This window comes from Streptosporangium sp. NPDC051023 (assembly GCF_040689595.1).
Classification (GTDB): domain Bacteria; phylum Actinomycetota; class Actinomycetes; order Streptosporangiales; family Streptosporangiaceae; genus Streptosporangium.
This window is the reverse complement of record NZ_JBFBCE010000015.1, coordinates 1-56,373: the sequence shown is the minus strand read 5'-3', so window position 1 is coordinate 56,373 and position 56,373 is coordinate 1. Positions and strand designations below refer to the sequence as shown.

At 70.6% G+C, this 56,373-nt stretch carries 52 protein-coding genes (1 of these 52 only partly in view); 28 read left to right on the top strand and 24 right to left on the bottom strand.

What is annotated here, in order from left to right:
* A protein-coding gene (locus tag AB0395_RS12565; protein ID WP_366279944.1) for a bifunctional 3'-5' exonuclease/DNA polymerase crosses the window boundary here: on the top strand, nt 1-1,311 show its 3' portion. It extends 294 nt beyond the left edge of the window; only the last 1,311 of its 1,605 coding nucleotides appear in the window; its start codon lies off the left edge, out of view; the stop codon is at nt 1,309-1,311.
* A 106-nt stretch (nt 1,312-1,417) separates the two neighbouring features.
* On the opposite strand, the gene AB0395_RS12560 is transcribed toward AB0395_RS12565, so the two are convergent.
* The 5 genes from AB0395_RS12560 to AB0395_RS12540 form a co-directional block, all read right to left on the bottom strand.
* Nucleotides 1,418-2,722, bottom strand: a complete 1,305-nt coding sequence (locus AB0395_RS12560; RefSeq protein ID WP_366279941.1) for an MFS transporter — start codon at nt 2,720-2,722, stop codon at nt 1,418-1,420.
* A gap of 149 nt (nt 2,723-2,871) precedes the next feature.
* The gene (locus AB0395_RS12555) at nt 2,872-4,920 is read right to left on the bottom strand and encodes a serine/threonine-protein kinase (protein WP_366279938.1); all 2,049 of its coding nucleotides are present in this window, start codon (nt 4,918-4,920) and stop codon (nt 2,872-2,874) included.
* A gap of 159 nt (nt 4,921-5,079) precedes the next feature.
* A complete protein-coding gene (locus AB0395_RS12550) occupies nt 5,080-6,486 on the bottom strand; it encodes a DUF1116 domain-containing protein (protein ID WP_366279935.1) in 1,407 nt (468 codons plus the stop codon).
* Entirely contained in the window at nt 6,483-8,033 is a 1,551-nt protein-coding gene (locus tag AB0395_RS12545) for an FdrA family protein (RefSeq protein WP_366279931.1), read from the bottom strand. Before AB0395_RS12545 ends, AB0395_RS12550 begins: the two co-directional genes overlap by 4 nt.
* Complete coding sequence (locus tag AB0395_RS12540) at nt 8,030-8,932, bottom strand: DUF2877 domain-containing protein (protein ID WP_366279929.1); 903 nt, start codon at nt 8,930-8,932, stop codon at nt 8,030-8,032. The genes AB0395_RS12545 and AB0395_RS12540 overlap by 4 nt, the downstream gene beginning before the upstream one ends.
* Before the next feature lie 191 nt (nt 8,933-9,123).
* Between AB0395_RS12540 and AB0395_RS12535 the strand changes: the two genes are divergently transcribed.
* Together AB0395_RS12535 and AB0395_RS12530 are read left to right on the top strand one after the other, a co-directional pair.
* Nucleotides 9,124-10,686 (top strand): PucR family transcriptional regulator ligand-binding domain-containing protein, encoded by a 1,563-nt coding sequence (locus AB0395_RS12535; protein WP_366279926.1) that lies wholly within the window; start codon nt 9,124-9,126, stop codon nt 10,684-10,686.
* Between the two features lie 10 nt (nt 10,687-10,696).
* Nucleotides 10,697-10,918: an RNA-binding S4 domain-containing protein gene (locus AB0395_RS12530; protein WP_271221225.1), complete on the top strand. Its 222-nt coding sequence runs from the start codon at nt 10,697-10,699 to the stop codon at nt 10,916-10,918.
* Between the two features lie 3 nt (nt 10,919-10,921).
* On the opposite strand, the gene AB0395_RS12525 is transcribed toward AB0395_RS12530, so the two are convergent.
* Complete coding sequence (locus AB0395_RS12525; RefSeq protein ID WP_366279923.1) at nt 10,922-13,195, bottom strand: germacradienol/geosmin synthase; 2,274 nt, start codon at nt 13,193-13,195, stop codon at nt 10,922-10,924.
* 431 nt (nt 13,196-13,626) lie between these two features.
* On the opposite strand from AB0395_RS12525, the gene AB0395_RS12520 reads away from it, so the two are divergent.
* The 4 genes from AB0395_RS12520 to cutA are packed head-to-tail and all read left to right on the top strand — an operon-like array spanning nt 13,627 to nt 18,806.
* Nucleotides 13,627-15,009 carry a solute carrier family 23 protein gene (locus tag AB0395_RS12520; RefSeq protein ID WP_366279921.1) on the top strand — a complete coding sequence of 461 codons (1,383 nt, stop codon included), beginning with the start codon at nt 13,627-13,629 and terminating at the stop codon, nt 15,007-15,009.
* Nucleotides 15,006-15,875, top strand: coding sequence for a xanthine dehydrogenase family protein subunit M (locus AB0395_RS12515; protein ID WP_366279918.1), 870 nt, complete (start codon nt 15,006-15,008; stop codon nt 15,873-15,875). Before AB0395_RS12520 ends, AB0395_RS12515 begins: the two co-directional genes overlap by 4 nt.
* Nucleotides 15,872-16,354, top strand: coding sequence for a (2Fe-2S)-binding protein (locus tag AB0395_RS12510; RefSeq protein ID WP_366279917.1), 483 nt, complete (start codon nt 15,872-15,874; stop codon nt 16,352-16,354). The genes AB0395_RS12515 and AB0395_RS12510 overlap by 4 nt, the downstream gene beginning before the upstream one ends.
* 58 nt (nt 16,355-16,412) lie before the next feature.
* Complete coding sequence (gene cutA, locus AB0395_RS12505; protein ID WP_366279914.1) at nt 16,413-18,806, top strand: aerobic carbon-monoxide dehydrogenase large subunit; 2,394 nt, start codon at nt 16,413-16,415, stop codon at nt 18,804-18,806.
* 112 nt (nt 18,807-18,918) lie between these two features.
* Here the strand turns inward: cutA and cydB are convergent, their stop codons facing one another.
* From cydB to AB0395_RS12490, 3 genes are all read right to left on the bottom strand, one after another.
* The gene (gene cydB / locus AB0395_RS12500; protein ID WP_366279911.1) at nt 18,919-19,860 is read right to left on the bottom strand and encodes a cytochrome d ubiquinol oxidase subunit II; all 942 of its coding nucleotides are present in this window, start codon (nt 19,858-19,860) and stop codon (nt 18,919-18,921) included.
* A gap of 11 nt (nt 19,861-19,871) precedes the next feature.
* Complete coding sequence (locus AB0395_RS12495) at nt 19,872-21,326, bottom strand: cytochrome ubiquinol oxidase subunit I (RefSeq protein ID WP_366279909.1); 1,455 nt, start codon at nt 21,324-21,326, stop codon at nt 19,872-19,874.
* 397 nt (nt 21,327-21,723) lie between these two features.
* The gene (locus AB0395_RS12490) at nt 21,724-22,608 is read right to left on the bottom strand and encodes a polysaccharide deacetylase family protein (protein ID WP_366279907.1); all 885 of its coding nucleotides are present in this window, start codon (nt 22,606-22,608) and stop codon (nt 21,724-21,726) included.
* Between the two features lie 522 nt (nt 22,609-23,130).
* On the opposite strand from AB0395_RS12490, the gene AB0395_RS12485 reads away from it, so the two are divergent.
* Nucleotides 23,131-24,093, top strand: coding sequence for an acyl-CoA desaturase (locus tag AB0395_RS12485; protein ID WP_366280122.1), 963 nt, complete (start codon nt 23,131-23,133; stop codon nt 24,091-24,093).
* Nucleotides 24,094-24,446: 353 nt separating this feature from the next.
* Here AB0395_RS12485 and AB0395_RS12480 read toward each other — a convergent pair whose 3' ends face one another.
* Together AB0395_RS12480 and AB0395_RS12475 are read right to left on the bottom strand one after the other, a co-directional pair.
* Complete coding sequence (locus tag AB0395_RS12480) at nt 24,447-28,427, bottom strand: S8 family serine peptidase (protein ID WP_366279905.1); 3,981 nt, start codon at nt 28,425-28,427, stop codon at nt 24,447-24,449.
* Nucleotides 28,428-28,495: 68 nt separating this feature from the next.
* Nucleotides 28,496-29,521: a helix-turn-helix domain-containing protein gene (locus AB0395_RS12475; RefSeq protein WP_366279904.1), complete on the bottom strand. Its 1,026-nt coding sequence runs from the start codon at nt 29,519-29,521 to the stop codon at nt 28,496-28,498.
* Between the two features lie 153 nt (nt 29,522-29,674).
* On the opposite strand from AB0395_RS12475, the gene AB0395_RS12470 reads away from it, so the two are divergent.
* The 9 genes from AB0395_RS12470 to AB0395_RS12430 all read left to right on the top strand — a co-directional run bounded on the left by AB0395_RS12470 (nt 29,675) and on the right by AB0395_RS12430 (nt 38,719).
* Nucleotides 29,675-30,400 (top strand): carbon monoxide dehydrogenase subunit G, encoded by a 726-nt coding sequence (locus AB0395_RS12470; RefSeq protein ID WP_366279902.1) that lies wholly within the window; start codon nt 29,675-29,677, stop codon nt 30,398-30,400.
* A 123-nt stretch (nt 30,401-30,523) separates the two neighbouring features.
* Nucleotides 30,524-33,382, top strand: a complete 2,859-nt coding sequence (locus tag AB0395_RS12465; protein ID WP_366279900.1) for a Na+/H+ antiporter subunit A — start codon at nt 30,524-30,526, stop codon at nt 33,380-33,382.
* Nucleotides 33,379-34,074, top strand: a complete 696-nt coding sequence (locus AB0395_RS12460) for a Na(+)/H(+) antiporter subunit C (protein ID WP_366279898.1) — start codon at nt 33,379-33,381, stop codon at nt 34,072-34,074. Before AB0395_RS12465 ends, AB0395_RS12460 begins: the two co-directional genes overlap by 4 nt.
* A complete protein-coding gene (locus tag AB0395_RS12455; protein WP_366279896.1) occupies nt 34,074-35,699 on the top strand; it encodes a Na+/H+ antiporter subunit D in 1,626 nt (541 codons plus the stop codon). The genes AB0395_RS12460 and AB0395_RS12455 overlap by 1 nt, the downstream gene beginning before the upstream one ends.
* Nucleotides 35,696-36,238, top strand: a complete 543-nt coding sequence (locus AB0395_RS12450; protein ID WP_366279894.1) for a Na+/H+ antiporter subunit E — start codon at nt 35,696-35,698, stop codon at nt 36,236-36,238. The genes AB0395_RS12455 and AB0395_RS12450 overlap by 4 nt, the downstream gene beginning before the upstream one ends.
* A 31-nt stretch (nt 36,239-36,269) precedes the next feature.
* A complete protein-coding gene (locus AB0395_RS12445; RefSeq protein WP_366279892.1) occupies nt 36,270-36,530 on the top strand; it encodes a monovalent cation/H+ antiporter complex subunit F in 261 nt (86 codons plus the stop codon).
* Nucleotides 36,527-36,856 (top strand): monovalent cation/H(+) antiporter subunit G, encoded by a 330-nt coding sequence (locus tag AB0395_RS12440; RefSeq protein ID WP_366279890.1) that lies wholly within the window; start codon nt 36,527-36,529, stop codon nt 36,854-36,856. The genes AB0395_RS12445 and AB0395_RS12440 overlap by 4 nt, the downstream gene beginning before the upstream one ends.
* A gap of 224 nt (nt 36,857-37,080) precedes the next feature.
* Complete coding sequence (locus AB0395_RS12435; protein ID WP_366279887.1) at nt 37,081-37,983, top strand: hypothetical protein; 903 nt, start codon at nt 37,081-37,083, stop codon at nt 37,981-37,983.
* A gap of 52 nt (nt 37,984-38,035) precedes the next feature.
* Complete coding sequence (locus tag AB0395_RS12430; RefSeq protein ID WP_366279885.1) at nt 38,036-38,719, top strand: DsbA family oxidoreductase; 684 nt, start codon at nt 38,036-38,038, stop codon at nt 38,717-38,719.
* A gap of 109 nt (nt 38,720-38,828) precedes the next feature.
* Here the strand turns inward: AB0395_RS12430 and AB0395_RS12425 are convergent, their stop codons facing one another.
* A complete protein-coding gene (locus AB0395_RS12425) occupies nt 38,829-39,458 on the bottom strand; it encodes a thymidine kinase (RefSeq protein WP_366279882.1) in 630 nt (209 codons plus the stop codon).
* Nucleotides 39,459-39,679: 221 nt separating this feature from the next.
* On the opposite strand from AB0395_RS12425, the gene AB0395_RS12420 reads away from it, so the two are divergent.
* The gene (locus AB0395_RS12420; RefSeq protein ID WP_366279879.1) at nt 39,680-40,072 is read left to right on the top strand and encodes a hypothetical protein; all 393 of its coding nucleotides are present in this window, start codon (nt 39,680-39,682) and stop codon (nt 40,070-40,072) included.
* 48 nt (nt 40,073-40,120) lie between these two features.
* Here AB0395_RS12420 and AB0395_RS12415 read toward each other — a convergent pair whose 3' ends face one another.
* Complete coding sequence (locus AB0395_RS12415) at nt 40,121-40,531, bottom strand: DUF4345 domain-containing protein (RefSeq protein WP_366279876.1); 411 nt, start codon at nt 40,529-40,531, stop codon at nt 40,121-40,123.
* Nucleotides 40,532-40,617: 86 nt separating this feature from the next.
* Entirely contained in the window at nt 40,618-41,439 is an 822-nt protein-coding gene (locus tag AB0395_RS12410) for an NAD(P)H-binding protein (RefSeq protein WP_366279873.1), read from the bottom strand.
* Between the two features lie 142 nt (nt 41,440-41,581).
* Between AB0395_RS12410 and AB0395_RS12405 the strand changes: the two genes are divergently transcribed.
* Complete coding sequence (locus AB0395_RS12405) at nt 41,582-42,577, top strand: AraC family transcriptional regulator (protein WP_366279870.1); 996 nt, start codon at nt 41,582-41,584, stop codon at nt 42,575-42,577.
* A gap of 166 nt (nt 42,578-42,743) precedes the next feature.
* Here AB0395_RS12405 and AB0395_RS12400 read toward each other — a convergent pair whose 3' ends face one another.
* A complete protein-coding gene (locus AB0395_RS12400) occupies nt 42,744-43,142 on the bottom strand; it encodes a signal peptidase I (RefSeq protein WP_366279868.1) in 399 nt (132 codons plus the stop codon).
* A gap of 68 nt (nt 43,143-43,210) precedes the next feature.
* Here AB0395_RS12400 and AB0395_RS12395 point away from each other — a divergent pair, with 68 nt between their 5' ends.
* Nucleotides 43,211-43,630 carry a VOC family protein gene (locus tag AB0395_RS12395; protein WP_366279865.1) on the top strand — a complete coding sequence of 140 codons (420 nt, stop codon included), beginning with the start codon at nt 43,211-43,213 and terminating at the stop codon, nt 43,628-43,630.
* A gap of 169 nt (nt 43,631-43,799) precedes the next feature.
* Nucleotides 43,800-44,606, top strand: coding sequence for a MerR family transcriptional regulator (locus AB0395_RS12390; RefSeq protein WP_366279862.1), 807 nt, complete (start codon nt 43,800-43,802; stop codon nt 44,604-44,606).
* Nucleotides 44,607-44,739: 133 nt separating this feature from the next.
* Here AB0395_RS12390 and AB0395_RS12385 read toward each other — a convergent pair whose 3' ends face one another.
* The gene (locus AB0395_RS12385) at nt 44,740-45,333 is read right to left on the bottom strand and encodes a TetR family transcriptional regulator (protein WP_366279859.1); all 594 of its coding nucleotides are present in this window, start codon (nt 45,331-45,333) and stop codon (nt 44,740-44,742) included.
* Nucleotides 45,334-45,396: 63 nt separating this feature from the next.
* On the opposite strand from AB0395_RS12385, the gene AB0395_RS12380 reads away from it, so the two are divergent.
* A complete protein-coding gene (locus AB0395_RS12380) occupies nt 45,397-45,918 on the top strand; it encodes a GNAT family N-acetyltransferase (protein ID WP_366279856.1) in 522 nt (173 codons plus the stop codon).
* 368 nt (nt 45,919-46,286) lie between these two features.
* Here the strand turns inward: AB0395_RS12380 and AB0395_RS12375 are convergent, their stop codons facing one another.
* From AB0395_RS12375 to AB0395_RS12365, 3 genes are all read right to left on the bottom strand, one after another.
* Nucleotides 46,287-46,583, bottom strand: coding sequence for a hypothetical protein (locus AB0395_RS12375; RefSeq protein ID WP_366279853.1), 297 nt, complete (start codon nt 46,581-46,583; stop codon nt 46,287-46,289).
* Nucleotides 46,584-46,712: 129 nt separating this feature from the next.
* Entirely contained in the window at nt 46,713-47,018 is a 306-nt protein-coding gene (locus tag AB0395_RS12370) for a hypothetical protein (RefSeq protein ID WP_366279851.1), read from the bottom strand.
* 138 nt (nt 47,019-47,156) lie between these two features.
* Complete coding sequence (locus AB0395_RS12365; protein ID WP_366280120.1) at nt 47,157-47,402, bottom strand: helix-turn-helix transcriptional regulator; 246 nt, start codon at nt 47,400-47,402, stop codon at nt 47,157-47,159.
* 94 nt (nt 47,403-47,496) lie between these two features.
* On the opposite strand from AB0395_RS12365, the gene AB0395_RS12360 reads away from it, so the two are divergent.
* Nucleotides 47,497-47,664, top strand: a complete 168-nt coding sequence (locus AB0395_RS12360) for a hypothetical protein (protein WP_366279848.1) — start codon at nt 47,497-47,499, stop codon at nt 47,662-47,664.
* Nucleotides 47,665-47,827: 163 nt separating this feature from the next.
* Here the strand turns inward: AB0395_RS12360 and AB0395_RS12355 are convergent, their stop codons facing one another.
* The 3 genes from AB0395_RS12355 to AB0395_RS12345 form a co-directional block, all read right to left on the bottom strand.
* Nucleotides 47,828-47,965: a DUF3825 domain-containing protein gene (locus AB0395_RS12355; RefSeq protein WP_366279845.1), complete on the bottom strand. Its 138-nt coding sequence runs from the start codon at nt 47,963-47,965 to the stop codon at nt 47,828-47,830.
* 76 nt (nt 47,966-48,041) lie between these two features.
* Nucleotides 48,042-49,721 (bottom strand): lamin tail domain-containing protein, encoded by a 1,680-nt coding sequence (locus AB0395_RS12350; RefSeq protein WP_366279843.1) that lies wholly within the window; start codon nt 49,719-49,721, stop codon nt 48,042-48,044.
* 741 nt (nt 49,722-50,462) lie between these two features.
* Nucleotides 50,463-50,633: a hypothetical protein gene (locus AB0395_RS12345; RefSeq protein ID WP_366279841.1), complete on the bottom strand. Its 171-nt coding sequence runs from the start codon at nt 50,631-50,633 to the stop codon at nt 50,463-50,465.
* A gap of 91 nt (nt 50,634-50,724) precedes the next feature.
* Here AB0395_RS12345 and AB0395_RS12340 point away from each other — a divergent pair, with 91 nt between their 5' ends.
* From AB0395_RS12340 to AB0395_RS12330, 3 genes are all read left to right on the top strand, one after another.
* Nucleotides 50,725-51,540, top strand: a complete 816-nt coding sequence (locus tag AB0395_RS12340) for a CPBP family intramembrane glutamic endopeptidase (RefSeq protein ID WP_366279839.1) — start codon at nt 50,725-50,727, stop codon at nt 51,538-51,540.
* Between the two features lie 326 nt (nt 51,541-51,866).
* Entirely contained in the window at nt 51,867-52,334 is a 468-nt protein-coding gene (locus AB0395_RS12335; protein ID WP_366279837.1) for a hypothetical protein, read from the top strand.
* Between the two features lie 273 nt (nt 52,335-52,607).
* Complete coding sequence (locus AB0395_RS12330; protein ID WP_366279835.1) at nt 52,608-53,165, top strand: dihydrofolate reductase family protein; 558 nt, start codon at nt 52,608-52,610, stop codon at nt 53,163-53,165.
* Between the two features lie 35 nt (nt 53,166-53,200).
* On the opposite strand, the gene AB0395_RS12325 is transcribed toward AB0395_RS12330, so the two are convergent.
* Together AB0395_RS12325 and AB0395_RS12320 are read right to left on the bottom strand one after the other, a co-directional pair.
* Nucleotides 53,201-54,073 carry a class I SAM-dependent methyltransferase gene (locus tag AB0395_RS12325; protein ID WP_366279832.1) on the bottom strand — a complete coding sequence of 291 codons (873 nt, stop codon included), beginning with the start codon at nt 54,071-54,073 and terminating at the stop codon, nt 53,201-53,203.
* A gap of 356 nt (nt 54,074-54,429) precedes the next feature.
* Nucleotides 54,430-54,990: an ATP-binding protein gene (locus AB0395_RS12320; RefSeq protein WP_366279830.1), complete on the bottom strand. Its 561-nt coding sequence runs from the start codon at nt 54,988-54,990 to the stop codon at nt 54,430-54,432.
* 236 nt (nt 54,991-55,226) lie between these two features.
* On the opposite strand from AB0395_RS12320, the gene AB0395_RS12315 reads away from it, so the two are divergent.
* Both AB0395_RS12315 and AB0395_RS12310 read left to right on the top strand, forming a co-directional pair.
* The gene (locus AB0395_RS12315; protein ID WP_366279829.1) at nt 55,227-56,060 is read left to right on the top strand and encodes a helix-turn-helix transcriptional regulator; all 834 of its coding nucleotides are present in this window, start codon (nt 55,227-55,229) and stop codon (nt 56,058-56,060) included.
* Nucleotides 56,039-56,251, top strand: a complete 213-nt coding sequence (locus AB0395_RS12310) for a DUF397 domain-containing protein (RefSeq protein ID WP_366279826.1) — start codon at nt 56,039-56,041, stop codon at nt 56,249-56,251. The genes AB0395_RS12315 and AB0395_RS12310 overlap by 22 nt, the downstream gene beginning before the upstream one ends.
* The last annotated feature ends 122 nt before the right edge of the window (nt 56,252-56,373 follow it).

Below are 56,373 nucleotides of genomic sequence, written 5' to 3'. Positions count from 1 at the left end.
GGCCTGCCGGTGCCCGAGGACCACCACGAGCCGCAGGCGCGGCAGGCCACGCTGTTCGAGGAGGAGCCGCCCCCGCCGGACGCGGGCCTGGTCGCCGAGGTCCACGCCGACCAGCTCCGGCGGATCGAGGCCGTCGCCGACCCCGGGCGGTTCCGGCTGCTGGTCGCGGCGGAGTCGGCAGGGGCGCTGGTCGCCGTGGAGATGGCTCACGAGGGCATGCCGTGGCGGCGGGACGTGCACGACGAGTTGCTGACCGGGCTGCTGGGCCCGCGTCCCGTGCACGGCATGCGCCCGGCCAAGCTCCAGGCCCTGGCTGACCAGATCGGGGTGGCCTTCGGCGGCCCGTTCAACCCCGACTCCCCGCAGCAGATCGTCAAGGCGTTCAAGTCGGCGGGCGTGCCCATCGCCTCGACCAGGGCCCACGAGATCAAGGACGTCGACCACCCGGGTGTCGCGCCCCTGCTCGCCTACAAGGAGCTGGCCAGGATCTACAGCTTCCACGGCTGGGTCTGGGCCGACCAGTGGGTGCGCGACGACCGCTTCAGGCCCGAGTACGTCGTCGGCGGGGTGGTTTCGGGACGCTGGGCGACCAGCGGCGGCGGCGCGCTGCAGATTCCCAAGGTGATGCGCAAGGTGGTGGTCGCCGACGAGGGCTGGACGCTGGTCGTCGCGGACGCCGCCCAGCTCGAACCCCGGGTGCTGGCCGCGATGGCGGGCGACGGCGGTCTGGCCGGGGCCGCCGGGCAGATCGACCTCTACCAGGCGCTGGCCCAGGCGTTCGGCGGTGAGCGCGACCACGCCAAGATCGCGCTGTTGTCGGCGATGTACGGCGGGACCAGCGGCGACGCGCCCAAACTGCTGGCGATCATGCGCCAGCGCTTCCCCAGGGCCTACCAGTTCGTCGAGGACGCCGCGCGGGCGGGAGAGGAGGGCAAGCTGGTCCGCTCCTGGCTCGGCCGCACCTGTCCGCCGCCCTCCGCCCGTTGGCGGGAGTTGGTCTCCGGTCCCGAGGGAGCCAGGGCGGCCCGCGACCGGGGGCGCTTCACTCGCAACTTCGTGGTCCAGGCGACCGCGGCGGAGTGGGCGCTCACGCTCATGGCGGTGCTGCGCGGGCTGCTGCCCGCCCCGGCAGCGCTGGTGTTCTTCCAGCACGACGAGGTGATGGTGCACTGCCCCGCCGAGCTCGCCGACGAGGTGGTCGCGGCGGTCGGCAGGGCCGCGGAGGAGGCGACCAGGCTGCTGTTCGGCCAGACCCCGGTGCGCTTCCCGATGCAGGCCGTCGAGGTGCGCTGCTACGCCGACGCCAAGTGACCCGGTGCTTCGCTCTGTGGCGGTCGCCCGCCGGGGCGTCACGCGCCTGTGGGCGCCGGGCGTCCGCTGGGTGATCGTCGCCGGGGAGCGGCGGTCGCCGGGGCCGTCAAACGCGTCTGAGCGCCAGCCAGCCGCCGGTGATCGTCACCATGACCGCGACGACCGTGCAGAGCAGGCCGTAGGAAAGGGTGCCGACGACCACTCCGGCGATCACCGCGCCCATCGCGCCGCAGACGTTCATCAGCAGGTCGGACAGGCCCTGTACGGCGGGGCGGTGCTCCAGCCGTACGGCTTCGCTGAGCATCGCGGAACCGGCGATCAGCCCGCAGGACCAGCCGGCGCCGAGCAGCGCAAGCCCGGCCGTCACCCGTGGGACGTCCTCCGTTCCCGCCCCGCCGGCGAGGACGGCGGCGGCCAGCAGCAGTCCCATGCCGAGCACGAGGACCGGGACCCGGCCGATCCGGTCGGCCAGCCAGCCGACCACCGGGGACAGGATGTACATGCCCGCGATGTGCAGGCTGATCACGATGCCGATGACGGAGTAGGTCGCGCCGCCGTGATCCAGATGGACCGGTGTCATGGACATGATCGACACCATGGCCGTGTGGCTGACCGCGATCGCGATGAGGGCCTGTGACGCGGCGCGGGTCCGGCGTAGGGCGTGCCACGCGGTGCGCAGTGTGCCTTCGTGCTTGTCCGTGGACGTGGACGCAGACGCGGACGCGGTTGCTGGGGCAGGGGGAACGGCACTGGCGGGGGCGCTCTGGGCAGTGGCGTCCTGGGCGGGGGCGGCCTGGACGGGAGTGGTCTGGGCGGGCGCGGCCGGGGCGGGGGTGGCGACCGAGCGGGCCACCAGCAGCGGGTCGGGTCGCAGGCCGACCGCGATGACGGCCAGGGCGATGGCGAAGGTCACCATGGAGAGCGCGAAGGGGCCCGTGTCCGGTGCCAGGCCGAGCGCGCGGCCGAGGTGTTCGGCCGGTTCGACGAGGTTGGGGCCCGCGACGGAGCCGATCGTCGTGGCCCACACCACCCAGGACAGGTGCCGGGCGGAGTGGCCGGGAGGGGACAGGTCGGTCGCCGAGTAGCGGGAGGCCAGGCTGCCCGCGCTGGCGCTGCCGAACAGGACCAGCCCGGCGAGCAGCAGCGGCCACGACCGCACGGTGATGGCGGCCACCACGATCACGCAGCCGAGCAGGGCGCATCCGTAGGCCAGAGCCAGCCCGGCTCGCCGCCCGCCGCGGCCCGAGGTCCTGGCGGTCGGCAGCGCCAGCAGCGCGGCACCGAGCACGCCCGCGGTCCCGGCCAGCCCGCTGATCGTCACGGAACCCGAGAGCTGGGCGACCACCAGTGAGCTGAGGGAGAGTCCTACGGCGGTGCCGATCCCACTGGTGATCTGCGCGGCGGACAGCACGATGAGCGTCCGCCGCTGCAGGCTGGCTATTTCCCTCGTTTTCTTATGGGAAATGGTGGCATTTGAGGGGATTGCGGTCACAAGTGAATTTTGTCATCGCTTGTAATTTTTATGCGACCGGATATCCCGGAAGTCGGATATGTCGGATGTCAGCCGTTCGGCTCGAAGGTCGCGAAGAAGATGCGCAGCAGTTCGGCGCTCTCGTCCCAGTCCAGGTCCTGCGCGGTGAACGCGATCAGGTAGGCGTTCCGGTCGTCGACCGCGACGTAGCGGGTCAGCCCGTGCATGGGGACGGCGCCCGGGGACCTGACGTAGGTGTACTCCCAGTCGGCGGCCTTCCACGTGCCGTACGGCACCGCGGTGACGCCGACCTCGGTGTACTCGTCCAGGCCTTCCTTGCCGACCCTGCCGAGCGCGGTCACCGGGTCGGCGACCGGCGTCTGGGTGACGACGATGCTCAGCCCGCTGTTCTTCGGCCCGTAGAAGGTCAAGGCCCCGCCGTTCCCCCGCCGCACCGTCCACCCCCTGGGCAGCGCGCCCGAGACGCGCCCCGCGCTCAGTGTCCTGTATCCGGCGGGCACCTCGACGCGTTGCGGGGACGGCGACGCGGGATCGGAGGAGGCGAGAAGCATGGGGGAGGGGTTGACGCCCTCGGCCTCCGAGGGCTGCGAGGTGCTGAAGGGCAGCAGGAAGAACAGCGCGGCGGCCACCGCGGCCAGCACCGCGACCGCGCAGACGACGATCAGAAGGAGGGCCGGGCGCCCGCCACGCATCCAGCGCCCTCCGTCGGCCGCCCTGCGGCGCGAGCTCCTGCGGCTTCCCGCCCGGCCTGCCGGTGATCTGGGGGTCCGTGCGGCCTCCCGTCCCGCTCGCGATCCCGTCCCGGTGGGGACGGTCTCACCGGTCAGCCCGCGGGCGTCCGGGGGCGGCCCTGGCGCGACGCCGGGGGGCTCTTCGAAGGAGGGAGGACGCCCGAGGTCGGCGGCCGGGCTGCGCAGCGCGTCGTACCCGCGCCTGTGGCCGCCCGTCCGCGTGCCGGGTGAGCCCGACGCGGACCGGTTCCTGGAGGTCGTGTCCGTCAGGTCCGCGTCGAGAAGGTCCCGCGGCTCGCCGGGTGAGTCGGAACCGCCGAGCGGGAGTCCCTGCGCGTCGTAGGGCACTCGCACGGGACCCGACGGGGTCTCGATGATCCGCGAGGGGAACGGTCCCGGTGGGGAGTCCGGCGGCGGCAGGAGCTGCATTGACGCGAGGTCGTCGAGGGACGGCACCGGCGGGGCGGTCTGCACGGCGGCGGCCTGGCTTGAGGTGGCCGAGCCGTGGCTGCGCAGCACCCGGTCCAGCAGGTCGGCCACTTGCGCGGCGGTCATCCTGTCGGCGGGGTTCTTGCGGAGCAGGCCCTCGATGACGGCGATCAGCGCTCCGGCCCGCTGCGGCCTGTTGGGCTCCTGGGTGAGGATCGCGCCGAGTACGGCCACCGCGTCCGGCCCCTCGTACGGCGGGCGCCCCTCGACCGCCGCGTACAGCGTGGCGCCGAAGGACCACAGGTCGGCGGCGTACGTGAGTGGCCTGCCGGACAGCCGCTCCGGCGGGATGTAGGCGGGCGAGCCCATCAGCAGGCCGGTCTGGGTGATCGAGACGTCGCCCTCTATCGCGGCGATGCCGAAGTCGGTGAGCACCACCCGGTCGGAGGTGAGCAGCACGTTGCCCGGTTTGATGTCGCGGTGCAGCACTCCGGCGCCGTGGGCGTGGCGCAGCGCGTCAAGCATCCTGACGGCGATCTCGGCGGCCTGGACGACCGGCAATGGCCCGTTTTTTCGTACGGCCTGCTCCAGGGACCAGGCGCGGACCAGCTCCATCACGATCCAGGGACGGCCGTCCTCCTCGACGACGTCGTGGACGGTGACGATTCCCGGATGGCTGAGCCGCGCGGCGGAACGGGCCTCACGCAGCATGCGCCGGTGCGCCGCCCGCAAGCCGTCCTCGTCGAGCCCGTGGGGGAGGATCAGCTCCTTGACCGCGACGTCGCGGTCGAGCAGGACGTCGTGCGCGTGCCACACCACACCCATACCGCCCCGGCCGACCGGTGACAGGAGGCGATAACGCCTGCCGACCAGCCTGCTCTGCCCTTCCGCTCCGGTCGCGCCGATGGTGTCGCCCTCCGAACCGATGGGGGGCTTACCGAGCAAGCGATCGGTCATCACGCCCCGTCCCCACAACCAACCTTATGCGCAAGGCTGGACACGATAGCGGGATCGTGTCGGGCAACGGAAGTTGATGTATCGCGAACATGTCCGAGGTGTCCGTCATCGACGGATCTTTCCTGTGATGTCGGCCTATGCCCCGGCGCGACCGCAGGGTCAGCCGCCGCGCCCGTCCCGGGAGGCCGCCTCGGCCAGCGCGGCCAGCGCGGAGGTGAAGGCGGAGGCGGGCGGGTTCACCAGGCCCGCGCCGACCTGTCCCGTGCCCGCGACCCTGCCCGCGATGCCGGTGTTGACGGTGGGCAGCAGGCCCGTCCTGGCGACCAGCGTCACATCGACGCCGACCGGTGTGCCGCGAAAGCCGAGGCCCGGGATCTGGTAGGCGGGGTGCTCGGCGAGGGTGATCTCGTACATGGCGCGGGTCGCCGCCGTCGCGGCCGAGACGTCGCCACCGACGAACCGGACGATCGCCGGGGCCGCCGCCATCGCGAAGCCGCCCAGACCCGCCGTCTCCGTGATCGTGGAGTCGCCGATGTCGGGGTTGGCGTCCGCGGGGCCGTACGCGCCGAGATAGAGGCCGTCCGGCACGCCTGCGGGTCCGGTGAACCAGCGGTCGCCGAGCCCGGAGACCTGCACGCCGAAGTCGGTTCCGTTGCGGGCCATCGCGACGACCATGGTCGAGCCGGGGATGCCCCTGGCGGCGTCCGCGCTCACCTTGCACGCCGCCATGCCCGCGTTGAGGAAGAAATGGTCGTTGCCGTTGACGAAGCGCAGCACCTCGGCCGCGTGAGCGGGGGAGGCGTCCACGACGCCGGGGGCCAGCTCCCGCACCAGCAGCGAGGTGGCGGCGCGGTTGCGGTTGTGCAGCTCGTCGCCCATCTGCAGGGCCTGCGCGATGAGCGCCCTGAGATCCAGCGGTCCGGTCAGCTCAAGGGTTTCGCGCAGCACGGGTCCGAGCACCTCACCCATCCAGCGCAGCCGTTCCAGCACCTCGGCACCGTAGGCGCCGTAGCGCAGCACCTTGCCCAGGCCCTCGTTGAGCGAGCAGTACGCGGTGCCGCCGTGTTCGGCGTCACGCACCTCGAACATCCACATGGACGGGCTGACCACGCCCGCCATCGGCCCGACCGCTCCCCGGCCGTGACAGGGTTCGAGGTGGGCCCGCCCCTCGGCGAGCCGCCGTTGCGCCTCCTCGGCGTCTGAGGCCAGCCCCTCGAGCAGCATCGCCCCGATGAGTGCGCCGCGCATCGGCCCCGAGGCGCGCTCCCAGTCGATCGGCGGCCCCGCGTGCAGGAACGAGCCGACCGGCAGGTCCAGCGCCTCGCCCGCCCGCCGTACCCCGATGAGCTGCGGCCTGGCGGACACCATGCGGCCGACCGCCGTCTCGTTCGCCCGGGCCCTGCGAGGGTCGGCCAGCACCCGGGCGATGTCGCCTTCCGTGCCCGGCAGCGGCGGGCGCCAGTCGACGCCCGCCCTCGGTACGGCCTGCGCGTCCAGTGCCTCGCCGAGCGCCTCCGCCCCCACCGTGATCACCCGGGGTTCCCCAGAGAGCATGGGCAGCGTCATCGGGCACCTGCGACGAGACCGGCCGCATGCCCCGCGGCCTGAGCGTTCGAGGCGAAGACCGCGGCCCCCGCCGCCCGCAACGCCTCCGCCTGGGCCTCAAGCCCCTGCGGATCGTCCCGCGAGCCGACCAGCGCGACCACGACCCGCACGCCTCTGGCGACGGCGGAGGCGATCCCCGGGGCGAGCCCGGCCGCCGGGTCGGGGTCGGCGGTGTGCCCGAGGACCACGTCGAGCAGTGCGACGTCACCGGACGGCACCCGGGTCAGGGCCTCGAGGCGGAGCGAGGGGTCGATCATCGGATGGGCCCTGCCCCGGGTGTAGGCGTCGTCGCCGAAGTCGGTGAACTCCCCGGCCCCCGCGACCAGGCGGGCCTCCGCGCACAGGGTGCCCCCCGAGTAGACGCCGCGCAGCGTCCCCGTGCCGGGAGCCCCGTGCGAGGCCCCCGTGCCGGCCGTTGCGCCCGCGCCTTCGCCGGGAGCCCCGTGCGGGATTCCCGCGCCGGGCGTCTCACCGGTGCCCGCCTGCGTACCGGGTCCGGCCGGGAGATCGTCGCCGGTGCCGGGCGCGGGCCACGAACGCCACACCGGAACCGGGACGCCGAGCGCCCGTAGGACGGTCTCCGTCGCGGCGGTCAGGTCGTCGCGTCCGGGGCCGAGCAGCGCCGTCACCACCGGGGTCGTGAGGCTTCCCACCGCTCGCCGTACGACGTCCTCGACCTCGGGGGCGGGCGGCTTGGAGATCAGCACGATCAGCTCGGTCGCCGGGTCGGCGTCGAGCGCCGCGAGGGCGCGGAGCGTGGACAGCCCGCCGACGTCCGAGGACAGGTCCCTGCCGCCGACGCCCAGCACGTGGCTGACTCCGACGCCCGCCATGTCCAGCAGGCACATCACCTGCTGCGCGCCGGTTCCAGAGGCGGCCACGATCCCGACGGGGCCCGGTCGCAGTACGTTCGAGAAGCCGAGGCCCGCGCCTCCGATCACGGCGGTGCCGCAGTCGGGCCCCATGACCAGCAGCCCCAGCTCTTCGGCACGCCGTTTGAGCAGCACCTCCTGCTCGACGGGGACGTTGTCACTGAAGATCATCACAGGCAGGCCCGCCTCGATCGCGTCCATCGCCTCGGCGAACGCGTGCGGCCCCGGCACGGAGACCAGGGCCAGCGTGGCGACGCCGTCCCCGACCCCGCGGCGGGCGGCCGCGCGCACGGTGCGCGGGGGCTGCCCCGCGGCCCTGCCCACGCCACTGCCCACGTCACCGCCCGCGCCGCCCTCCGTTCGCGTCGTCAGGTCGGTGAGCAGCCGGTCGAGCTCGGCCGCCGCCGCCTCAAGCTCCACGGGCCCACCGCTTCGCAGCGCGATCAGCAGGTCGCCCTGCCCCGCCTCGGGAAGGTCGAAGCCCAGCTCGGCGGCGATGCCCCGGTTGAGCTCCGTGGCCATCGCCACCACCGCGACCTCGACCCCGGGCAGCGCGGTCACCGCTCTGCTGACCCGCATCAGGCTCACCGAATCGTGGTAGACCCCGGGGCGGACCCGGACCAGGTCGGTGCTCAACGGCTCCCGCTCTCCAGCCCGACGACGGCGGCGAGGCCGACGCGCACCCCCCAGGCCAGGTCGGCCCCCGAGGTGTGGCCGACCTGGAACAGCCGGTGCAGGGCGGCCTCCAGTGACTGCCGACCGGCCACGCCGCGCAGCACGGCCAGCACCTCGCCGCTGGCCTCCCCCCTTGCGGCGCAGTGCAGCAGCGTCGCGGAGATGGGGGTGGTCCTGCTGCGCGCGTCGAAGGTGACCGCGGCGGCCAGCCAGTCGGCGAGCCAGACGGCGCGGGCCACACCCGCGGCGGTGCCGAGGTGGCGCAGCGCGACCAGCAGCCCGGCGAGCATGTCGTCGCCGCTAGGGGTGAGGCCGGGACCGAGGCCGACGAGCTGCTCGGCGGCCGTGACACCGTGCAGCAGCGAGCCCTCCGCGCATCCCCCGGCGAGCAGCTCGGCGGCGCCGTTGCCCTCCAGTCCAGGTCGCCTCGGCGATCGGTCGCACAGTTCGGTCATCACGGGCAGGCAGGAGGCCAGCCGTACGGGATCGATGGCACCGAGCGGCGGAGCGGGGTCCCACCAGCGGTGCGCCCGCAGGCCGAGCCCGCCGATCTCGATGGAGCCGTCGCCCACGCACGCCTCGTCCCCGACGGAGACCCGGGGCAGCGGATCGTTGATCACCATCGCGTTCGGCAGCCGGACCGCGTCTCCGGAGACCACCGCGATCACGTGGGGTTCGAGTTCGGTGCGGAGCTCCAGATAGATCCCGGTGGGGAAGGCGGCGAGCACACGCGCGGGGCGACGGGGTGACTCGAGCACCTTGCGCAGGGCCGTGCTGGCGGCGCCTGTCGCGTGCGCCCGCACGTGCCCTCGTTGGGTGCCCTGTCCCCGCTGGGCTCTCGGACGCGTTCCAACGGTCATGAGATCCCCTCACTGCCTTTCATCCGTGCTCGTAACCACCGGTTCCCGGTCAGGATCACGCACGGACGCCCCCGGTCCACTGACCTGACGGTAGAACGCGCGCCGATCCTCTCCGTACGGAGAAAGGTGCCAACAGTCAGCCCAAAGGTTGGCTCTTCCTGACAGACGCCCTCATCAGTCACAATCTCTTCATGGAACCTCCCGTACGGCTGGCGAGCACCGGAACGATCACCCACGGCGTCGCCGTCGGGGAGGTTCTCGGCGTCTCGACGCTGGCCGGAGCCAGGCTGATCGCGGGAGGGCGCGGCCTGGGCCGGATCGTGCAGCGGCTCAACGTGATGGAGGTTCCCGACATCCTCGCCTGGGTGAAGCCGAACGAGCTGCTGCTCACCACCGGATACCCGCTGCGCAACACCCCGCAGTCGCTCGACAGGCTCGTGAGCGACCTGGACGAGCGCGGGCTGGCCGCGCTGGCCATCAAGCTCGGCCGCTACCTGGACCGGCTGCCGGAGGAGATGGTCAAGCAGGCCGACCGGCTCGGTTTCCCGCTCATTCAGCTTCCCGACGACGTCGGCTTCGACGACATCCTCAACCAGGTCCTCACCGACATCCTCAACCGGCAGGCCGCCGTGCTGGCCAGGGCGGAGGAGGCGCACCGGGCGCTGGTCCAGGTCGTGCTCGCGGGAGGCGGGCTGCGCGAGGTGACCGCGGAGGTGGCCGGGCTGCTGGGCGTCGCCGTCGCCGTGCTCGACGGGGCGGGGCAGGTGCTGGCCGCGGCCGGGCCCGCCGAGCAGGTGACCGAGCTGCGCGCCGCGCCCGAAGGGCATCACACCTCGGTCCCCGTCGTCGCGGGCGGCCACCACCACGGCCGGATCGTCGCCCGCGCTCCCGCCGGAGCGGCCGGCGACAGCGACGTCGGCATCTTGGAACGTGCCGCTACGGTCGCCGCGCTCGTGGTCACCCGGCAGGAGGCGGTGAACGCGGTCGAGAGCAAGTACCGTGCCGACTTCCTGCGTGACGTGCTCACCGGTAGGGCGGGCGGCTCCGAACGGGTCGCCGCGCGGGCCAAGGCCTTCGGCTGGGACCTGCAACGCCCCGTCACCGTCCTGGTCGCCGAACTCGACCCGGAGGGCGACGAGCGCGTCGCCCAGGACCGGCTGGTCACCTGCTGGACCAGCGCGATGCGCCGCCACGACAGGCACGGCGCCGTCGCGGGCTTCTCCCATGAGGTCGTCACCATCGTGGACGCGGCCGTCGACACGGGCCGCCTGGCCAAGGACGCCGTCGCCGCGTTCGCCGAATGCCTGCCCGCGACCTTCTCGACCGGCGCCAGCCGTACCGCCGTCGGGGCCGAGGCTCTGCCCGAGGCGTACGGCCAGGCCGTGAAGGCGGCCAGGGTCGGCCGTCAACTCCACGGCCCCGGCGCGGTCGCCCACTTCGACCAGCTCGGCGTCTACCGGCTGCTCTCCCTGGTCAACGACACCGCGGAGCTGCACGCCTTCGTCCGCGAGACCCTCGGCCCGCTCGCCTCCGACACCGACGCGGAGAACGGCGACCTGCGCAGGACCCTGCAGGTGCTCCTGGAGACCAACCTGAACGTCGCCGAGACGGCCCGGCGGCTGCACTTCCACTACAACACCCTGCGCTATCGGATCGGCAAGCTGGAACGGATGCTCGGCAACTTCACCGAGGATGCCCACCTGCGGCTGAACCTCACTCTCGCGTTGCACGTCCTGCGGATGCGCGGCATCTAGACTCTCGATCGTGAACGAGACCTTTGAGCTGGAAACCGACTACATCCCGTTGTGTGACCTGCTGAAGTACTGCGCCGTCACCGACACGGGCGGCCAGGCCAAGCACTTCATCGCCGAGGGCAACGTCACGGTCGACGGCCAGGTCGAACTCCGCAAGACCTGCAAGATCCGCGCGGGCCAGGTCGTGGCCGGGGACGGCTTCGAGATCCACGTGGTCGCCCCCGGCGGCTGACCGTCACGCCCGGCGCACCCGCGAGGCGAGGTCGCCGAGCCCGACCGGCCCGGAGGGCACCGTGACCCTGACCGCGGTGGTGCCCAGCCCGGAGGGCAGGAACAGCGGCGCCGCCGACCCCGCCGGGCCGTGGTGACGCCGCAGCTCGGTCTCGGTGTACCGGACGCACCTGCGGTGCCACTCCAGGATTCCCGACATCCACTCCTTGAGGCCGTCCGCGTGGCGGGTGAGGATCCCGCGGACCCGCTCGTCGAGGTCGAGCTCGTCGAGCAGCGCGGGCAGGTCGTGGGTGACGAGGTGCTCGAACTGCCGCATCCGGGCCGTCATCAGGTCGGCCACGACGTCCCTGGCGGTCAGCCGGTCCACGTCCAGGAAGTTCTCAACGACCAGCACCAGGTTGTGGACCTCTCCCTCGAACTCGATCTCCTTCTGGTAGGAGAACAGGTCGTTGGTGAAGGTGGCGTAGTCCTGTGCCGCGGTCTCCAGCTCGCGCATGGTCCGGGTCCGGTAGATCTCCGGAGGCACCGCGTCGTAGTGCGCGAGCTTGGCCAGGCTCATCGTCAGGTCGGAGCCGAACGTCCTGCGACGCATCTCGACGTAGTCGACCGGGTCGGGGACGCGGTTCTGGGCCTGGTTGTCCAGCTCCCACAGCCAGCTGGCCGTCATGGTCTCGATCGTCGCGCGGAAGTGCCGCCTGGCCGCCTCGTCCATCGGCTCCGCCGTACGGCGCCACAGGTCCGCCAGGCCCCGCTCGATCGGGTTCGCCGGTTCCGGGGTCGCCCCCGCGTCGATCGGCATGAACGCCGGCAGTCGTTCGTTGCTGAGCCTCGCCGCCGCGAGGCCGCCCGCGCTCCCGAACACCAGGGGGTAGTAGTCGTCGCCGTAGGTCCCCCAGGCCAGCCAGTCGGAGGACAGGTCGAGTTGTTCCCGGCTCGCGTCGGCGTGGATCATCGAGGCGCAGTGCGCGAAGTCGAAGCCGAGGAAGCGCCGCTCGTCCCAGACCCCGCCCGCCTCGACCCCGGGCACCGCGTCGAACATGCCCATCCGCCGGGCCCAGCCGACCGCGTGACGGCGGGCCGTTTCCAGGTGGGGGCTGGTGCGGACCGGGTAGGGCATGTGGAAGCCGGGCAGCGGCAGGTGACCGACCGGTTCGAACGGCGTGTGGGACTGCTGCCTGGCCCTGCGCAGCAGGCCGGGCCTCGTCGCCGCTGACGGCAGCCTGAGGGCCGAGGCGCCCAGGCCCGCCGGACCCCTCGCGACGACGGGCGCGGTGACGGCGCCCTCGTTCATGTAGCGGCTCGACCTCGCGTGCCACTCGTGGCCGCCGGACTGCCAGTCCTGCAGGCCCTTGACGTACAGGCCGACCCCCACCTGCTCGTGCGCGGGAACGGCGTGCTCGGCCAGCAGGGCCGGGACCTCGGCCAGCGCCGTGTTCTCGAACTGCAGCAGCCGGGAGGTCAGCAGGTCGTTGACCAGCTCGGCGGCCTCCTGCGTCGGGCAGTCGAAGAACCGCTCGAAGACCAGCACCGCGTTCGAGTTCTCTCCCTCCTCCCGGACCTCGCGCTGGTAGGAGAACAGGTCGTTGCGCAGGTGCACGGCGTCGGCGAACGTGTCACACAGCACGTGCAGCGGCCTCGTCGCGGCGAGCCCCTCCGGGACCTCGGCGCCGACGGCGTACTCGACGAGGTTGGCCGACCACGGCGCCCCGCCGACCCTCCTGCGCATCTGGACGTACTCGATCGGGTTCGCGATCCTGCCGCGGTCGATGTTGTCCAGCTCCCACATCGACTCGACCATCAGGTTGTGCGTGCTGGTGACGAAGCGCCGCCGCCACCCGTGCGACATCGCGGGCACCGTGCGCTCCCACAGGTCCTTCAACCCGGCCTCCGCCGGGTTCTCCGGCTCCGGCGGGGTCTGCCCCTCCAGGGTCATGAACAGCTCAAGGCGGTCGAGGTGCGCCTTCGCGCCCGAGAGGTCGCGGGAGTGCTTGAAGAGCTCGAGGAAGTGGTCGTCGAAGAAGAACACCCAGACGTACCAGTCGGTGATCAGGTCCAGGGCGGGGCCGTCGCAGTCGGGATGGGTGTAGGCGCACATCAGTGCATAGTCCATCCTGGCCAGCGCCTCCTCGTCCCAGACGACCCCGCCGCCGGGCTTGGGGGAGTCGAGCATGCCCATCTCGCGGGCCCAGGCCGCGCTGTGCTCGCGGGAACGCTCCAGGTGGGGGTTGAGCCTCGCGGGATACGGCATGTAGAAGTCGGGCAGCGTGAAAGCCTGCATGGGGGCGCGCCTACTCTCTAGGGCCGACTGGGGCGGTTCACTCAAAGTCGCGACATCGGCACTCACCGTACTCCATCGCCTCGTCGCGCCGGGAGATCTCCTGCCAACCTCCGTCTCCGATTTCGGCCTCCCGCCCAGGCCTCCCCCAGGCCTCCCGCCCAGGCCGTCCGCGGCACGGTCCCGCCGGGTTTCGGTCATGCCGCGTCCGGGAACCCTCCGTAGACCTTCGTCCGTCCCGTTGCCCGCCGACGGCGCGTCCTTGCCGCCGACGCGCACGGCGACCGCTGGTCGGCCGCTCGGTTTTGGCAGATCATGACGGTGTGAGGGGACGACCGCGGGCCTAACGTGCCCGCAACGACAGCATGGGAATTCGCCGGAGGGATGCCTGCGGGGCGGCCACCGACCGACGGCCCGGTGAGAGGTGGGGCTTGATGGTTGCAGGTTGGACCAAGCACGGGGACGGCAGGACCCTGGCACCGGGAGAGGTCGTCAGACCCGACGAGCGGCTGTCCTGGCCGCGCATGATCGGCTTCGGCGCGCAGCACGTCATCGCGATGTTCGGCGCGACGTTCGTCTTCCCGTTGGTCATGGGGCTCGACCCCAACGTCGCCATCATGTTCTCCGGTGTCGCGACGATCATGTTCCTGCTCATCGTGAACGGGAAGATTCCCAGCTACCTCGGGACGAGCGCCTCCTTCGTCGGCGGCGTGCTCGCCATCAGGGCGCTGTACGGCGGCGACACGCCCGCGGCCGACGCGATCGTCACCGGCGCGATCCTCGTCGTCGGCCTGGTGCTCGCGCTGGTCGGCATCGCCATCCACTACCTCGGCGTGCAGATCATCAACAGGGTGTTCCCGCCGGTCGTCACCGGCGCGGTCGTCATGCTGATCGGGTTCGGTCTCGCGTACGTGGTCGCCGACGTCTACTGGCCGCAGGACCAGTGGATCGCCCTGACCACGATGACCGTCACCTTCGTGCTCATCGTGGTCTTCAAGGGGTTCGTCGGCCGGATCGGCATCCTGCTCGGCCTGGTCGTCGGCTTCCTGCTGTCCTGGGTCGCCGACAGGGTCTTCGGGAACATCACCGCCTACAACGCCGTGACCCAGAAGGTTGACACGCACCCCCGGGTGAGCTTCTCCGGTGTCGCGGACGCCGCCTGGATCGGCTGGCCGAACACGCACCTGCCGGACATCAGGTTCTCCGCCGTGCTGCTGGTCCTGCCCGCGGTGATCGCGCTGATCGCGGAGAACGTCGGCCACGTCAAGGCGGTGGGCGAGATGACCGGTGCCGACGTCGACCCCTACCTGGGCAGGGCGATCGCCGGCGACGGTCTCGCCACCGCGGTCGCCAGCGCCTTCGGCGGCTCCCCGACGACCACCTACGCGGAGAACATCGGCGTCATGGCCGCGACCAGGGTCTATTCGACGGCCGCCTACTACATCGCGGCCGTCATCGCGATCCTGTTCGGTCTGTGTCCCAAGTTCGGCGCGCTGGTCGCGGCGACCCCGGGCGGCGTGCTCGGTGGTATCACGGTGATCCTCTACGGCATGATCGGCCTGCTCGGCGCGAAGATCTGGGTCGAGAACCGCGTCGACTTCTCCGACCCGATCAACATGGTCCCCATCGGGGCGGGCATCATCCTCGCCATCGGCCCGGTCAGGCACCCCATCGGCTCGACCTTCGCGCTTGAGGGCATCGCGCTGGGCACCATCGTGGTCGTCGGGGGCTACCACCTGCTGAGGGCGCTGTCCCGCAAGGGGCGGGGGAGGGACGTTCCGCCCGGGATCGCGCACGGCGGGGAGGCGGCCGGGTGAAACCGCCCCCCTTCGACTACCACGCGCCCCGTTCCGTCGGCGAGGCGCTGGAGACCCTCGCCGCCGCCGGGGAGCACGGCAAGGTCCTCGCGGGCGGCCAGAGCTTGATCCCGATGCTGAACATGCGTCTGGCCGCCCCCCGGCACATCGTCGACGTCAACAGGCTCACCGGGCTGGCGACCGTCGCCGTCGAACCGGGCGGCGTCAGGGTCGGCGCGCTGGCCAGGCACGCCCAGGTCGAGCGCTCGGAGCCGGTCGCCGCCGCGCAGCCTTTGCTCCGCCAGGCGCTCAGGCTCGTCGCCCACCCGGTGATCCGCAACCGGGGCACCGTGGTCGGCAGCCTGGTGCACGCCGACCCCGCCGCGGAGCTGCCCGCGGTGCTGGCCCTGCTCGGCGGCTCGGTACGGCTGGCACGACCCGGCACGACCCGGGACGTCCCCGCGGCGGACTTCTTCACCGGTCCCCTGGAGTCGGCGCTCGAGCCCGGTGAGCTGGCCGTCTCCGCCCTGTTCCCCGCGCTGCCGCCGCGCTCGGGCACCGCCTTCCACGAGGTGGCCAGGCGGCACGGAGACTACGCGGTCGCCGGGATCGCGGCGCTGGTCCGCCTCGACGACGACCTGCGGATCGTCACGGCCAGGGTGGCGTGTGTGAGCGCGGGCCCGGTGCCGATGCTCGTCGACGTCGCGGAGGCCTGCGGCCACCGCCCGCCCGCCTCGGCCGACTGGGAGGCCGCGGCGCTGGCCGTACAGGAGCGGGTCGAACCGGAGACGGACATCCACGCGACCGCCGACTACCGGCGGCACCTCGTCGGGGTGCTGGCGGAGCGGGCCCTGCGGGACGCGGCACGGGAGGCGGAGCACCGATGACGGACATCGCGATCACACTGACGGTGAACGGCGTCGTACGGCGGGCAAAGGTGCCGGGACGGAGGCTGCTGTCGGACTGCCTGCGGCACGACCTCGGGCTGACCGGCACGCACGTCGGGTGCGAGCACGGGGTCTGCGGCTGCTGCACGGTGCTGCTCGACGGGGAGCCCGTCCGGTCGTGCCTGATGCTCGCGGTGACCGCGGACGGGCACGAGGTGACGACCGTCGAGGGGCTCGCCGCCCCGGACGGCACGCTCTCGCCCGTGCAGCGTGCCTTCGCCGAGTGTCACGGGCTGCAGTGCGGGTTCTGCACGCCGGGCTTCCTGTGCACGGTCACCGCCCTGCTGCGGGACAACCCGGCGCCGAGCGACGAGGAGGTGCTGGAGGGCGTCTCCGGCAACCTGTGCCGGTGCACGGGATACCAGAACATCGTCAAGTCGGTCCACCGTGCGGCCGAGATCATCGCGGAGGAGTCGTGAACGGGCGAGACGGACGCGGCGGGCCGTACGGCGCGGCACCCGGCCGGGCGGGGCGGCCATGACGACGAAGCTGTTCGGGGAGCCGGTGCGGCGAAGGGAAGACCCGAGGCTGCTCACCGGGCAGGGCCGCTATCTGGACGACCTCGGCGAGGGCTCGCTCGAGGCCGCGTTCGTCAGGTCCCCGCACGCGCACGCCAGGATCCGCGACGTCGACGTCTCGGCCGCGCTCGACGTCGACGGGCTGGTGGCGATCTACACCTGGGAGGACCTGCCCGCACTGCTCGCCGAACCGCTGCCGCTGCTCATCCCGCACCCGGCGCTGACCCACGGCCGCACCGCGTACCCGCTCGCGCGCGACGTCGTCCGCCACGTCGGCGAGCCCGTCGTGATGGTCGTCGCCCGCGACCGCTACCTCGCAGAAGACGCCTGCGCGCTGATCAGGGTCGACTACGAGCTGCTCAAGCCGGTCGTCGGGGTCGAGCAGGCGGCGCAGTCGGCCCATCTCGTCCATCAGGACGTGCCGGGCAACGTCGGCGCGCACCTGGTCCAGGAGGTGCGTTCCGCGGCGGGCCTGGGCGCGCGGGAGGCGATCGAGGCCGCGCCGCACACGCTGGCCTTCAGGCTGGACATCGAGCGCAGCGCGTCCATGCCGCTCGAGGGGCGCGGCGTGTACGCCAGATGGGACGCCGACGACCGGTCCCTGCGCGTCTACTCCAGCACCCAGACCTCGACCAGCGTCAGGATGGCGATCGCCGCCAAGCTCGGCCTGCCGCTGCCCAAGGTCGAGGTGATCGCGCCCGAGGTTGGCGGCGGCTTCGGCGTCAAGATCGTGCATCCGTGGCCGGAGGAGGTGCTCGTCCCCTGGGCGGCCATCCTGCTCGGCCACGAGGTCAAGTGGACCGAGGACAGGCGCGAGCACTTCGTCTCCTCGGCGCACGAGCGGGCCCAGGTGCAGTTCGTCCGGGTCGGCTTCGACGACGAGGGGCGGGTGCTCGGGCTCGACGTGACCATCCTGCACGACCACGGCGCCTACACGCCGTACGGGATCATCGTGCCGATCATCACCTCGACCCAGCTTCCCGGCCCCTACAAACTGGGCGCCTACCGGGTCGAGTTCTCCTCGATCTACACCAACACCGTGCAGGTCACGCCGTACCGGGGGGCGGGCCGCCCGCAGGCGGTCTTCTGCATGGAACGGACGATGGACCGCATCGCCGAACACCTGGGCGCCGACCGTACGGCGGTGCGCGCGGCCAACTTCATCCAGCCCGACGAGTTTCCCTACGACCAGGGCCTGATCTTCCAGGACGGCCGCCCGCTGATCTACGACAGCGGCGACTACCCCCGGTCGCTGCGGATGCTCAAGGAGCTCATCGGCTGGGACTCCTTCGCGGAGCTCAGGGAGCGGGCGGCGGCGCAGGGGCGCAGGATCGGGATCGGCGTCGGCTGCTACGTCGAGGGCACCGGGGTCGGGCCGTACGAGGGCGGCCACGTCCAGGTCACCTCGGACGGCCGGGTACACGTCTCGACCGGGCTCACCTCGCAGGGGCAGGGCCACGAGACGGCGTTCGCCCAGATCGCCGCGTCCGAGCTGGGCGTGCCGCTTGAGCGGGTCTCCGTGGTCACCGGCGACACCCGCAGGTTCGGCTACGCGGTCGGCACGTTCGCCTCGCGGGCGGCGGTGATGAGCGGCAACGCCATCGCCCTGGCGTGCAGGAAGGTCAGGGAGAAGGCGCTGCGGATCGCCGCGGAGGCGCTGGAGGCGGACCCGCGCGACCTGGAGATCGTCGACGGGGAGGTGCGGGTGGTCGGCTCACCGGGTGTCTCCGTCCCGCTGGCCACGGTCGCGGTGCTGTCCAACCCGCTGCGCTACGCCTTCGACGAGGAGGCGGGTCGCGCGACCCAGTTCGCGGGCACGCCGTCCTTCGACAGGCCGCCGGTCGCGGAGGGGGAGGAGCCGGGCCTTGAGGGCCGCGACTACTACTCGCCGATCCGCTCGACCTTCGCCTCGGGGATGCACGCGGCGATCGTCGAGACCGACCCGCTGACGGCCGAGATCCGGATCCTCCGCTACGCCGTCGTCCACGACTGCGGCAACCTGATCAACCCCATGATCGTCGAGGGGCAGATCCACGGCGGCGTCGCCCAGGGCGTGGGCGGCGCGCTGTACGAGCGGATGGTCTACGACGAGCACGGCCAGTTGCTGAACGCCTCGTTCATGGACTTCCTGATGCCGTACGCGACCGAGGTCCCGTTCGTGGAGGCCGCCCACCTGCAGACTCCGTCCCCGCTCAACCCCCTCGGCATCAAGGGGGCGGGCGAGGCCGGGGTCATCCCGGTGTCCGCGGTGATCGCCTCGGCCGTCGAGGACGCCGAGGGCATCAGGATCGACAGGATGCCGATCTCACCGTCGGAGCTGTTCGGCCTGCGTCGTGCCACTGAGGCCCACTGAGGCCCACTGAGGCCCACTGAGGCCCCCTGACACGCCCTGACACGCCCTGACACGCCGCAGTGGTCGCGCCGCCTCCCCAGGGGCGCGACCACCGCTGTCAGGGGCGGGGCGGTCAGACCGCCTCCGCGACGAGCCGCTTGCGGAACACCCAGTAGGACCAGGCCTGGTAGCCGAGCACGAAGGGCAGCGCGATCAGACCGATCCAGGTCAGCATGCCCAGCGTGTAGGGGCCGGAGGCGGCTCCGGCGACGGTGAGACCGGGCAGCGGGGCGGGCCACAGGGCGCCGAACAGGGCGACGGCGCCCAGCGCGATGGACGAGGCGGTCGCGGTGAACGCCCAGCCCTCCCGGCCCCGCCAGATCAGCGCGACCCCGGCGGCCAGGACCGCCATCGCGGCCAGCGCGCCCGCCCACAGCCAAGGCGACGCGGCCCAGTCGGCCATGGCCGTACGTGCCGAGGGGATGCCGGACAGCGCGACCACCGCGGCGGGCAGCGCGACCGCGGAGGTCGCCATCGCGGCACGGCGGGCCCTGGCCCGCACCGGGCCCGTCGTCTTGAGCGCGACGAAGACCGCGCCGTGCAGTACGCAGACGGACAGCGAGAACACCCCGCCGATCAATGCGGCGACGGCGCTGTTGTGCAGCAGGTCGGCGAAGACGGCCCCCCAAAGGAAGGCGGGAAGCCCACTGCCGACCATGATGCCCAGGTCGCACCAGGCGCGGTCGGAGGCGTGGTGGACCTTGGCCCGCCACTCCAGGCCGATACCGCGCACGATCAGCCCGACGAGGACCAGCACGATCGGCAGGTAGAACTCGCTGAGCAGCCCGGCGTACCAGGCGGGGAACGCGGCGAACATCGCGCCGACGGCGGTGATCAGCCAGACCTCGTTGCCGTCCCAGACGGGGCCGATCGTGCCGAGCACCTGCTTGCGCTCGGCCTCGTCACGCGACAGCGCGGGGGCGAGCAGGCCGACCCCGAAGTCGAACCCCTCCAGGACGAAGTAACCGGTCCACAGGAACGCGATGACCACGAACCAGAAAGTGGTGAGTTCCATGGTTCCGCCTTCTAGTACATCAGGGTCGGCTGGAGCCCGGCGGCTGTGTTCTCGCCGTCACCGCTCCTGCCCCCGCTGGAGGAGGGCGTGTCGGGACGGTGCGCTGTGACGGGCTCGGGGCCCGCCTTGACGTGTCTGGCGATCAGTACGGCCTCGGCCAGCGCGAGCGCGCCGTACAGGGCGGTGAAGAGTGCCAGGGAGACGGCCACCTCGCCCAGGCTGACGCCGGGGGAGACGCTCGCGGCGGTGAGCAGTTCGCCCTGCACGGTCCATGGCTGGCGGCCGATCTCGCTGAGCAGCCAGCCCGCGATCATCGCGACGGTCGGCAGCGGCAGCGCCAGCAGGCACGCGCGGGCCAGCCACGACGGCGTCGCGCGTGGCGGCCCCTGCTTCCCCCGGCGTTTGCGGGTCAGCCAGAGACCCAGGACGGAGAGGCCGACCGTCGCCATGCCGAAGACGATCATGACGCGGAAGGACCAGAAGACCACCGGCAGGTTCGGCCGGTAGTCGGCGGGGCCGAACTGCTTGGTGAAGCGAGCCTGCAGGTCCTCGGTGCCGTGGACGACCGCCTGCGGGTCGTTGGTCGCCAGGAAGCTGAGCAGCATGGGCACCTCGAGGCCGGGCACGGGGGAGAACGGCGCCCCCGCCGTGTCGTGCCTGAGCCCCTCGGCGGCGGCCAGCTTCATCGGCTGCTGCTCGTACAGCAGTTTGGCGGACATGTCACCGCTGCCCGCGACCACGGCCCCCGCGATCGCCGTCATGACCAGCGCGGCCCGCATCGGGGTCCGCCACATGTCCGTCGCTCCCCGCCTCAGCGGCCTCGTCCGGTCCGGGTCCGCCCGCCGTTCCCGCAGGATCCGGTAGCCGCACACCGCCAGTACGAACCCGCCCGCGACCACGAACGCCGCGGCGACCACGTGGGGCACCTGGGCCAGCGCGGTCGAGTTGGTGAGCACCGCCCACAGGTCCGTCATGCGGGCTTTGCCGTCGACCACCTCGTAGCCGACCGGGTGCTTCATCCACGCGTTGGCGGCGAGGATGAAGTAGGCCGACAGGTTGGAGCCGATGACCGCCGCCCAGATGGTGGCCAGGTGGACCCGCTTGGGAAGCTTCTCCCAGCCGAAGATCCACAGTCCCAGGAAGGTCGACTCCAGGAAGAACGCGAGCAGCGCCTCGAGCGCCAGCGGGGCGCCGAAGACGTCGCCGACGAAGACCGAGTACTCGCTCCAGTTCATCCCGAACTGGAACTCCTGCACGATGCCCGTGACCACGCCCATCGCGAAGTTGATCAGGAAGAGCTTCCCGAAGAACTTCGTCAGCGTCAGGTACTGCTCCTTGCCGGTACGGTGCCAGGCGGTTTGCAGCCCGGCGACGAAGACGCCGAGGCCGATCGTCAGGGGTACGAACAGAAAGTGGTACACGGTGGTGACCCCGAACTGCCACCGCGCCAGGTCCAGTGCGTCCATCTCCCCCTCGCGGGTCTGGAGCTCTACAACTTGTAGTTCTACTTCTAGTAGTACTACAGCCGGTAGAGCATTGTGAGAGGGTGGCGCCGCGAGCTCATGCGATCTTTGTCACATGGTCCGGTGCGAGACCGCACTTCTCTGCCGGACCAAGATCGTCCCCTCCGGCTCGCGACGCCGGCTCCCTGTGCCGCCCGGGCTGATTTCCCCGGACGTCCCGGGCGGCGGACCGTTCCTTCCGCCGCCCGGGAGGGCTCGCGAGTCACCAGGCCCCGCGAGCACATGACCATGGTGGGGCACACGATGCCGGTGGGGCGTCAGCCGCAGGAATGACTCCGGGGTACGCCGGGCGGCGGATTGTGTGCCCCCGCGACGCTTCGGCGTCGTAGGGGAACACGCCTTAGCGGGTCGCGGCCTTCAGATAGGCCTCGAGGTTGCCGAGTTCGAAGCCGCGGCGCCTGATCTTGTTGACCAGGATGCGGAAGTCCCGCGACAGGTTGGGCCGGAAGTGCAGCAGGAGCACGTCGCCCGGGCGGAGCTTCTTGTCGGGAACCTGATAGGCGATCTTCCCGCCGGGCTGCACGGTCGCGGTCCAGAGCAGGAGGGCGTCGATGCCGCAGGATTTGGCCGCCCTGCGGGTCAGCGTGTTCTGGTTGCCGAACGGCGGGCGGAACAGCGTCGGCGTTCTGCCGACCTGTTTACGGATCACCGTGGAGCTGCCGCAGATCTCGGCCCGCTGCCCCTCATAGCCCAGAGTGGGCATGTTCGGATGGGTCAGCGTGTGGTTCTCGATCCGCACTCCCGCGTCGCGCAGACCGCGCACGTAGCCCCACTTGCCCGCGCCGAGGAACCTGCCGCCCTGGGCGGTCGGGTCCGCCGCGCCCCTGGCCTCCACGGCGTCGCGGGTGACGAAGGCCGTGATCGGGATCCGTCGGTCACGGACCCGCGCGAGAAAGCCGGGATCCTGCTCCCAGCCGTCGTCGATGGTGAGGAAGACGACCTTTCTCCTGGTCGGGATCGAGCTGATCACCGGTGGCAGTCCGTCGGAGGGCCTGGGGATCCGGCCGACCTCGCCTGGCTTCGGCAGGGCTCCCGGCGGTCCCTGGGGGCGCTCGGGGGTCGCGATCAGGGTGGGGGCCGGGGTACTCTTCGCCGACGGCCCGCCGGCCGTACCTCCGCCCTCGACGGTCCCCGCCGCGCACCCCGCGCTCGCCGCCAGGGCCGTGAACGTCGCCGCCGTCCTGATCGCCGCCGTCCTGAACGCCTGTGACTTCCCCGATGCCATGGGCCACCATCCTGCCAGCAACGGGAGCTCCAACCGACGAGCGAAATAGGCATTCACCCCTCTGGTCGATCTATCGGAAATATCATCATTGGTGATGTCGCAGGCGGGGCGGTGGTTGCGGTCCGGTCCCGGTGGGGATGTGTGGGGCGTATGGGTCCGGAGGGTTCGGCCGGATCGCCTGTGTAAGGCCGGCCGGATCTCCCGCGCGGAGGACGGACGGCCGCCCGTGTCGTGGCCGGTTCGCGTGGGACGGAGGTCCATGAGTGGTAGGGCCAGCACTACCGTGAGCCGGGGTGGGCGCGGGGGTACGCAATCACGTTAAATCCAGCGATCCTGTGTCAGGTGCTGCCTCGTTTCTCTTCCGTTTCGCGGGCGGCGCCATTCAGTGATCCGGCTCATCTGAGGAGAACCGTGACCAACTCAACCGCGGCCGACCCCGTGGATCGACCCGCCAGTGCCGGTGACGGAGCCAGGGGCAGTGACTTCGCGCGCCTGTCGCGCCGCATCGCGGAGGCGGGGCTGATGAACCCGAGGCCTGGCTACTACGTCCTGCGGCTGGGTCTTGTCGGTTCCCTGTTCGCCGCGGGTTGGGTGGCCTTCTTCGCGCTTGGCGACACCTGGTACCAGCTCCTCGTCGCGGCCTTCCTCGCCCTCGCGTTCGCCCAGGTGGCGCTGGTCGCGCACGACCTCGCCCACCGGCAGGTCTTCCGCGCCAGGCGCTCCGCCGAGATCGCGGGACTGGTGGCGGGAAACCTGTGCATCGGCATGAGCTACGGCTGGTGGATGGACAAGCACACCCGTCATCACGCCAACCCCAACCACGAGGACCACGACCCCGACGTCGCCCCCGACGCCCTGGTCTGGTCGACGGAACAGGCCGTCGCCAGCCGGGGCCTGGCCAGGTTCCTGGGCGGCAGGCAGGCGTACCTGTTCTTCCCCCTCCTCACCCTGGAGGGGTTCAACCTGCACGTGGCCAGTTTCAGGGCGCTCGCCCGCCCCTCGCTGCGGCGCAGGAAGCTGGAGGCGGGGCTGCTGGTCGTGCACGTCGCGGCCTACCTCGCGGCCCTGTTCACCGTGCTGTCACCGGGCAAGGCCGTGGTGTTCCTCCTCGTGCACCAGGCGATCTTCGGTGTCTACCTGGGCTGCACCTTCGCCCCCAACCACAAGGGGATGCCGATGCTGACCGGTGAGGACGAGCTGGACTTCCTCAGGAAGCAGGTGCTGACCTCGCGCAACGTGCGCGGCGGCTGGGTGATCGACACGGCGCTCGGCGGCCTCAACTACCAGATCGAGCACCACCTGTTCCCCGGCATGCCCACCCCCAACCTGCGCCACGCCCAGCCGATCGTCAGGCAGTACTGCGCGGAGCTGGGCATCTCCTACCTGGAGTGCGGGCTGATCGCCTCCTACGGCCAGGCACTGCGGCACCTGCACGAGGTCGGCGCGCCGCTGAGGGAGAAGAAGACGCTGTCCGCGAGGTTGTGAGAAGTGACCCGCGGCACTGATCGGTGCCTGCCCTGAAAGGGAGTCCGGGTTCTCCCCGGTCGGTTGTCTCCGGCGAAGTCGCCGAGGCGTCCGCCCGGGGACGCGCCCACCACGTCGGTTCAGGACAGGCACAGGAACCGTTCGAGGAGTCGCCCACTTCGGCGGGATCCGCCTGAGCTCTGCCGCCTGAACCCCGTCCGCCGGACCCGAGGTTTCGGAAAACGGATCGACGTTCGCCGGACCATACGTGTTCGGCGGCCCGCGGTGTGCCACCGCGGACCGCCGAACGACGTCATCTATCGAGATCTGTCAGGATCTATCGGGGATTCATCGGGAACCGTACTCGCCGCTCCTCATCCGGTGCCGGCGAGCCCGTAGGCGCGGATGATCGTCTCGGTCACCGTGTTGCCTGACTTGTCGGTCCCGGCCACCCGCAGCGACACGAACCCGCTGCCGGCGCCCGGCTGGACGGTCGTCTGCCAGCCGTCGCGGCCGTGCCGTACCGGCACGTTGCGCCAGGTCGTGCCGTCGTCGGTGGAGTAGGAGGCCGTGATCGAGGTGAACGGCACGTCCTCGGCACCCTGCTGGTGGCCCGGCAGCAGCCGGATCACCTGCTGGCGCGGCCGCGTCGCGTTGCCGTCCGGCCCGACCGGCACGTCGAGGCCGATCTGCGGCAGCGGCAGCGCGGACTCCTTCTCCGTCTTGGCCGAGTGGAAGGTCCACTCCGTCGTCGCGCGGGTCGAGGTCCGGGCCAGGCCCGCGCCGTCCCGGGTGACGTCGGCCACCAGCCGGTAGACATGGTCGGCCGCGTCCACCGTGACGGTGCTGCCGTCCACCCCGATCTGCTCGCCGTCCAGGGAGAGCACCACATTAGGCAGGTCGTACCAGGACGAGACCACGAAGTCTTCCAGCTTCGGCCCGCACAGGTTCGTAAAGATCAGCTTGATGTCGTTACCGGTGCGGCCCGCGCTGTAGGCGGTCTCGCCGGGGACCAGCGGCGGCTCCTTCGGTGAGACGCACGCCAACAGCGGCGCTTTGAACGGCGTCTCGGCCAGCCGCTGTCCGGCCTTGACCACGCCCTCGTACTGCAGGAAGTTCTCGCTGACCGTCGGTACGGTGAACTCCCAGCGCGCCCCGTTGGCCTGGACGAACTCGGCGCGTGCGGCCGGGTATTCGATCGACGTGCAGGAGGGGAAGGAACCGCCGTAGGCGTATGGATAGTCCGGTTCGACGAAATGAGCGTACCGGCAGGTGTAGCCAAGGTCGGCCGGACCCTGGTGGTACTCCGTGTCCACCGTCGCGAACTGCTGTTGCCGGAGCGTCTGGCGCTGCGCCGGTATCGACTTCGTCGGTCCGTTCGTCGTGTAATACACGTACGGGCTGGTCAGCGCCCCGACCGCGTGGATACGCACCGGGCGGCTGGCGATCTCCCTGGCCAGCGCCTCGCCGGCCGCTTCGTCGATGCTCACCAAGGGCAGTGCGACGGGATCGTCCAGCTGTCCCCACTCCCAGGATCCCCGGGTCGAGTCGATCGCCAGCGCCAGCACCGCGCCGGCCTTCTTCAGGACGGCGGTTCGGTCGCTCACGCGCGACCCGGGCTCGGGGGGTTCCCCGTCGGAGTGGACCTGTGGATGCAGCAGTACGACCGCGCCGCGCAGGTCCTTGCCGTCGAGGTCGGCGGGGTCTGCCTCGCCGACGTCGATCAGTTTGCCCCGGTAGTCGCCCCGGTAGTGAGTGCCGGTCACCTGTACCAGCGGCAACGGGGTGTCCGGCCCCCTCTCCCGGGTGATCTTCAGCGGCGGCGCGGCCATCGCGTTCCTGGTCGCGTAGACGAACCGGCCCTGGGTGACCGTGTCGCTGGGGATCGCGTACACCGCCGCGTACTTGTCGCCGTCTTTGTCCGTGCCGGTCTGCGCGGTGAACGAGACGTCGTTGTTCGTGCGGTGCATCCAGACGGTGGTGCTGGCCGCGGTGGCGTCCCCCTTCGGCACCTTCGGCGCCACCCGAACGCCCTTGCGGGCGTCGAAGGTGACGGTCACGTCCTTGTCCAGCTTGATCTGCGGGAACGCGCCGACGGTGATGGTCGCCTCACTGCTCAGCCCCGGTGCCGCCGTGAACAGACCGGTGTTCAGCACGGCGTAGTCGCCACGCGGGAACAGGGTCGGCCCGCTGCCGATCCCGCCAGGCCAGGAAACATGCCCGTTGAGCACTGAGCCGAACCAGATGTCGCCGGTGTCCAGGTTGAAGGCGTAGATGCCGCTTCTGCTGGACAGGACGGTCGGCCGCTCGCCCCGTGCGTCGTACACCTCGACCTGGAGCCTGTACTGCTCGATCTCCTTGGTGTAGGTGACCGGCAGGTCGATCGACAGCGTGCCGCCCTCGGCCTGGGTGGCGGTCAGGTATCCGGCGAACACCCCGGTGTCGCTGGCTCCGATGTCCGCCGTCACCGTCGCCTCCGCCGTGCCGTGCGCCGGTACGGTGATCGTTTGCGGGCTGACCGACAGCACGGCCCGCTTGTCGTCGCCGTGATGCGCCGAGGAGAGCAGGTCGTCGAACCGGGTGCCGCTCACCGCCAGGTTCAGGGTGACGGGGGCGTCGCCGTCGTTGCGGTACGTCACCGGCTTGGCCGAGGTCTTGCCGGCCGGCTGCGGCCAGGCGAAGTCACCCAGTGCCAGTGTCGAGACGTCCGTGCTGACGGTGGCCTTGAGCGTCTCCGGCACCCGCAGCCGTCCACCGCCCTGGTCGAACACCGGCTGGCCGGGGTCGGTGGCCGCGTAGTTCACCAGCGTCGACTTGAGCCGCTGGGCGGTCCAGTCGGGGTGCCGCTGGGCGAGGATCGCCGCTGCGCCGGCCACGTGCGGGGTGGCCATCGAGGTGCCCGACATCGCCTGGTAGTGCTCGTCGACCGGGGAGCCGAGCTTGTTACCCGCGGCCCGGGCCGCGACGATCTCCACACCCGGTGCGGTGATCTCCGGCTTGAGCCCGAAGTCGCTGGCCCGCGGTCCCTTGCCGGAGAAGTCCGCCACCTTCGGGTCGGCCGCGTTCGTCGCCCCCACCGTCAGCGCGGAGTCCGCGTTGCCCGGCGCGGTGGTCGTGTAGGAGCCCGAGGCCCCGTCGTTGCCCGCGGCGATCACGAACAGCGCCCCGGTGCTCGCCGAGATCCGGTCCACCGCCATGCTCAGCGGGTTGTCCGAGTCGTTCCAGCTCCCACCCTGGCCAAGGCTCATGTTGATCACCTTGGCGCCCTGGGCGGCCGCCCACTCCATGCCGGCGATGATGTTGTCGGTGGGGCCGCTGCCGTCGTCGCCGAGCACCTTGCCGATCAGCAGGCTCGCCTTCGGGGCGACGCCGACGTACTTGCCGTCGCTCGCGGCACCGGAACCGGCCGCGATGGAGGCGACATGGGTGCCGTGCCCGAAGCGGTCCATCATGTCCGGGCTGTTGGTGAAGTTCTGCTGAGCCGCGATCCGGCCGTCGAAGTCGGGGTGCTTGCCGTCGACTCCCGTGTCCAGGACGGCCAGCTTCACGCCTTTGCCGTCGTAGCCCTCCGCCCACGCCTGCGGCGCGCCGATGCTCGGCACCGACACGTCCAGGGTCGCGTGCGCCTTGTCGTTCAGCCAGAGCTTCTCCACGCCGTCGGCCAGCGTGGCCTGCGCGGGCGCGTCGGGCGCGGCCTTGGGGGGTTCGTCGGCGGGTTCGTCGGTCGTGCTCGCGAGGTTCCGCCAGAACTTGGCCGCGTCGGCCTTCTTCGTGTGGAGTACGGCGCCGGACACGATGGGCAGCTGGCGGACCACCTTGCTGTGCGCGGGCGCGGGGTGCGGGGCCACCTTGGCCTTCGACTGCCGGCCGCCCTGCTCCGGATAGGTGGCGATCAGCGGCACGGTGTCGGTGTGCTCGTCGTCGTAGCCGTTGGCGACCAGCCTGGTCACGTCGAACAGCCGCGGGTCGAGCTTGTGCGCGGCCAGCAGCGTCAGCGCCGTGCTGGGCAGGACGAACAGGCCCTTCGTGTTGCTGACGATGCTGACCGAGGTGGTGCCGGGGGCCTTGCTCAGCACCTGCGCGGTCGGCTTGCCCGCCGCGTCCTTGCCGACCGCGACCCGGTCACCGGTGATGAGCGTGACGGTGTGCCGGTCGCTGACGATGCCGTCACCGGTGCCGCTGTTCGCGGCGGCCGTCGGCTTGGCCGAGGGAGCGGAGGGAGTCGGCGAGGCCGTCGCCGTCGGGGTGGGGGGAGCTGTCGAGGCCGCCGTCGGCTGGGTGGCTATGACGAGCGGCGCGGCCAGCGCGAGCGCCAGCGCGGCGGTAATCCGTACGGAGGGAAGCGGTAAACGCATCAGTCGTCTCCATCGTTCACTGAGGACACGACCGGAAGTATTGAGGTGTGCCGGTCAACGCCGGAAGGTCAAGCCCCTGTCGCCTCTGCGCCATGGCGCAAATCGGAAGCCGGGCCGCTGACCTGCCACGGGCCGTCCAGCCATGCGTTCTTCGCCGCGTACCAGCCGAGCTGGATCCGGTTCTGCGCGCCAGCGGCGGCCATCATGTCGCTCACCCGCCGCTGCACGGTGCGCACGCTCACCCCTAGCTGGCGGGCGATGATGCGGTCGGTCGCGCCGGCCACCAGCAGCGTCAGGATCGGCAGGTTGCCGTCGAGCGGTGAGCCGGCGCCGAAGGCACTCTCGTCGACAGGCAGAGGTGTGCTCGCCGCCCAGTAGTGCTCGAACAGCGCCAGGAGCGCGTCGAGCAACCCGCTGGAGTGCACGATGACGGCGCTCGGCACGCTGGCCGGACCAACCCTGGCCAGCGGGAGCAGGGCGGTGCGCCGGTCCGCGATCATCAGCTTCATCGGCAGTTCGGGGTGCACCCGGAGCTCCTCGCGCGGCGTGTTGGTGTTGCGAATCCTGTGGAGCAGCTCCGGGTGCTCCATCACACTCACGTCGTACAGCACCCGATAGGTCACCTCGGGGTTGGTCAGATTCTCGGACTCCTCCAGGCTCTGCACCACGTACGGCGGCTTCACGAAACCGCAGAACTCGGTGCGTGCCCCGTGCTGAAGCTGCCGCACCCGGCCGAGCAGCGCCTCCTGGCCCGTGACGATCTCGATCAGCTCGTCGGTCGTCTGCGCGTGCCTGTTGCCCCGATACGCCCGGACCAGGTCGTCCAACTCGGCCCTGGCCGCGTTCAGCTCGGTCTGCCTGCGCAGCAGCAGGCCCTCGACCACGGTGTCCGGCGGCGCCGCGACGAACCGGGGCGGCTTGGTGGCCGTCCTGGTCACCAGGCCACGTCGTTCCAGGTCGCACAGGGCGGCGCCGACCGTCTCCGGCGGGGCGTCCAGATGCTCGGCGAGCTCCTCGGGGGTGCCCGAGGTCATGACGACCAGCCGCCGGTAGATGTCACCGGCCATCTCAGGTATGCCAAGCACATGCAGCACTGATGCCCTCCCGTCGGCACGCAGGCCGGGCTGGTCGGCCGGGTGGCGTCCACCCGTCGGGCCCGGGCGGCGGAAAGCATAACGGACAGATCTCATCTCGGAATAGGTGCTTACCGTTAAGCCTTGGGGAACAAGCCTCATTAGGGTGCTCATGTGAAGCTCGCAGGCAGTGCCGTGCTCGGCATCGACAGAGATCGTGTGTGGTCCGCGCTCCAGAACCCGGCCGTGCTCGTACGGACGATCCCGGGCTGTGAGCGCCTTGAGGAGACGGGACCCGACACCTACCGGATGACGGTCACCGCGGGGGTGGCCTCGATCAAGGGGGTCTACCAGGGAGAGGTCGCCCTGTCCGAACCCGAGGCACCGCGGCGGTTCGTGCTCAGGGCGCGGGGCCAGGGCGCGCCCGGCACGGTCGACGCGACCGTCGAGGTACGGCTCAGCGAGGTCGAGGGCGGCACGCGGATCGACTACGACGCCGAGGCCGTGGTCGGCGGCATGATCGGAGGCGTCGGCCAGCGCGTGCTGGGCTCGGTCGCCAAGAGGACGGCGGGCGAGTTCTTCTCCGCTGTTGAGAACCACCTGTCGGGGGTTCTCGTTCAGGGCGTCGACCTCCAGGGGGCCGATCTCCAGGGCGTCGGCCTCCGGGCTCCGGCCGCCACGTCCGCCGCCGCTCTCGTTGAGTCCCCCCTCACGACGTTCCCCGAGGGGGAGGGCGCGGGGCGGGACACGACCGCCAGGGTCTTCGAGCGGCCCGCCGCACAACCCCGCCAGGCAGGCCAGGTGTGGCCGGTCCTGACGGCGTTCGGCATGGGGGCGGGCGTCGCGCTCGGCAGCGCCGTGATCGGCTGGGTGCTCGGCCGTACCGGGCGGAGAGGCTGACCACGCGCGGATAGGGGAACCGGCGGGAGGGGCTGATCACGCGGGGGTGAAGGGGCAGCGCTTTTCGGGTCAAGCCGCCGGGGCGTTGAGCGGTGAAACAGGTCTCTCCTGGCAGTTTGGGGCATGCCGACCACGACGGTGCCCCGGGGGAACATGGAGCCGCTGCTGATCCTGCACGCCGTCGCGGCGGTGTGCGCCCCGGCGCTGGCGCGCCGTCTCGGCCGTGACGCCTTCCTCGTGCTCGCCGTCGCGCCCGCCTGCGGGTTCGCCTACACCCTGCGGGTGGCCCTGACGGGCGTCCCCGCCGAGTCGCACCACGACTGGGCGCCCACGCTCGGCCTCGCGCTGTCCTTCCGCGCCGACGCGCTGGCCGTGCTGATGATGTCGCTGGTCACCGGGGTCGGCGCGCTGGTCCTGCTGTACTGCCGCCGGTACTTCGACGCGGGCGAGAGCGGCCTCGGCCGGTTCGGCGGGGTGCTGGTCGCCTTCGCCGGGGCGATGCTCGGCCTGGTGGTCGCCGACAACCTGCTCCTGCTGTACGTGTTCTGGGAACTGACCACGGTCTTCTCCTACCTGCTGATCGGCCACGACCCGGAGAGCAGGGCGGCCCGCAGGGCGGCGACGCAGGCGCTGACCGTCACCTCCTTCGGCGGCCTGGCCATGCTGGCCGGGATGGTCATGCTGGGGGAGGCGGCCGGGACCTACCGGATCTCGCGGATCGTCGCCCACCCACCCTCCGGCGCCCTGATCCCGGCCGCGCTGGTGCTGGTCCTGGCCGGGGCGCTGTCGAAGTCGGCGATCTTCCCGTTCAGCATGTGGCTGCCCGCCGCGATGGCCGCCCCGACCCCGGTCTCCGCCTACCTGCACGCCGCGGCGATGGTGAAGGCCGGGATCTACTTGCTCGCCCGGCTCGGTCCCGCGTTCGGCGCCCTGCCCGTCTGGCAGGCGGTCGCCGTGCCGCTCGGCCTGCTGACCATGGTGCTGGCGGGCTGGCGGGCGCTGCGCGAGTACGACCTCAAACGGATGCTCGCCTACGGCACGGTCAGCCAGCTCGGCTTCATGGCCGTGCTGTTCGGTGCGGCCACGAGGGACACCGCCCTCGCGGGCGTCGCCATGCTGCTCGCGCACGGCCTGTTCAAGGCGTCGCTGTTCCTGGTCGTCGGCGTCGTCGACCACGCGACGGGCACCCGCGACCTGCGCGAGCTGAGCGGCCTGCGGCACTCCGCCCCCTGGCTCTGCGCGGTGGCCGCGACCGCCGCCGTCTCGATGGCCGGGATCCCGCCGCTGCTGGGGTTCGTCGGCAAGGAGGCGGCCTTCGAGTCGCTGCTGACCGGGCGGCTCGCCGACACCCTGACGCTGGCCGGGATCGTCGCGGGCTCCGTGCTCACCGTCGCCTACAGCGCCAGGTTCCTGTGGGGGGCCTTCGGGGCCAAGCGGGGCCGGGAGCCGACACCGGTGCACGGCCCGTCCGCCACGACCTTCACACCCCCCGCGCTGCTGGCCGTACTCGGGCTGGTCCTCGCCCCCTTCGCCGGCCGGTACGGCGCGGCGATGGAGAGCTACACCGGGACCTTCCCGGGACCGGGTCACACCCACCTGGCCCTGTGGACCGGCGCGCCCGTGCCGTTGCTGCTGTCCGCCGTCGCCCTCTGCGGCGGGGCGCTGCTCTTCGCGGCCGGGGGAGTCGTCGAGCGGACGGGGCGGATCCTGCGCGTCGTCGACTCGGGACGCGTCTACTGGGTGCTCATGCGGGGGCTGGAACGGTTCTCCCTGCAGCTGACCGGGGTCACCCAGCGCGGGTCGCTGACCGACTACCTCATGGTCGCGTTCGTCTCCTTCGCGGGGATCGGGGGCTTCGCCCTGCTGTACGGGCCCCTGCCGGAGATCCGCCTCGACGTGGTGCCCTGGACCCGTCCCGAGCAGCCTCTCGTCGGGGCGCTGCTCGTCGCGACCGCGGTCCTCGCCCCCCGGGTCCGCTCGCACATCGTGCTCGCGCTGGTCGCGGGGCTGACCGGGTACGGCACGGCCCTGCTGTTCCTCGTGCACGGCTCGCCCGACCTGGCGCTGACCCAGTTCCTCACCGAGACGCTGAGCCTGGTGGTGTTCGTGCTGGTGCTGCGCAGGCTTCCGCTCGGGCCGAGGGAGGGCAGGCCGAGGGTGCCCTTCGGCATGCGCCTGGGCCTCGGGCTGGTCAGCGGCGCGGTGATGGTCATGGCCGGGATGCTGGCCGTCTCGGCCAGGCAGGCGGTGCCGGTCGGCGCCCTGATGCCCGCCGCCGCGGAGAAGGCGGGGGCCTCGAACGTCGTCAGCGCGCTCCTGGTGGACATCCGTGCGTGGGACACCATGGGGGAGAGCTCCGTGCTCGTCGTCCTCACCCTCGGAGTCACCAGCCTGGTCTTCCTGCGGCGCCGTACCTACACGCTGGAACGCCCGTCCGAGGAGGGCGCCCCCGAGGGCCGGGCGCACTGGCTCGCGGCGACCCTGCCCGCGGGAGAGCGGGCGGCCGTCCTGGAGATCGTGGCCAGGCTGATCTTCCACACGGTGCTGCTGATCTCGGTCTTCCTGCTGTTCACCGGGCACAGCGCGGTCGGGGGCGGCTTCGCCGGGGGCATCGTGGCCGGGCTCGCGCTGGTGATCCGCTATCTCGCGGGTGGCCGGTACGAGCTGGCCGTCGCGGTTCCCGCCCACGCCGGAGTGCTGATCGGCCTGGGACTGTTGCTGTCGACGGTCACCGCGTTCTGCGGACTGCTGTTCGGCGGCGCGCCGCTGAGCATGCTCTCCGCCGACCTGACGGTCCCGCTGGTCGGGAAGCTGCACCTGTCAACCGTGCTGCTGTTCGACGTCGGCGTGTACGTCGCGGTCGTCGGCATGGTCCAGGACATCCTGCGCAGCCTGGGCGCCGAACTGGACCGGCAGATCGAGGAGGAGACGGGAGAGAGCGGGGAGAGCGGGGAACGGCTCGGCGGGGAGGGGAGCCGGTGACCATCTCGCTGGTGCCGTTCGTGGCCTCGGGCGTCCTGGTGGCCGCGGGGGTGACGCTCCTGCTCGAACGGAGCCTGGTGCGGCTGCTGGTCGGCGTCATCCTGCTTGGAAACGGGGTGAACCTGCTGATCGTCATGGCGGGCGGTCCCGCGGGGGAGCCGCCGATCCTCGGGGTGTCCGCCAGGGACCGGATGGCCGACCCGCTGCCGCAGGCGATGGTGCTCACCTCCCTCGTGATCACCCTGGGCGTCACCGCGTTCCTGCTCGCCGTGGTGCACAGGTCCTGGCAGCTGACCGGCGGCGACGAGGTACAGGACGACACCGAGGACCGCAGGGTACGGCTGCGCGCCACGCGCGGAGAGCTGGCCGGGTCCGTGCTCGCCAGGCGTGAGGTCTACCGGCGCCTGGTCAGGGAACAGCGCGCCGAGCTGGCCCGCCTTGAGGAGGCCAGGCGTGAGCGGGAGCGCAGGGACGCTGAGGAGGCCTCCAAGGAGAGCAGGCGGGAGAGCGCGGGCCGGATGCGCGCCGAGTTCGCCCGCAGGGAGCGGGAGCAGGCCGCGCGGGAGCGGGAGATCCGCAGGAGGCTCCGTGAGCGCCGCCGCCAGGCGCGCGCCGAGATGCGGGCCGCGATCAGGGAGGACAGGGAACGGCAGGCCAGGGCGCAGAACCCGGAGCTCGAGGGGGACGACTGATGACGGTGCAGGCGCTGATCTCGATTCCGGTGACGCTGCCGCTGCTGGCGGCCGGGCTCAAGCTGGCCATCGGCGGTAGACAGCGCAGGCTGCAGGCGCTCATCAGCGTGGTCACCCTCACGACGGTGCTGGCGGTCTCGCTGGTCCTGCTGGTCGCGGCGGACACCGGCGGTCCGCTGGTCGCCAACGCCGGGGGCTGGGCCGCCCCGGTCGGCATCACCCTGGTCGCGGACCGGCTCTCCTCGCTGATGCTGGTGGTCTCCTCCGCGGTGACGCTGTGCGTGATGGTCTACTCGCTGGCGCAGGCCTACGCCGACCAGGAGTACATCGCCCCGCTGGCGATCTTCCACCCCGCCTACCTCGTCACGGTCGCCGGAGTGTCCGACGCCTTCCTGTCCGGCGACCTGTTCAACCTCTTCGTCGCGTTCGAGATGCTGCTCAGCGGATCGTACGTGCTGCTCACCTTCGGCGGCACCGAGTCCCGCATCCGCGCGGGCGCGACCTACGTGGTGATCGGGCTGGCGTCCTCGCTGCTGTTCCTGGTCGGGATCGCGGTCTCGTACGGCGCGACGGGCACCGTGTCCATGGCCCAGCTCGCCGAGCGGTTCCAGGTGCTGCCCGGCTACCTCAAGCTGCTCGTCGAGCTGACGCTGCTGCTGGTCTTCGTGGTCAAGGCCGCGATCTTCCCGATGTCCGCCTGGCTGCCGGACTCCTACCCGACCGCGCCCGCCCCCGCGACGGCGCTCTTCGCCGGGTTGCTCACCAAGGTCGGCATCTACTCCATCATCAGGCTGGAGGCGCTGCTGTTCCCCGGAGGCCCGGTGAGCGTCCTGCTGATGTGGGCGGCGCTGCTGACCATGCTGGTCGGGGTCTTCGGCGCGGTCGCCCAGACCGACATCAAGCGGATGCTCTCCTTCACCCTGGTCAGCCACATCGGCTACATGGTCTTCGGGGTCGGGCTCTCGACCGCGGCGGGCATGGCGGGCGCGGTGTTCTACGTCGTCCACCACATCACCGTGCAGACCGGCCTGTTCCTGGTGACCGGGTTGATCGAGCGCCGCACGGGCACCACCTCGCTGGACCGGCTCGGCGGCCTGATGAGGGTGGCACCCGTGATCGCGGTGCTGTTCTTCGTCCCCGCGATGAACCTCGCGGGTATCCCGCCGATGTCCGGCTTCCTGGGCAAGCTGACCCTCGTCCAGGCCGGGGTCGCGGTCGGCGGCCCCCTGCCGCTCACCCTGGTCGCGGGGGGCCTGGTGACGAGCCTGCTCACCCTGTACGCCGTGGCCACGACGTGGAGCAAGGCGTTCTGGCGGGCACCGCCTCCCGAGTTGGCCGCCCCGGCCGGGACCGTGCTGGAGAGCGAGGAGAGCCCCGTAACGCGGGTGCGCCGTGAAGAGCCCTCCGTCACACGGGCGCACGGCACCGAGGGGATCACCGGGCGCGAGATCGTCACCAGCGTGACCATGCCACTGCCGATGCTGGGCTCCGCGACCGCACTGGTGGCGCTCGGCCTGTCCTACACCGTGCTGGCCGGGCCGTTGTCCGCTCTGACGCGGCGGACGGCCGATGAACTGCTCGCCCGCGAGCCCTACATCTCCGCGGTTCTCGGGAGCCCGAGGTGAGGGCGGCGAGGCCCGCGCCGCGGGTGCTCGGCAGGCCTGTCCCACTGGGGGAGGTGGCCTGGCTCACGGTGGCCTGGCTGCTGCTGTGGGGCGACCTGACCGTGGGCAACGTGCTCGGTGGCCTGCTGGCCGCCGCCGTCATCGTCTGGGCGCTGCCGCTGCCGGTACTGGACTCGGGGGCCAGAATCCACCCGGTCGCGGCGCTCGTCTTCCTGGTCCGCTTCGCGGGCGACCTGGTGCTCTCCAGCTTCAGGGTCGCGTTCTGGGCGCTGCGCCTGGGCACCTCGCCGCCCGTCGAGGTCGTCAGAGTACGGCTGCGCACCTCGTCCGAGGTGATGACCGTGCTGGTCACGGTCGCGCTGTCGGCGCTTCCCGGCAGCCTGGTGCTCGAGGCGCGCTTCGAGGACAGGGAACTGGTGCTGCACGTGCTCGGAATCAGGGGGGACGTGCCTGCCACGGTCCAGGCCGACGTGACACGCCTGGAGAGCGCCATCGTCGCGGCCTTCGGCACCCCGGAGGACCGGGAGGAGCTGCGTTGACGAGCACCGCGGACGGTAAGGGGGAGCAACGGTGACGACGGTGTACCTGACGGTGCTCGCGCTGCTCGGCGGCGCGGCGGCGCTGACGCTCGGCAGGCTGGTGCGCGGCCCCTCGATGCTGGACAGGGCGGTCGCGCTCGACGTGCTCACCGCCGTGGTCATGTGCGGGATCGCGGCGGGGGCGACAGCCCTCGGGCGGTACTCGGCGCTGCCGGTGCTGCTGGTGCTGTCCCTGGTGGGGTTCGTCGGATCGGTCTCGCTGGCCAGGTTCTTCTCGGGGCGGGCCCGTTGACCGCGCGGGACGTGGCGGCGGCGGTGTGCATGCTGCTGGGCGCCGGGCTGGCGTTCGCGGCCGGGGTGGGGATGGTCAGGTTCTCCGGAACCCTGGCGCGCATGCACCCGGCGACCAAGCCCCAGGTGCTCGGCCTGCAGCTGATCCTGCTGGCCATGTGGCTGCGCCGTCCCACCTGGGCCGTCGCGGGAGCGCTGCTGCTGACCGGGTTCTTCCAGGTGATCACGGCGACGGTCGCCGCCTACATGGTGGGACGCGCGGCGTACCGGGCCGCGTCCCCGGAGGACGACGGCACGGCCATCCCACCGGAGGACTCAGACGGATGACGGCTCCCCGGCTCCCCGGAATCCCGCGTCCCGTAGATGGTGCTCCAAGGGCTTCTGATCGGCTTCAGTGGTCGTGGGCGATCAGGGATCGTTTGATCGGCCGACGGGTCTTGGCGTTGTCGTCCGGCATTCCGATGACGAGACAGGACGGTCCCTGGGCCACGTGGGGTTCCGGCTTGCCGGAAGCCTCGCGCCGGGTGGGCTCCCGGCGTACCCTGACGCGTATGCGCGAGGCACGTGCGGAGGACGCTCGGACCGAGGCCAGAAGACTGATTCGTGACCTGTTCGGCGAGGAGCGACCCGACGCCGTGACCCTGCTCGGTGAGGCGCGGGCCGTGCTGGGCGCCGATCGCGTCGCGCACTGCGCGGACCTCGCACGCGGCGCCCCGCTCACCCGCAGGTCGACCGAGCTGGCCGCGCTCGCCGCGCTGCTGGTCGGCACCCGTGACCTGGGCGAGGAGTGGTGGTCGCGGGCACGTGGGGAGAAGCTGCCCTCGCCGGACGAGGTGTTGCGCACCGCGACCGCGATCGACCCGTGGACCGACCTGACCGTGCTGGAGATGCTCGCCGCCTGGATCGCCGACGACGCCGCCGACGAGGTCTGGGGGCAGCCGTTCGCCGCGACCGACCTGAACTCCTGGCAGGCGGAGGACCGGGTCGAGTTGCCCGAGGACGCGCTGCCCGGCGAGCGGGTCCTGGTCTCCTTCGACGTGGGCGGCAGGCTCGACGCGGTCGTGGTCAGGCGCGTCGACGATGACCTCGGCTCCAACTTGGACTTCGACTCGCTGCGTTACTCCCGCCCCGCAGAGGCGCAGTGGAGCTGGGGGGTCGCGGCAGGCCTCGGCCCGCACCGCCTCGACGGCGAGGAGCCCGATCCCTACGCGCAGCCGGTCGATCCCGCCGCCGCCGAGACCCTGCGCGCCTGGTCGCTGCGCCACGGCGCCTCGGCGGAGGAGGTCGGCGAGGCCTGGCGGGTCAGGGGCGACGTCGTGGCCGCGATCGAGCAGGTCGACTGGATGTGGCGCAGCGGCGAGTGGTTCGCCTGGTGGCGCGGGGTGGTCGCGCTGGTCGACGGGGAACCGGCTCAGCTCGCCGCCCGCCTCGAGGAGATCGCCGCCGCCTCCTGACGCGTCCCGTCGGGGTGGAATCAGCGGGGCTTCGTGCTGGTTGGAGCGTTCTGTGAAGGTTGAAATCTATTCAGACGTGGTCTGTCCTTGGTGCTACATCGGTCACACCCGCTTCGCCCGCGCCGTGGAGCGCTACCGGGCCAAGGGGGGTGAGGTCGAGGTGGAGTTCCGGCCGTTCCAGCTCGACCCGGGCGCGGAGTCGACCGGCGCCCCGCTGCTCACCTGGGCGGCGGCCAAGTTCGGCGGCACCGAGAAGGCCGGGCAGATGTTCGGGCACGTGACCCAGGTCGCCGCCCAGGACGGGCTGGAGCTGCACTTCGAGCACGCGGTCCACGCCAACACCTTCGACGCGCACCGCCTCATCCGGCTCGCCGACGAGCAGGGCAAGGGGGAGGAGGCGCTGTACCGCCTCTTCGCCGCCCACTTCTCCGACGGTCTCGACGTCGGCTCGCGTGAGGTTCTCGGCAAGCTCGCCGACGAGCTGGGCGTCGAGGCGGACCTCGACGGTCAGGACGGAGCCGAGGCGGTGCGCCAGGAGCTGTCCAAGGCCCGTGCCCTGGGGGTCAGCTCCGTCCCGCTGTTCCTGTTCGAGGGCCAGTTCGCCGTGTCGGGCGCCCAGCCAGAGGACGCCCTGCTCGCCGCCCTCGAGGAGGTCGCCGAGCGGACCGGGCAGGCCCCGGCGGCCGGGAGGACCGGCGGCGAGGCCTGCGACGACGACGGATACTGCGCGGTCTGACATCCGGGAGCGCGCTACGGCGGGCACCACGGTACGGCGGGCACGGGACTCCCGGGCGTGCGGCCCGCCGTACCGGCCGGAGGGAACGTCCCGCGGGGCCTTTCCTGGCTCAGGCCTCGCCGAGATCGCCCGCACGGTAGTGACGGCGGCAGAGCACCTGGTAGCGGATCTTGGCGTCGCCCGTGTCGCCGATGACCACCTGCTCCCCGGTGCGCACCAGCGTGCCGCCGACCACGCGGGCGTTCAGGCGCCCCGGCCTGCCGCACCAGCACAGCACCTCCACCTGCAGGCGGCTGATCTCGTCGGCCAGTTCGAACAGCCGCTGGGCGGCGGGGAACATCTGTGACCGGAAGTCGGAGGCCAGGCCGAAGGCGTAGACGTCGATGCCGAAGTCGTCGGTGAGGTCGGCGAGCTGCTCGATCTGGGCGACGGTGTAGAAACACGCCTCGTCGCAGATCACGTAGTCGACACGCTGGTGCTCGCGGACCAGCGCGACCAGGTCGAGGTCGTCCACGACCTCGATAGCCTCGCTGCCCAGGCCGATCCGGCTGGTCACCTGGGGGCCGCCCGAGCGGTCGTGCTTGGTCAGCACCAGGCCGCGCCTGCCCTGACGGCGGTGGTTGTAGTTCATCTGCAGGGCCAGCGTGGACTTGCCGCAGTCCATCGGGCCGAAGTAGAAGCGCAGCACTCCGTCCCGGGTTCCGGTGGGGACGGCGGAGAGCGCGGACAGTTCGGTCACGGGGCGTCAGCCTAGTGGTTCCCCGCCAGAGGGTTTGGGCAGGCGGTGCGCTGGTAGGAATGTCGGATCCCACGCCAAAGTCCTGACTTGGCTTGACTATGGAAAGCGTGGGAGATTCGTGCTTGCTCTATCGAGAAGTGGGAGAACCTGTGACGGCCACCAACAACTCCGCCCCGCCCGCCCCGCCCCGCCCCAAGCCCCCCGCGGTAACGTCCTCCGCAATGCCCCCCGCCGCGTCCGGCGAGACCGTCGAGATCCCCGCGGCGCTCGCGGCGATGATGACCGAGGACGAGGCCGTGGCCGCCAAGGCGGAGGCGGCCCGCTGGCGTTACGGGTTCTACGTCGTCGTCACCGGCCTGATCGTCATCCTGGGCGCCTTCGTGGTGATCGCCTTCAGGGACGGTGACACCGCCGCCCCGTTCGCCGGGCTCGTCGGCGTCTCGGGTGCGATCATCGGCGCCTATTTCGGCGTGCAGGTCGGCCAGTCCGGCAAGGACCGGGTCGAGGCCGAGCTGCGCCGTACCAGCGAGATGGCGATCAGGCTCGCCGCCAAGGTGCACGCTCACGACGCGGACGCGGTGATCGGCTCGACCATGGGCCCCCGCCGCCGCTGACGCCCAAGGCCCGACGGAGCGCGGGCCTCATCGCCGGGAGGCGGCCGCTCAGGACGGGCCCGCCCCCCGGTCCTGCCGGATGTGCCGGACGAGGACGAGGGCGCAGGCCAGCCCGATGACCATCTCCACCGCGGCCGACAGTACGAGCCCACTCGCCGGCACTCCGTCGACCGCGACGCTCAGGACCCGGGACAGGCCGTAGGAGAGGTATGTCAGGGCACCGGCGATCGCGGCGGTGAACGTCAGGCGGGGGACGAACGCGCCGAGCGTGATCAGGACGCCGGTCGCCAGAAGCGCGCCGCCCGGGGCCCGCGTCTCGCTGAGCAGGCTGCTGCCGTCGAGATGGATGCCGTTGACCTCGTGAAAGGCGACCGGCGCGAGGAGGATCGCCCCGCCGATTCCGATCGCGACGAGGCCGGAGACGAGGAGTACGGCCTTCGCCGTCCTTGGGGTTCGCATGCTGTCGGTTCCCTTCGAGGGGTGAATGTCTGCGAGCCGGAACGCGGGCTCCTCCCGCGGGTCCGGCGGGGGCGGGGTCGGCGGGGTCACGGTTCCCACACGCCGGACGCGGCGGCGGCGCTGCAGAAGTCGCCGAAGTCACGCGGCTCACGGCCGAGCGCCTCCCGCACACCGTGTCCGAGCGAGGCGTTGCGGCCGTCGGACATCTCCGCGCACAGGTCGGTGAGCAGGCCTGCGGTCTCCGGCCCCATTTCCTGGGTGAGGGCGGCGTGGAACTGCCCGGGAGAGATGGGGAGATACTCGACGGTCCTGCGGGCGGCCTTCGAGATCTCGGCCGCGACCTCGGCGAACGTCAGTAGACGCGGTCCGGTGAGCTCGTAGGTCCGGCCGGAGTGACGCTCCTCGGTGAGAGCGGCGACCGCGACGTCGGCGATGTCGTCGGCGTCGACGATCGGTTCGACGGCGTCGCCCACGGGCAGCGCGATCACGCCGTCGAGCACCGGCCTGAGCAGGTGGCCCTCGGTGAAGTTCTGGGAGAACCAGCTCGCCTGGATGATCGTGTGGTCCAGGCCGGAGTCGCGGACGATCGCCTCGCAGAGCTGAGCCCCTGCCTCGCCCCGCCCGGAGAGCAGCACCAGCCGTTCGACGCCCGCCCGCGCCGCGCACGAGGCCAGCGCCTCGATCGCGTCCCGCGCGCCGGGCACGGCCAGGTCGGGGAAGAAGGAGACGTAGACGGATCCGGCGCCGCGCAGGGCCGCGGACCAGGTCGAGGGCTCCTGCCAGTCGAAGGGCGGGTCGGAGCGCCGCGAGACCCCTTTGACGGGGTGGCCGCGCTCGGCGAGCCGGTGGACGATCCGGCGGCCGGTCTTTCCGGTCGAGCCGATGACGAGAACGGGCGGTTGGGACATGGCTTCCGATGCTCCTCTGGTTGGCGGTGACATCCACCATGGCGGAGGGCATCTGGACCCACAATGATGTTCAGTCCGTACTTCTTTGCCGATCGTCCAAGCTCTTGGACGACCAGCCATTTGCGGTGGCACGATGACATCCATGCCGAGCGTCGCCAGACCCCTCCCTCCGCAGGACGACGTCCTCGGTGAGGTCCTGCACCTGCTCCGGCTCACAGGCACCCTCTACTGCCGTGCCGAGCTCACCGCCCCCTGGGGGGTCGATGTGCCGCGGCTCGATGGGGTCATGACGTTCCAGGTGGTCACCTCGGGTCAGTGCCTGCTCGAGGTCGACGGAGCCGGGTCGCGCCTGCTCCGGCAGGGCAGCTTTACGCTGATCCCGCACGGCACCCCGCACCGGGTGCGCAGTGATCCGCGGGCGGAGACCAGGCCGCTGTTCGACATACCGGTCGAGCAGATCAGCGACCGGTACGAGATCATGCGTCACGGCGGCGGCGGGGAGGTCACCCATGTCACCTACGGCGTGGTGCGCCTCGACCACGTGGTGGCCCAGCGTCTCGTCGCGCAGCTGCCCGGGGTCCTGCACATCGACACCTGGGACGACGACGCCGCGGGCTGGCTCGACAGCACGCTCCGCCTCATCGCCAGGGAGGCGGTCGCGCTGCGGCCCGGTGGGGAGACCGTCATCACCCGGCTCGCCGACGTCCTCGTCATCCAGGCGATCCGGTCCTGGCTGGACTCCGCGCCGGAGGCGAGACGGGGCTGGCTGGCCGCCCTGCGCGATGAGCAGGTGGGGCGGGCGCTCGCCTCCATCCACCGCGCGCCGGAGCGGGAGTGGAGCGTCGCCTCGCTCGCCCGGGAGGCGGGCATGTCACGCTCTGCCTTCTCCGCGCGCTTCACCGGCCTGGTCGGCGAGCCCGCCATGCGCTACGTGGCCCGGTGGCGGATGCAACTGGCCCGCACGCATCTGCGGCAGACCTCGGAGTCGCTCTCGGCCGTCGCCCACCGATTCGGCTACCAGTCGGAGGCGGCGTTCTGCAGGGCGTTCAAACGGGCCTTCGGGGTGCCGCCGGGAAGCGTCCGCCAGGCCGCGTCCGCCTTCGCCGTCCCGCGGAATCCCCTCGTCTCCGGTTCTTGACGGCACAGGAGACCCGCCGTCTTCGCGCGGGATCCCCTCCGGTCCCGGACGAGTCCCCGGTGCACCCCCGAGGGACTCGCCGTCGGTCACCCGGTGTCACTCGCAGACCGCCCGAGCTGTGCCGTACCAGCGAGATGGCGATCAGGCTTGCCGCCAAGGTACACGTTCACATTGGGTCGAGCGGCGCCCCGGCCTGATTCTCCTGCACGGCCGCGTAGCCGGGCACGGACGGCCACCGGACCGTCAGCACCACCGACTCCTCCTCCGCGCACCAGGAGTGGTCGACTCCCCGGCCCCACACGACGTAGTCGCCCTGCTGCTCCAGCAGGACGCTGCGCCCCGGGAGCTCGACACGGAAGCGACCGCTGATGAGCACGAGGAGAGCCGTCCGCTCCTCGCCTCTCACCCACTGGGTCCGCCGGTCGCCGGGCGGGTGGACGCCCCACTTGATCTCCACGTCCTCGCTGTGCCGCGGGTCCCCGGCGTCCCTGAAGTGGCCCAGGAGCCATCCCCGGTCCAGTGCCGCGTCCTTGCCCGCGTTGCCCACGTACACGCTGTCGTCCATGCGTCGGGACGTTAGCAGCCGCCCAATGGCAGGATGACGTGCCGGGCACCGGTTCCCAGGAGGAAGACATGCGGCAGCGACTCAATCTGATCCTGCTTGGTGTGCGCGATGTCGCCGCCTCGGTCGCCTTCTACCAGGCGCTGGGCTGGCGAAGGTCCACGGCGGGCTCGGACGAGTTCGCGCTGTTCGAATTGGGTGGGGTCGCGGTCGCGTTTCAGTCCCGGGCGGCCTTCGCGGCCGACGCCGGTCTACCCGACCGGGAGCCGGGTGGCTTCGCCGGCTTCGCCCTGGCGTATGTGGCCCGCAGCGCCGAGGAGGTTTACCAGGTCATGGCCAAGGCCGCCGAGCTGGGCGCCACCGTCACCCGCCCGGCCGGCCCGAATCCCTGGGGACACAGCGGATACTTCACCGATCCCGACGGCCACCTGTTCGAGGTGCTCTACGAAGATGGTTGGATCTTCGACGAACACGACGATCTGGTGCTCTGACTGCCTGTCCTTGATCCCCATGGCGATGGCGGACGTAGTCGGGCGTCGTGCTGGAAAGTGGCAGGGCCCAATCATCTTCTACCGCGCGATGTGCTCACGGGCGCCGGATTGACTCTCCCCTGGGAGGAGGGACGACGGTGGGCGGACCAGGATGTGATGGAGGTTGGTGATGGCTCAGCTGGTGCTGATCGGCACGTTCTCGGCCATGACCCGGCTGTCGGTCAAGGCGTTGCGCCTCTATGACGAGCTGGATCTGCTGCGACCGGCGAAGGTCGACGCCTCCAGTGGCTATCGCTACTACGCGCTCGGACAGGCGGGCAAGGCGGAATCGATCCGCAGGCTGCGGGCACTCGACATGCCGATCGAGGAGATCAGGCTAGTGCTGGCCGCCTCTCCGGCGGACGTCTCCGGCCTGCTGGCCGCGCACCGGCAACGCCTGCGGGCGGAGCGCGATCGCCACGATCACATGCTGGCCGTCATCACCCGGCTGATCAACGGCGAGGAGCGCCTCATGAACTACACGATCACTGTCGAAAACCTGCCCGCGCAGATCGTGGCATCTGTGCGCCGCCACACCGATCTGGCCGGTACCGGTGCGACGGTCGCCGAGGGCTTCGGCGTCCTCGTCGGGGCCCTCACGCAAGCAGGCCGGCACCCGGCCGGTGCCCCCTTCCTGGTGTTCCACGATGTCATCGACGCCGACAACGACGGCGACATCGAGATCTGCATACCGATCGGGGCACCCGTCGCCGCAGCCTCTCCCGTGCAGGTCGGCCAGACGGCCGAGGTCACCGCCGCGGCCACCACCCACCAAGGCCGCCACGACGAGATCGCCCCCGCCTACCACGCCCTGACCACCTGGATTACCGAGCACGGTCACGAGATCGCAGGCCCGCCCCGGGAGACCTATCTCAACGACCCGGCTGTGACCGCCGAGGCCGACCTGCTCACCCAGGTGGCCTGGCCGATTCGATGACCAACGGAGCGATCATGCGAACGGACCGCCTCACCGGAAGGACTCATCGCCCCGGCTGAGCAGGGCAGGAGACAGATGCCGGGGCCGAGACCGCCCCGTCACTGTGAGGGTCTGCGCCGAGTGAGCCAGGCCGTCAGCCGCCCCCGTTTCCGTCGTGCAGCAGGGCGAGCTGGTGTTCGACGGCGGCGGTGACCCGCTTCTCGTCGTCCGTGGCGAGGAGGTCGAGCAGGGCGCCTCGCAGTACGGCCAGGGCCAGGGTGCGGCGGGCGGCACCGTCCTCGCTGTCACGTTCGGTCGGCGGCTGGAAGCCGGCCAGGACGCCGAGCCAGTCCTCCACCGTCGCACGGGCGAACCCGGTCCAGGCCCCGTCGGGCTGGACGAGGGAACGCGTGTACGCCTCGGCCCACAGCCGCAGCAGTGGCCGGTGCTCCTTCGCGGCGAGCCACGTCCAGACCCGTTGGACGGCCGACACGAGTCCGGTGGGACGATCGGGCCGCCCGGCCTGACCCAGGAGTGCCAGCTCGTCGGCGCGGGCGCGCGCCAGCAGCGCTCGCAGCAGGCCGTCCTTGCTTTCGAAGAGAAACAGCAGGACCCGCGGACTGGAGCCGATGGCCTCGGCCAGCGGGCGCAGTGACAGGTCGGTCAGGCCGTGGGCGAGCGCGTACTGGTACGCCGCCTCCAGTAGCTCGGTCTGCCGGGCGGAGGGGGTTGGTTCTTCCTGGGGCATGCGGTTAGCCTAACTGAAACAGTCGTTTCAGTGAATGAGCGCAGCAGTACAGGAGAGCAGCGAATGTCGCAGCAAGATCAGAAGCAAGTCGTCGTACGTCGCGCCGACCGTCCCGGCGACCTGGGATGGGTGGTGATGGCCCACGGCGAGGCATACGACCAGCAGTTCGGCTGGAACACCGACTTCGAGGTCCTGGTCGCCAAGATCGTCGCCGACTACGGCGCCAAGCACGACCCGGCCCGTGAGGCGGGCTGGATCGCCGAGGTCGACGGCCGGCGGGTGGGCTGCATCTTCCTCGTCGCGGGCGATCAGCCGAAGGCAGCCAAGCTGCGGATCCTGCTCGTCACACCGGAGGGCAGGGGCCTTCGCCTCGGGACGCGCCTGGTCGAGGAGTGCCTGACCTTCGCCCGTGAGGCAGGCTACGAGCAGGTGACTCTGTGGACCAACGACGTGCTGGCGGCGGCGCGCAAGATCTACCAGAGCTTCGGCTTCACCCTCGCCGACGAGGAGCGCCACCACAGCTACGGCCATGATCTCGTCGGCCAGAACTGGACCCTCGACCTGCGCGCCGACGCGGTGGCATGAAGACGGACCCTACCGCGCTGATGGTCGGTACCGACCTTCCCTCCCCCCGTGCCCGCCGCCCCTTCACGGGTGCCACCGGAATACGGCAGATTCGGATCGCCGAGGCCCTGAACTGCGACGATGCATGTCCCACCGCGGGCCGTCCAGAGTAGAGGAAGGAGACGCGCCCCCTGCTCCTGCCGCCCGACGTTGGTGACGCCGAGCGGCCCGCCACGCAGCAGCCCCTGGCAGAACCTGCACAAGACCTAGCAATTTCCGCCCCTGGCGCGGTGGCCCGGCGCTGGATGGCGCGGCGGAGAGCTCACCTCGGAGACGGGGGCGTCAATCGCACCAATCACGGGGCAGGCAGGCGCGATGCGTCCCGTTCGTCACATGTATATGTCGTAGTAGTACCCCCGCCTCCCCGGGCGCGGGTCGCCGTCGTAGTAATAGCAGTCGGTTATCGGTAGGTCGGTGAAGACCTCCAGCAGTGCCGCCCGGCAGGCAGCCAGGGTCGGGTAGGGGCCTCTTCGATACCACTGCTCTGCCATCAGAGAGGGTTGCTCACTGGCAGAGGCAGTGGTGGCGCTTGCCTGGCTGGAGGCAACGGCGGGTGTCGCACCGGCCAGGACGCCAGCGCTCATCGCCGCGAGTACGGCTGCGGTGGATAGTCGACGGATTTTCACGAGGTCTCCTTGCGGCTGGTAGGGGACACCTTCAGATGAGCACCGATCAGCGAGGGTGGGGAGCTCTCGGCTTTCCATATTCCGGACACATGGCCCAGCGTGCAGGGCCGGTTTGTGCCGTGTTGAGGGTCACGGGAGGTACACGTCGAAGTACCAGCCCGCTGGCCAGCCCTGGCCGCCGTCGTAGTGGTAGCAGCCGCTCGCCGCGGTGTAGTCGCCGCGGTCGGCGCCCTCCTGCCTGGCCGTCCAGCAGGCGTCCTGGGACGAGAAGGGTCCCTGCCGGTACCAGTCCGGCGGCAGGGACACAGAGGAACGGGCCTCGGCGGTGGATGTGGTGGTGCTGGCGGCAGTCGCGGTCGCGGGGGCGGCAGACAAGGCGCTGACGCCAAGAGTGAGTGCGAGCATCGCCATGGTGTGCAGTGTGCGGATCTTCACCAAGGGGCTCCTCAACGAGGCGGGGATGATCACCTCAAGATGACCATCAAATGCCGAGGTCGAGGAGCTAACGCTTTCTCATATTTCGGTCGCATGGTTCCGCTCCGCGACCCGCTGGATTGGGCCTGAATCAGCCGCTCACCTGATCAGCTGTGGCGAGCAGGACAGCTGCGGACAGAGCCGCCGCGCTGCCTGCCACGGCCTCCATGCCTCCTCGGGCAGGTCGCAGGCGGTCAGGAACAGCTCCAGCGTCTCCGCCGAGGGGCGGCTCTTGCCAGACAGCAGGTCACTGAGAGTGCTGGAGGCCAGCCGTGCCGGCCGTACCGCCCTGGCCAGTTCGGCGTAGGAGCGTCCCGCCCGCAGCGCATCCAGGGCCGCAGCCAGCTCGGCCGGGCGTCGGGTGCACTGGGCATCAGCACCACACGGCGCTGGCCGGCCCGACCTTCATTACGACCCCCGCGATTGCTTGGAGCCCGTCATGTACGACTTGCCCGTCTGGGTCCCGCTGGCCGTCAGCGTCTTGAACCTGGCCACCGCTCTCGTCAGCTGGGCCAGCGTCCGCACCCGCCGCCCTGGCCAGACCGCTGGCGATCGCACCGCCGACGAACCCCGGGCGGCCGAGCCGAGGCGGGTCACCGGCCGCTGACCCGCGGGTGGGAGCCGGGGCGCCTGGCTCCCCATTTAGCCGATCTTGTTTGAGAATCGATCATTTCTCGGAAAAGATCACAAACCCTGCTCCGGTGTCGATTTCTGGAGTCGTGTGCACAGATTTCCGAAGTCCTGTGCACACGACGACCAATTCGGGAGCCTCAGTGTGCGTCGTCCGCTGCAGCAGGTCTCAACCAGTCGCTGTCGGGCCGGGCGAGCAGGCTGGCGTTGTTGTACGCCATCGCGGTTGTGAGCACGGTGTGGCCTCGGTAGAACTCGCCCTGTGACGGTGTTCGCAAGGTACTTCTCGCCGAGCGGGGGATCGTGGCGCCGCGCGGTGCCACGATCCCCGGCGTGGCGAGTGTCGGTGCTGACTCAGTACACCGTTCCGTTGGCGCGCTGGCCGGGCGACCGCGGCAGCGAGCTGATCGTGTCGTGCTTGACCCACGCGCCGGTCGCCGAGCCGTCAGGGCTCCGGTTGATCGAGACGCCGTCGGAGCTCGCCTGGCTCGAGGTGTAGCTCATCGACTGGATCGTCGTGTTGGCCGCGTTCCGGAGGATCACCTGGTCGCCGCTGTTGGCCAGGTTGAGGTCACCGGTGCTCGCCGCCACGGCCACGATGCCACCGGGGATGCCGGAGGCTCCCCCGAACACGGTGATCGCCTTGCCGGGCTGCAGCGTCGTGCCGGCCGCGAAGGTGTGTCGCACGGCCGTGGAGTCCCGGACCGTCCAGCCCGCGATGGAGATCGCGGTGCCACCGATGTTCACGATCTCGACGGCCTCGCCGGCGGTGCTGCTCCCCGGCTCGTTGGCGAGGACCTCGTTGATGATGACGTTGGCCGGACCGCCGCCTGCGGTGACCGTGACGTTCTGGGTCGCCGTGTGCGTGGCGCCGCCATTGTCGGTCACGGTAAGGCTCACCGGGTAGCTGCCCGCCGCGGCGTAGGTGACCGAGGGGTTCGTAGCGGTCGAGGTCTGGCCGTCGCCGAAGGTCCAGCTGCGGCCCGTGATCGTGCCGTCAGCGTCGGCGCTGCCGTCGGTGAAGGTGCACGTGAGGTTGGTGCAGGAGGGCGTGAACGCGGCCGTGGGCGGCTGGTTGGTACCGCCTCCGCCGCCGAGGGTGAAGGTGTACCGGGCCAGCACCGGGTAGTGATCGCTGGTCGTGGTCGCGTAGTTCGGAACGTACGCCTGGGGCTGGAACGCGGTCGCCGAGCCCGCGACGTACTTCGCGTTGACCTCGTTGGTGTTGAGCTGGTGGTCGATGAAGTCCGGGTAGCCCGTGGTCGACGCGACTCCGGCCAGGGACAGTGCCCGCGTCGGGAAGCTGTAACGCGCCGTGTCGTTCACGAAGTTGGCGTACGGCGATGCTTGCCCGGGCGTGATGGACGTGTCGACGTCGTCGTTCCAGTCGCCGATCACGAAGACGTCCTGCGTCGGGTACGTCGAGTCGAGGTACGACTTGAGGGCCTGGGACGCGGGGTTGCGCAGGTTCCACGCATCCTGGGTGGAACCGGCCTTCGCGTGCAGGACGATGAAGACGAGGTCACGGGTCGCGCCGTCGAAGGTGCCGCGCAGCGTGAACTCGACCGGCGGGCGGCCCGCGAAGTTGCTGTTCTGGCTCGTCAGGATGACCTTCGCGCTCACCAGGCTGGCCATGCTGCTGCGCCAGACGAGCGCGACCTTCTGCTCGGCGTTGCTGAAGTCCGAGTAGTACTGCGGCCCGTTCGTCACGATCGGGTCGTTCGCCAGGACCCCGGTGAAGCCGGGCATACCAGAGACGAGGGTGTTGAACGCGGATGTGCTGACGACCTCGGACAGGCCCCAGACATCCATGTCGGCACCGGCCATGACATCGCGAACGTTGGCCTGCTGCAGCGCCTCGTCGGTCGGGCCGAGGCCCGTGTCACCGAACCACTCGACGTTCCAGTTGCCGACGTCGAGCTGAGTGGCGGAACCCTGCGACGGCACGGTGGCGGCGTGCGCCGCCGGGGCGAAACCGATCGGCAACGCCACGAAGACGACGATCGCCCCTAAGAGCGCGCGGAGACTGGTCATGAACAAGAAACCCTTCGCGTCGGCGTGCTGGACTGGGTCCCGTCTTCCTCCCGGAGCGCGAGCCCGAATGAGTGTCCGTCCCAGCCCATAGGCGCCCGAAAGCGACTGTCGAATTCGAAAGGACGCTTAGGTGAACAATGGGAAATTTTCAACGGATATGCGGGTCAGCGGCTCCATGCCAGGGGGTGCCCAGCACTTCGAGAGCGCCCTGAACTGCATATCCGTTGTTTTCACGGCGATTGCTACCGGGACCCTTGATCGGCCCTCATCGTCTAACGGAGAAGCCAGGCCACGTCGTGACTGTTCATCGACCGGAGGAGAAGACTGGTGTCCCGGTTAACCGCGGAGCGCTACGGCTTCGCATCCTGATCAAAGGTTCCGTCGAGGGGCTTTGACCTGGTCTTCCTCGCTACTTTGGGCGTGGTGACACGAACTCGAGTGGAGGGCCCGTACGGCAGCCAGCCGTCGGCCGCCGGTGTCATTCGAGCTCACTGACAACGAGTCCGCGCGATCCGCTGACGTCAGGTCCGTGCGCGACAACCGTCGTTCCCGACAATGCACAGTGATTCCGGGCAACCTGCGGCGGCCCTGTTCGGGCCTACATCGCAGTTCGCAGGTCAGCACCGCGAAGAGGTGCGGCTTTCCGACGGACAGGACAACGACGGAACCCACGGGATTTCGACAGATCAAGATCAAGATCAGGTTGAGTTCAGCTCAACACTGTTGAGCGCGGCGAATATGTCAGTGCGGCGCGGACAGAATGTCAGTGACCGGATCGCTGTCGTCCGCGGTGGTCTGCCATACGGTCTCGGCGTCCGGGGCGGCGTCGCCGTACAGCAGTTCCTGGAGATAGTTCCGATGCCCGTCGAACCCGCGACGCGGGAGCGACCTGATAGCTCCCGCCCGGTCCACATCCGCCGTAACCTGCGCCTTTCACGGCGACTCGAAGCCGTGTCAGAGCGATGTCAGGTCCGTGTAAGGGCGCGGGGCCACGATTCTCGGCATGGATACAGCAATGCGGCCCCCGGCCGACCCCCAAGGCGCCCAGCCGAAAGGCTTCGTCGCGAAGCTCCTCGCCGACCGTCACTCGGTCCCGTTCTCCATCGCACTGCACCTGGTGCCCGGCGCGCTCATCGTCGCCGTGTACGCGTTCATCGCCGCCCCCCTGGTCCGGGCGATGGACTTCCCGATCTTTCTGGCCTGGGCCATCGCCCTCGCGGTTGTGCTCTTCCCGCTCCAGCTGTTCCTGCTGTGGCTGGGCAAGAAGCAGACCGGCCGCTTCACGCTGAAGGGTGTCGTCCACTACCGCGACAAGCCGGTCTCGCGCGGCAAGGTCTTCTGGCTCGGGACCGCGTGCCTCGTGTGGATGACCGTGGTCTCGCTCTCGCTGACCCCGCTGGACAACGTCGTCTACGACTGGTTCTTCACCTGGGTGAACTACCAGGGCGCAGGCCCCGACGGCACCGCCTACCTCCAGGGCTACTCGCAGGAGCTCGTGCTCACCACGCTGCTCATCTGCGCGCCGTTCACCGGCTTCACCCTGCCCCTGCTCGAGGAGTACTACTTCCGCGGATTCCTGCTGCCCCGCCTCCCGCAGCTCGGCAAGTGGGCCCCGTTCTTCAACACCTTCTTCTTCTCGGTGTACCACTTCTGGGCCCCTTGGACGGTCCTGTCGAAGCTCGTCTTCCTCTACCCGGGCGTCTGGCTCGCCTGGAAGAAGCAGGACATCCGCATCTCGATCGCCATGCACCCCGGCTCGGCGCTGCTGATGACCGTGGTCGGCGTCATCGCCCTCGCCTCCGGCGCCTACTCGATATAAGACCGCCCGAAACGAGGGGTGCCGTCCGCCGGCCGAGGGCCGGATGCGTCGCTCCGACTCGTGATGGCATGTCAGGGCGAGAACGGTGGTCGGCCGGGTGGGCTTTGGGTCGCTCCGATGATCCTTTTCGGGTGTTCATCTCGGGTATTTCCAGATAGATCACCAAATATGGGGCGTATGGTGCGCGAATGCATCCTCCGCAACAGCCCCCGCAGCGGCCGGGGCAGTCTCGGCAGCCGTACCCGCAACAGCCTCCCCCCATGGATCCGCCACTCGGACAGCGGCCAGGTTCACCTCCGTCGCCGCCCAGGAGGAGTGGCAAGGGCGTGGCGATCGTCGCGGTCATCGCGGTGGTGGGCGTGCTCGGCCTGCTGGGTGGCCTGGCCGCCCTGTCGGACGATGACGCCGAGAGGCCCACGCCGAAGCCGGCGGCTTCAGCTTCGACGCCGATGCCAGAGGCTTCGGCTTCGACGCCGATGCCCGTGGAAGTGCTTCCCCTGGTTGATGACACCGGACCGAGCATGGAACCGACGTCGGCGCCCGACCCGTCGGCGTCGGCACGCGAAGCGGTGTTCACGGCTTCGGTGAAGCAACGAAAAGCGCTGAAGGACGCCGATTCCTACAAACTGGGGCGGCTCGGCTGGAACATATGCAAGGCGCTGGAGGAAGGAAAGGGTTTCGCCGAGGCCGCGGCCCTCGGTACCGGCGGGTTCGACCTGGAGACGTCTGCGTACATAGCGAGGGTCGCCATCGTCAACCTGTGCCCACACCAGCGGGACAAAATTCCCGGATAGTGCTCTGATCGGGAGGGTTCACCGGGTTGCGCCGCTCGAAGGCGCCGATCACGTTCGTGCCGGCACTCGCCGTGCCGGCGCCCGTAGAACATCACGAATCCGGTGAAGGTATGCGGTGGTTCCGCACGCAGGGGGCCGTTGTGCCGATCCCGCCGTGTTCGAGGCCTTTGACCTGCTCCAGTGGATTTCTTTCGACGAGTTCGGCCCGAGGCGATGAGTTGGACCGATGCCGCCGGTATGTACGAGTGAGCATCGATCGAAAGGACATCCATCGTGAGCGTCATCGTCATTGAGTTCATCACCCTGGACGGGATCGCGTCCGACCCGGACGGCTCCGCGGGCACGCCGACCGGCGGCTGGGCGTTCCGGCACGGTCCCGAGACGGTCGCCGGGGACAAGTTCCGGCTCGGGAGCACGATGGACGACGGGGTCATGATGCTGGGGCGCAGGACCTGGCAGCTGTTCTCGCGGCTGTGGCCGGGACGCGACGACCCGTTCTCCGCGCGGATGAACGCCGTGCCGAAGCTGGTCGTCTCCCATACGCTGACCGACACCTCGGCATGGGCGAACTCCACGGTCATCGACGGCGACCTCGTCGACGCCGTCAAACGCGAGCGGCGTGACGTGATCATCACCGGGAGCCTGAGCGTCGTGCACGCGCTGATGGCCGAGGACCTGATCGACGAATACCGGCTGCTGACCTTCCCCACGATCCTCGGCACCGGCGAGCGGCTCTTCCCCGTCGGCGGGTCACCCGTCTACCTGAACCGCGTTTCGGTCGAGCCGGTCGGCGCCGCCGTTCTTACCCGGTACGGCAGGGCGGCACGATGACCGTTCGCTTCGCCTTCCTCCACCTCGGCATCAGGCTAGCGCTGAAAGTGCCAGAACAGCATTGACGGCGTCCCGGCGATGGCCGCGTGCGCCGCCTCGGGCGCCAGGTCACACAGGGCCCACGGCCACACGTCCCACGGCTCCAGGACGTCGGTCCGCTCGCGCGGCTCCCCTGGCAGGTGCCGGGGCTCCTCGCAGCGCCGCACCTGGAGCCCCGCCGCCAGCGCGGCTCGTACATAGTCCCCGACCAGGTGGCGGTGGGTGGCCACTCTCCCCGGCCGGCCGTCCGGCAGCCGTACAGGCGGGACCGCCCCCTGTGCCACGCCCTCGGGATGGATGTCGGCGGTCACCACATGCCCGCCAGGCCGCAACACTCGGGCGAACTCGGCCAGCACCGGGTCCAGCACGGGCACATGCGTCAACGCCAGCGAGCAGACCACCAGGTCGACGGACTCGTCGGGCACCGGCAGACAAGACAGGTCGCCCAGCCGGAACTCTGCCTGCGGCACCCGATGGCGCGCCCGCTCCAGCATGTCGGGCGAGTTGTCCACGCCGCGTACCCGATGGCCGCGACCGGCCAGGTAAGCCGCCATCCTGCCGGTACCGCACGCCGCGTCCAGCGCGTCGCCGGCCGGCAGTGTGCCAACGATCTTCCTGATGAAGGGCTCGTCGAGGTCGAACGCGGTGTTGGGCCCGTCGTAGGTCTGCGACCAGATCCGGTAACCCTCCACGGTGTCCACGCGGGCCACCTCGACGGCGGCGTCGGCCAGGGAGTCGTCGTCGAGGAACTTGCGGATCTCGGCTAGGCGCGCCTCGATGAACGCGCGGTCGTGCTCGCCGATGTAGGACCGCATCAGAGCAATGCCCTCCAGGCCGAGCACATACGCCAAAGGATGCTCGTAGATCACCGTGACACGCTAACGACGGCAGCCGCGCGAAAGCTATCGAATTTCGAACCGGACGCCACACCGGTCGCAGGGCTCCGGGGCGGGCTTGCCGGTGCCCATGCCGATCAACAACCCCGGCGTTTGAGTTGCTCTCGCTGACAGGAAGACCTGAACAACTCCGTTCGAAACCGTTCGGACCAAGTTGTCGTGCCACAGGTCAGGATCTGTCCCGGCCGTCGATTTCATCCGGACGGGACACCGGTGTCCAGGTGTCCTGCTTCAAGGGGGAACTTGCCCCCGGAACTCCTCCTTGCGTCGGGACGTGGGCAGCCGCCCGGCTCTCGGTGTTTTCTCCACTGTCCGGGCGGCCGTCGCGCTCATCGGGGTCTTCGCGGTTCGGGTACGGCCAGGCGCGCTGAGGCGCCTCGCGGGGAGGGCGGCGCCTGCGCCGGGCCTGTGCCCCGGGGCGCGGAGGGCATGCCCGAGGGGTCTTTGTCCTCGACGGGGGTGGGGGACAGGTGGCACCAGACGACGCGGTGCCGGGTGCCGGGCGCGGTGTGGGTTCCCCAGCGTCCGCCGGACAGTCTGTTGACGATGAACAGCCCGCGCCCGCCCTCCCGGCCCGACCAGGTCTCCGTGACGGACGCCACGGAGACCTGGTGCGGGATCGAGAACGCGGAACCCGGATCGGTGACCGCCAGCCTCAGGAAGCCGGGCCCCTCGTGCAGCGCGGTGATCACCCAGTTCCTGCCCTGACCCGGGTCGGCGTGTCTCACCGCGTTCGTCACCAGTTCGGAGGCCGCCAGGATGAGCCGGGACAGTCCCGGGTGCTCCGCTCCGAGCCACCGTCGCATCTCCCGGCGAACGAGGCCCGGCGCCCTGTCGTCGCGAGGCAATTTTAAAATGCCCACCTTAATGAGATCGGCCCCTGAAGCCATTAAATCACCGCCATTGCCTTTTCTGTCCGATAAATACGGGCACGTGCTACATCGGTGCTAGGGGTTGCCGTGGGATGGGTTCGCGATTTTCGTTCATCTCTCATTTCCTCTTCATAGAGTGCCGTTTGGGATGTACTTTGTGGGCGGAGTAGTAAAAGCGATCACCTGGCAAGGTGTCGCATGGATGTGTGTCAAACGTGTGATTTTTTTGTGGGACGCACCACAGGGAGGTGGTCATGCCTGCGCCACGCGAGCTGGACCCGGCAGCGGGAAGAAAACAGGAATTCGGCGCCGAACTCCGACGACTGCGGTTGGAGCAAGGCATGACCCAGGCGGAGTTGGGCCGCCGCATCGGATACTCGACGAGCCTGATCGGCTCGGTGGAGATCGGGAAACGCACTCCCGTCGAGCAGCTCATCACCAGGTGCGAGCAGATCCTCGGGCCGGGGCTGTGGGAGCTGTGGGCCGAGATCTCCAAGTACCGCAACCAGGCGCCCGCCTGGTTCCGGCCCTGGCTGGCCGAGGAAGAGGAGGCCCGCGCGCTCAGGACGTGGGAGCCGCTGGTCGTGCCCGGACTGCTGCAGACCGAGGCGTACGCCCGCGCGCTGCTGCGCTGCGAGCCGGGCTTCGACCAGCAGCAGGTCGAGACCCTCGTCGCCGCGCGGCTCGCGCGGCAGAAGATCCTCAGCCGGACCCAGCCGCCGATGTATCTGGTGCTCCTCGACGAGGGCGCCCTCGACCGGCCCATCGGCGGAGCGGAGGTCATGCGGGAGCAGCTCGCCCACCTGATCGAGGTCGCGGAGGCACCCCACATCACCCTCCAGATCACGCCGCTCGGCGCCAGCCCAGGCCTGGGCGGGGCGATCGCCATCGCGCAGTCGGCCGACGGGCAGCGCCACACGGTCTACCTGCAGACGGCCGCAGAACCGGTTGTGACCGGCAATTCAGCTCTTGTCACGACCGTTAGCATGAAACTGGACGCCGTCAGGGCGGAATCCCTCCCCCGCACTGCGTCGGTCGAGTTCATTCGGAAGAGGATGGTGGAGAAGTGGACCTCACAGCCGAACTGAAGACCGCTGTTTGGCGTAAGGCGGAACGTTCGACCTCGGACGGCGGCAACTGCATCGAGGTTGCGCCGTTGTCGCAGGGACGTGTCGGAATTCGCGACACCGAGGCTCCTGACCAGGCCCCCTACGTGGTGCGGGGCGAGGTCTGGGCGGCGTTCATCGACGGGGCCAAGAAGGGCGAATTCGACTTCTGACCCCGCCCTGATCCCGAATACCCCTGAAGCCGCGCCGCTGCCGCCGAAGCCGACGGCCAGTCCCCGAAGAGGGCCTCCTCACACCCCGTCGGCGGAGCGCTCACCGCCTGCCGCCGTCCCGG

Excerpts from the sequence above, each read along its gene's own strand:
- AB0395_RS12555 (WP_366279938.1), bottom strand. The coding sequence starts at position 4,920 with ATGACCGATCGCTTGCTCGGTAAGCCCCCCATCGGTTCGGAGGGCGAC.
- AB0395_RS12550 (WP_366279935.1), bottom strand. The coding sequence starts at position 6,486 with ATGACGCTGCCCATGCTCTCTGGGGAACCCCGGGTGATCACGGTGGGG.
- AB0395_RS12540 (WP_366279929.1), bottom strand. The coding sequence starts at position 8,932 with ATGACCGTTGGAACGCGTCCGAGAGCCCAGCGGGGACAGGGCACCCAA.
- AB0395_RS12535 (WP_366279926.1), top strand. The coding sequence starts at position 9,124 with ATGGAACCTCCCGTACGGCTGGCGAGCACCGGAACGATCACCCACGGC.
- AB0395_RS12525 (WP_366279923.1), bottom strand. The coding sequence starts at position 13,195 with ATGCAGGCTTTCACGCTGCCCGACTTCTACATGCCGTATCCCGCGAGG.
- AB0395_RS12520 (WP_366279921.1), top strand. The coding sequence starts at position 13,627 with ATGGTTGCAGGTTGGACCAAGCACGGGGACGGCAGGACCCTGGCACCG.
- AB0395_RS12510 (WP_366279917.1), top strand. The coding sequence starts at position 15,872 with ATGACGGACATCGCGATCACACTGACGGTGAACGGCGTCGTACGGCGG.
- cutA (WP_366279914.1), top strand. The coding sequence starts at position 16,413 with ATGACGACGAAGCTGTTCGGGGAGCCGGTGCGGCGAAGGGAAGACCCG.
- cydB (WP_366279911.1), bottom strand. The coding sequence starts at position 19,860 with ATGGAACTCACCACTTTCTGGTTCGTGGTCATCGCGTTCCTGTGGACC.
- AB0395_RS12495 (WP_366279909.1), bottom strand. The coding sequence starts at position 21,326 with ATGGACGCACTGGACCTGGCGCGGTGGCAGTTCGGGGTCACCACCGTG.
- AB0395_RS12490 (WP_366279907.1), bottom strand. The coding sequence starts at position 22,608 with ATGGCATCGGGGAAGTCACAGGCGTTCAGGACGGCGGCGATCAGGACG.
- AB0395_RS12485 (WP_366280122.1), top strand. The coding sequence starts at position 23,131 with ATGAACCCGAGGCCTGGCTACTACGTCCTGCGGCTGGGTCTTGTCGGT.
- AB0395_RS12480 (WP_366279905.1), bottom strand. The coding sequence starts at position 28,427 with ATGCGTTTACCGCTTCCCTCCGTACGGATTACCGCCGCGCTGGCGCTC.
- AB0395_RS12465 (WP_366279900.1), top strand. The coding sequence starts at position 30,524 with ATGCCGACCACGACGGTGCCCCGGGGGAACATGGAGCCGCTGCTGATC.
- AB0395_RS12455 (WP_366279896.1), top strand. The coding sequence starts at position 34,074 with ATGACGGTGCAGGCGCTGATCTCGATTCCGGTGACGCTGCCGCTGCTG.
- AB0395_RS12435 (WP_366279887.1), top strand. The coding sequence starts at position 37,081 with ATGCGCGAGGCACGTGCGGAGGACGCTCGGACCGAGGCCAGAAGACTG.
- AB0395_RS12420 (WP_366279879.1), top strand. The coding sequence starts at position 39,680 with ATGCCCCCCGCCGCGTCCGGCGAGACCGTCGAGATCCCCGCGGCGCTC.
- AB0395_RS12415 (WP_366279876.1), bottom strand. The coding sequence starts at position 40,531 with ATGCGAACCCCAAGGACGGCGAAGGCCGTACTCCTCGTCTCCGGCCTC.
- AB0395_RS12410 (WP_366279873.1), bottom strand. The coding sequence starts at position 41,439 with ATGTCCCAACCGCCCGTTCTCGTCATCGGCTCGACCGGAAAGACCGGC.
- AB0395_RS12405 (WP_366279870.1), top strand. The coding sequence starts at position 41,582 with ATGCCGAGCGTCGCCAGACCCCTCCCTCCGCAGGACGACGTCCTCGGT.
- AB0395_RS12400 (WP_366279868.1), bottom strand. The coding sequence starts at position 43,142 with ATGGACGACAGCGTGTACGTGGGCAACGCGGGCAAGGACGCGGCACTG.
- AB0395_RS12395 (WP_366279865.1), top strand. The coding sequence starts at position 43,211 with ATGCGGCAGCGACTCAATCTGATCCTGCTTGGTGTGCGCGATGTCGCC.
- AB0395_RS12390 (WP_366279862.1), top strand. The coding sequence starts at position 43,800 with ATGGCTCAGCTGGTGCTGATCGGCACGTTCTCGGCCATGACCCGGCTG.
- AB0395_RS12385 (WP_366279859.1), bottom strand. The coding sequence starts at position 45,333 with ATGCCCCAGGAAGAACCAACCCCCTCCGCCCGGCAGACCGAGCTACTG.
- AB0395_RS12380 (WP_366279856.1), top strand. The coding sequence starts at position 45,397 with ATGTCGCAGCAAGATCAGAAGCAAGTCGTCGTACGTCGCGCCGACCGT.
- AB0395_RS12360 (WP_366279848.1), top strand. The coding sequence starts at position 47,497 with ATGTACGACTTGCCCGTCTGGGTCCCGCTGGCCGTCAGCGTCTTGAAC.
- AB0395_RS12350 (WP_366279843.1), bottom strand. The coding sequence starts at position 49,721 with ATGACCAGTCTCCGCGCGCTCTTAGGGGCGATCGTCGTCTTCGTGGCG.
- AB0395_RS12340 (WP_366279839.1), top strand. The coding sequence starts at position 50,725 with ATGGATACAGCAATGCGGCCCCCGGCCGACCCCCAAGGCGCCCAGCCG.
- AB0395_RS12320 (WP_366279830.1), bottom strand. The coding sequence starts at position 54,990 with ATGGCTTCAGGGGCCGATCTCATTAAGGTGGGCATTTTAAAATTGCCT.
- AB0395_RS12315 (WP_366279829.1), top strand. The coding sequence starts at position 55,227 with ATGCCTGCGCCACGCGAGCTGGACCCGGCAGCGGGAAGAAAACAGGAA.